At 60.9% G+C, this 55,258-nt stretch carries 56 protein-coding genes and 1 pseudogene (1 of these 57 cut by a window edge); 31 read left to right on the top strand and 26 right to left on the bottom strand.

Annotation, left to right across the window (positions count from 1 at the left end; all coding sequences use genetic code 11):
• The 8 genes in view from fliS to fliE are tightly spaced (at most 19 nt apart) and all read right to left on the bottom strand, a layout consistent with a single transcriptional unit that may run on beyond the window.
• On the bottom strand, positions 1-168 hold the 5' portion of the coding sequence (gene fliS, locus I4X03_RS15345) for a flagellar export chaperone FliS (protein ID WP_223469115.1). Its footprint begins 222 nt before the window's first position; only the first 168 of its 390 coding nucleotides appear in the window; its start codon is at positions 166-168; its stop codon lies beyond the left edge, outside the window.
• An 11-nt stretch (positions 169-179) separates the two neighbouring features.
• A complete protein-coding gene (fliD, locus tag I4X03_RS15340; protein ID WP_223469114.1) occupies positions 180-1,559 on the bottom strand; it encodes a flagellar filament capping protein FliD in 1,380 nt (459 codons plus the stop codon).
• 19 nt (positions 1,560-1,578) lie between these two features.
• Positions 1,579-2,016, bottom strand: coding sequence for a flagellar FliJ family protein (locus tag I4X03_RS15335; protein WP_223469113.1), 438 nt, complete (start codon positions 2,014-2,016; stop codon positions 1,579-1,581).
• Positions 2,013-3,329: a flagellar protein export ATPase FliI gene (gene fliI, locus I4X03_RS15330; RefSeq protein WP_307735370.1), complete on the bottom strand. Its 1,317-nt coding sequence runs from the start codon at positions 3,327-3,329 to the stop codon at positions 2,013-2,015. The genes I4X03_RS15335 and fliI overlap by 4 nt, the downstream gene beginning before the upstream one ends.
• Positions 3,326-4,012: a flagellar assembly protein FliH gene (gene fliH, locus I4X03_RS15325; protein ID WP_223469112.1), complete on the bottom strand. Its 687-nt coding sequence runs from the start codon at positions 4,010-4,012 to the stop codon at positions 3,326-3,328. The genes fliI and fliH overlap by 4 nt, the downstream gene beginning before the upstream one ends.
• Complete coding sequence (locus I4X03_RS15320) at positions 4,009-5,043, bottom strand: flagellar motor switch protein FliG (protein ID WP_223469111.1); 1,035 nt, start codon at positions 5,041-5,043, stop codon at positions 4,009-4,011. The genes fliH and I4X03_RS15320 overlap by 4 nt, the downstream gene beginning before the upstream one ends.
• The gene (gene fliF, locus I4X03_RS15315) at positions 5,024-6,715 is read right to left on the bottom strand and encodes a flagellar basal-body MS-ring/collar protein FliF (RefSeq protein WP_370660523.1); all 1,692 of its coding nucleotides are present in this window, start codon (positions 6,713-6,715) and stop codon (positions 5,024-5,026) included. Before fliF ends, I4X03_RS15320 begins: the two co-directional genes overlap by 20 nt.
• A 13-nt stretch (positions 6,716-6,728) precedes the next feature.
• Complete coding sequence (fliE, locus tag I4X03_RS15310; protein WP_223469110.1) at positions 6,729-7,091, bottom strand: flagellar hook-basal body complex protein FliE; 363 nt, start codon at positions 7,089-7,091, stop codon at positions 6,729-6,731.
• 453 nt (positions 7,092-7,544) lie between these two features.
• Here fliE and I4X03_RS15305 point away from each other — a divergent pair, with 453 nt between their 5' ends.
• The 8 genes from I4X03_RS15305 (at position 7,545) to I4X03_RS15270 (ending at position 14,399) form a co-directional block, all read left to right on the top strand.
• Complete coding sequence (locus I4X03_RS15305; protein WP_223469109.1) at positions 7,545-8,381, top strand: hypothetical protein; 837 nt, start codon at positions 7,545-7,547, stop codon at positions 8,379-8,381.
• Entirely contained in the window at positions 8,381-8,761 is a 381-nt protein-coding gene (locus I4X03_RS15300; protein WP_223469108.1) for a FliM/FliN family flagellar motor switch protein, read from the top strand. The genes I4X03_RS15305 and I4X03_RS15300 overlap by 1 nt, the downstream gene beginning before the upstream one ends.
• Complete coding sequence (fliP, locus tag I4X03_RS15295) at positions 8,758-9,519, top strand: flagellar type III secretion system pore protein FliP (RefSeq protein WP_223469107.1); 762 nt, start codon at positions 8,758-8,760, stop codon at positions 9,517-9,519. Before I4X03_RS15300 ends, fliP begins: the two co-directional genes overlap by 4 nt.
• Before the next feature lie 13 nt (positions 9,520-9,532).
• Positions 9,533-9,802: a flagellar biosynthesis protein FliQ gene (gene fliQ / locus I4X03_RS15290; protein WP_223469106.1), complete on the top strand. Its 270-nt coding sequence runs from the start codon at positions 9,533-9,535 to the stop codon at positions 9,800-9,802.
• A gap of 6 nt (positions 9,803-9,808) precedes the next feature.
• Positions 9,809-10,585, top strand: a complete 777-nt coding sequence (gene fliR, locus I4X03_RS15285) for a flagellar biosynthetic protein FliR (RefSeq protein ID WP_223469105.1) — start codon at positions 9,809-9,811, stop codon at positions 10,583-10,585.
• Complete coding sequence (locus I4X03_RS15280; RefSeq protein WP_223469104.1) at positions 10,578-11,717, top strand: EscU/YscU/HrcU family type III secretion system export apparatus switch protein; 1,140 nt, start codon at positions 10,578-10,580, stop codon at positions 11,715-11,717. The genes fliR and I4X03_RS15280 overlap by 8 nt, the downstream gene beginning before the upstream one ends.
• Positions 11,714-13,801, top strand: a complete 2,088-nt coding sequence (locus I4X03_RS15275) for a flagellar biosynthesis protein FlhA (RefSeq protein ID WP_223469103.1) — start codon at positions 11,714-11,716, stop codon at positions 13,799-13,801. Before I4X03_RS15280 ends, I4X03_RS15275 begins: the two co-directional genes overlap by 4 nt.
• 61 nt (positions 13,802-13,862) lie before the next feature.
• On the top strand, positions 13,863-14,399 hold the full coding sequence (locus I4X03_RS15270) for a hypothetical protein (protein ID WP_223469102.1): 537 nt from the start codon (positions 13,863-13,865) through the stop codon (positions 14,397-14,399).
• A gap of 263 nt (positions 14,400-14,662) precedes the next feature.
• Here I4X03_RS15270 and I4X03_RS15265 read toward each other — a convergent pair whose 3' ends face one another.
• The 5 genes and pseudogenes from I4X03_RS15265 to I4X03_RS15250 all read right to left on the bottom strand — a co-directional run bounded on the left by I4X03_RS15265 (position 14,663) and on the right by I4X03_RS15250 (position 20,463).
• Positions 14,663-15,580, bottom strand: a complete 918-nt coding sequence (locus tag I4X03_RS15265; protein ID WP_223469101.1) for a flagellar hook-length control protein FliK — start codon at positions 15,578-15,580, stop codon at positions 14,663-14,665.
• A gap of 104 nt (positions 15,581-15,684) precedes the next feature.
• Positions 15,685-16,086, bottom strand: coding sequence for a flagellin (locus tag I4X03_RS23340; RefSeq protein WP_370660527.1), 402 nt, complete (start codon positions 16,084-16,086; stop codon positions 15,685-15,687).
• Positions 16,087-16,419: 333 nt separating this feature from the next.
• Positions 16,420-16,830 (bottom strand): annotated as a pseudogene (locus I4X03_RS23335) (flagellin N-terminal helical domain-containing protein); the annotation flags it as partial.
• Positions 16,831-17,002: 172 nt separating this feature from the next.
• Complete coding sequence (locus I4X03_RS15255) at positions 17,003-18,178, bottom strand: DegT/DnrJ/EryC1/StrS family aminotransferase (RefSeq protein ID WP_223469099.1); 1,176 nt, start codon at positions 18,176-18,178, stop codon at positions 17,003-17,005.
• The gene (locus tag I4X03_RS15250; RefSeq protein WP_223469098.1) at positions 18,175-20,463 is read right to left on the bottom strand and encodes a tetratricopeptide repeat protein; all 2,289 of its coding nucleotides are present in this window, start codon (positions 20,461-20,463) and stop codon (positions 18,175-18,177) included. Before I4X03_RS15250 ends, I4X03_RS15255 begins: the two co-directional genes overlap by 4 nt.
• A gap of 268 nt (positions 20,464-20,731) precedes the next feature.
• On the opposite strand from I4X03_RS15250, the gene I4X03_RS15245 reads away from it, so the two are divergent.
• From I4X03_RS15245 to I4X03_RS15230, 4 genes are all read left to right on the top strand, one after another.
• Positions 20,732-21,430: a WbqC family protein gene (locus I4X03_RS15245; RefSeq protein ID WP_223469097.1), complete on the top strand. Its 699-nt coding sequence runs from the start codon at positions 20,732-20,734 to the stop codon at positions 21,428-21,430.
• A 92-nt stretch (positions 21,431-21,522) separates the two neighbouring features.
• Positions 21,523-22,533, top strand: coding sequence for a class I SAM-dependent methyltransferase (locus I4X03_RS15240; protein ID WP_223469096.1), 1,011 nt, complete (start codon positions 21,523-21,525; stop codon positions 22,531-22,533).
• A gap of 4 nt (positions 22,534-22,537) precedes the next feature.
• Positions 22,538-23,476: a glycoside hydrolase family protein gene (locus I4X03_RS15235; protein WP_223469095.1), complete on the top strand. Its 939-nt coding sequence runs from the start codon at positions 22,538-22,540 to the stop codon at positions 23,474-23,476.
• 5 nt (positions 23,477-23,481) lie between these two features.
• Complete coding sequence (locus tag I4X03_RS15230; RefSeq protein ID WP_223469094.1) at positions 23,482-24,033, top strand: GNAT family N-acetyltransferase; 552 nt, start codon at positions 23,482-23,484, stop codon at positions 24,031-24,033.
• 20 nt (positions 24,034-24,053) lie between these two features.
• Here I4X03_RS15230 and I4X03_RS15225 read toward each other — a convergent pair whose 3' ends face one another.
• Genes I4X03_RS15225 through I4X03_RS15205 form a run of 5 tightly spaced genes read right to left on the bottom strand, consistent with a single transcriptional unit; the run spans position 24,054 to position 28,070 of the window.
• A complete protein-coding gene (locus I4X03_RS15225) occupies positions 24,054-24,836 on the bottom strand; it encodes a class I SAM-dependent methyltransferase (RefSeq protein ID WP_223469093.1) in 783 nt (260 codons plus the stop codon).
• Positions 24,837-24,847: 11 nt separating this feature from the next.
• Positions 24,848-25,507, bottom strand: coding sequence for an acetyltransferase (locus I4X03_RS15220; RefSeq protein ID WP_223469092.1), 660 nt, complete (start codon positions 25,505-25,507; stop codon positions 24,848-24,850).
• An 11-nt stretch (positions 25,508-25,518) separates the two neighbouring features.
• Positions 25,519-27,078 (bottom strand): amino acid adenylation domain-containing protein, encoded by a 1,560-nt coding sequence (locus I4X03_RS15215; protein WP_223469091.1) that lies wholly within the window; start codon positions 27,076-27,078, stop codon positions 25,519-25,521.
• A 15-nt stretch (positions 27,079-27,093) separates the two neighbouring features.
• Positions 27,094-27,846 (bottom strand): SDR family oxidoreductase, encoded by a 753-nt coding sequence (locus I4X03_RS15210; RefSeq protein WP_223469090.1) that lies wholly within the window; start codon positions 27,844-27,846, stop codon positions 27,094-27,096.
• Positions 27,843-28,070: an acyl carrier protein gene (locus I4X03_RS15205; protein ID WP_223469089.1), complete on the bottom strand. Its 228-nt coding sequence runs from the start codon at positions 28,068-28,070 to the stop codon at positions 27,843-27,845. The genes I4X03_RS15210 and I4X03_RS15205 overlap by 4 nt, the downstream gene beginning before the upstream one ends.
• 212 nt (positions 28,071-28,282) lie before the next feature.
• Between I4X03_RS15205 and dusA the strand changes: the two genes are divergently transcribed.
• From dusA to I4X03_RS15170, 7 genes are all read left to right on the top strand, one after another.
• Entirely contained in the window at positions 28,283-29,314 is a 1,032-nt protein-coding gene (gene dusA / locus I4X03_RS15200; protein WP_223469088.1) for a tRNA dihydrouridine(20/20a) synthase DusA, read from the top strand.
• A 412-nt stretch (positions 29,315-29,726) separates the two neighbouring features.
• Positions 29,727-31,484 (top strand): methyl-accepting chemotaxis protein, encoded by a 1,758-nt coding sequence (locus tag I4X03_RS15195; RefSeq protein WP_223469087.1) that lies wholly within the window; start codon positions 29,727-29,729, stop codon positions 31,482-31,484.
• A gap of 56 nt (positions 31,485-31,540) precedes the next feature.
• The gene (locus I4X03_RS15190) at positions 31,541-31,879 is read left to right on the top strand and encodes an energy transducer TonB (RefSeq protein ID WP_223469086.1); all 339 of its coding nucleotides are present in this window, start codon (positions 31,541-31,543) and stop codon (positions 31,877-31,879) included.
• Between the two features lie 35 nt (positions 31,880-31,914).
• The gene (locus I4X03_RS15185; protein WP_223469085.1) at positions 31,915-32,265 is read left to right on the top strand and encodes an energy transducer TonB; all 351 of its coding nucleotides are present in this window, start codon (positions 31,915-31,917) and stop codon (positions 32,263-32,265) included.
• A gap of 137 nt (positions 32,266-32,402) precedes the next feature.
• Positions 32,403-32,972 (top strand): hypothetical protein, encoded by a 570-nt coding sequence (locus I4X03_RS15180; RefSeq protein ID WP_223469084.1) that lies wholly within the window; start codon positions 32,403-32,405, stop codon positions 32,970-32,972.
• Positions 32,973-33,062: 90 nt separating this feature from the next.
• Complete coding sequence (locus I4X03_RS15175; RefSeq protein WP_223469083.1) at positions 33,063-34,280, top strand: MFS transporter; 1,218 nt, start codon at positions 33,063-33,065, stop codon at positions 34,278-34,280.
• Entirely contained in the window at positions 34,277-34,897 is a 621-nt protein-coding gene (locus I4X03_RS15170; RefSeq protein WP_223469082.1) for a helix-turn-helix transcriptional regulator, read from the top strand. Before I4X03_RS15175 ends, I4X03_RS15170 begins: the two co-directional genes overlap by 4 nt.
• Before the next feature lie 197 nt (positions 34,898-35,094).
• Here I4X03_RS15170 and I4X03_RS15165 read toward each other — a convergent pair whose 3' ends face one another.
• A complete protein-coding gene (locus I4X03_RS15165) occupies positions 35,095-35,316 on the bottom strand; it encodes a hypothetical protein (protein ID WP_223469081.1) in 222 nt (73 codons plus the stop codon).
• Between the two features lie 178 nt (positions 35,317-35,494).
• Between I4X03_RS15165 and I4X03_RS15160 the strand changes: the two genes are divergently transcribed.
• Positions 35,495-35,953: a cache domain-containing protein gene (locus I4X03_RS15160; RefSeq protein WP_223469080.1), complete on the top strand. Its 459-nt coding sequence runs from the start codon at positions 35,495-35,497 to the stop codon at positions 35,951-35,953.
• Between the two features lie 693 nt (positions 35,954-36,646).
• Here the strand turns inward: I4X03_RS15160 and I4X03_RS15155 are convergent.
• On the bottom strand, positions 36,647-37,948 hold the full coding sequence (locus I4X03_RS15155; RefSeq protein WP_223469079.1) for a hypothetical protein: 1,302 nt from the start codon (positions 37,946-37,948) through the stop codon (positions 36,647-36,649).
• Positions 37,949-38,248: 300 nt separating this feature from the next.
• Here I4X03_RS15155 and I4X03_RS15150 point away from each other — a divergent pair, with 300 nt between their 5' ends.
• Both I4X03_RS15150 and I4X03_RS15145 read left to right on the top strand, forming a co-directional pair.
• Entirely contained in the window at positions 38,249-38,872 is a 624-nt protein-coding gene (locus I4X03_RS15150; RefSeq protein WP_223469078.1) for a helix-turn-helix domain-containing protein, read from the top strand.
• A complete protein-coding gene (locus tag I4X03_RS15145; protein WP_223469077.1) occupies positions 38,869-39,753 on the top strand; it encodes a ubiquinol-cytochrome C chaperone family protein in 885 nt (294 codons plus the stop codon). The genes I4X03_RS15150 and I4X03_RS15145 overlap by 4 nt, the downstream gene beginning before the upstream one ends.
• A 344-nt stretch (positions 39,754-40,097) precedes the next feature.
• Here the strand turns inward: I4X03_RS15145 and I4X03_RS15140 are convergent, their stop codons facing one another.
• A complete protein-coding gene (locus tag I4X03_RS15140; RefSeq protein WP_223469076.1) occupies positions 40,098-40,514 on the bottom strand; it encodes a hypothetical protein in 417 nt (138 codons plus the stop codon).
• A gap of 476 nt (positions 40,515-40,990) precedes the next feature.
• Between I4X03_RS15140 and I4X03_RS15135 the strand changes: the two genes are divergently transcribed.
• Positions 40,991-41,473, top strand: a complete 483-nt coding sequence (locus tag I4X03_RS15135) for a hypothetical protein (protein ID WP_223469075.1) — start codon at positions 40,991-40,993, stop codon at positions 41,471-41,473.
• Between the two features lie 902 nt (positions 41,474-42,375).
• Here I4X03_RS15135 and I4X03_RS15130 read toward each other — a convergent pair.
• Positions 42,376-44,253 (bottom strand): DNA primase family protein, encoded by a 1,878-nt coding sequence (locus I4X03_RS15130; protein WP_223469074.1) that lies wholly within the window; start codon positions 44,251-44,253, stop codon positions 42,376-42,378.
• A 1-nt stretch (position 44,254) separates the two neighbouring features.
• Positions 44,255-44,539, bottom strand: coding sequence for a hypothetical protein (locus tag I4X03_RS15125; protein WP_223469073.1), 285 nt, complete (start codon positions 44,537-44,539; stop codon positions 44,255-44,257).
• A gap of 549 nt (positions 44,540-45,088) precedes the next feature.
• Between I4X03_RS15125 and I4X03_RS15120 the strand changes: the two genes are divergently transcribed.
• Positions 45,089-45,232 (top strand): hypothetical protein, encoded by a 144-nt coding sequence (locus I4X03_RS15120; RefSeq protein ID WP_223469072.1) that lies wholly within the window; start codon positions 45,089-45,091, stop codon positions 45,230-45,232.
• A gap of 188 nt (positions 45,233-45,420) precedes the next feature.
• Here I4X03_RS15120 and I4X03_RS15115 read toward each other — a convergent pair whose 3' ends face one another.
• Together I4X03_RS15115 and I4X03_RS15110 are read right to left on the bottom strand one after the other, a co-directional pair.
• Positions 45,421-45,837 (bottom strand): hypothetical protein, encoded by a 417-nt coding sequence (locus I4X03_RS15115; RefSeq protein WP_223469071.1) that lies wholly within the window; start codon positions 45,835-45,837, stop codon positions 45,421-45,423.
• A 1,435-nt stretch (positions 45,838-47,272) separates the two neighbouring features.
• Positions 47,273-47,809 carry a type II toxin-antitoxin system MqsA family antitoxin gene (locus tag I4X03_RS15110; RefSeq protein WP_223469070.1) on the bottom strand — a complete coding sequence of 179 codons (537 nt, stop codon included), beginning with the start codon at positions 47,807-47,809 and terminating at the stop codon, positions 47,273-47,275.
• 427 nt (positions 47,810-48,236) lie between these two features.
• On the opposite strand from I4X03_RS15110, the gene I4X03_RS15105 reads away from it, so the two are divergent.
• On the top strand, positions 48,237-48,890 hold the full coding sequence (locus I4X03_RS15105) for a hypothetical protein (protein WP_223469069.1): 654 nt from the start codon (positions 48,237-48,239) through the stop codon (positions 48,888-48,890).
• A gap of 311 nt (positions 48,891-49,201) precedes the next feature.
• Here the strand turns inward: I4X03_RS15105 and I4X03_RS15100 are convergent, their stop codons facing one another.
• Positions 49,202-49,417: a hypothetical protein gene (locus I4X03_RS15100; protein ID WP_223469068.1), complete on the bottom strand. Its 216-nt coding sequence runs from the start codon at positions 49,415-49,417 to the stop codon at positions 49,202-49,204.
• 326 nt (positions 49,418-49,743) lie between these two features.
• Between I4X03_RS15100 and I4X03_RS15095 the strand changes: the two genes are divergently transcribed.
• The 6 genes from I4X03_RS15095 (at position 49,744) to I4X03_RS15070 (ending at position 54,754) form a co-directional block, all read left to right on the top strand.
• Positions 49,744-50,508, top strand: coding sequence for a hypothetical protein (locus I4X03_RS15095; RefSeq protein ID WP_223469067.1), 765 nt, complete (start codon positions 49,744-49,746; stop codon positions 50,506-50,508).
• A 134-nt stretch (positions 50,509-50,642) separates the two neighbouring features.
• Positions 50,643-51,284 (top strand): hypothetical protein, encoded by a 642-nt coding sequence (locus I4X03_RS15090; protein ID WP_223469066.1) that lies wholly within the window; start codon positions 50,643-50,645, stop codon positions 51,282-51,284.
• Between the two features lie 47 nt (positions 51,285-51,331).
• The gene (locus I4X03_RS15085) at positions 51,332-52,198 is read left to right on the top strand and encodes an OST-HTH/LOTUS domain-containing protein (protein WP_223469065.1); all 867 of its coding nucleotides are present in this window, start codon (positions 51,332-51,334) and stop codon (positions 52,196-52,198) included.
• 56 nt (positions 52,199-52,254) lie between these two features.
• Entirely contained in the window at positions 52,255-52,893 is a 639-nt protein-coding gene (locus I4X03_RS15080) for a hypothetical protein (protein ID WP_223469064.1), read from the top strand.
• A gap of 215 nt (positions 52,894-53,108) precedes the next feature.
• Positions 53,109-53,708 (top strand): response regulator, encoded by a 600-nt coding sequence (locus tag I4X03_RS15075; protein ID WP_223469063.1) that lies wholly within the window; start codon positions 53,109-53,111, stop codon positions 53,706-53,708.
• Positions 53,705-54,754, top strand: coding sequence for a hypothetical protein (locus tag I4X03_RS15070; protein ID WP_223469062.1), 1,050 nt, complete (start codon positions 53,705-53,707; stop codon positions 54,752-54,754). Before I4X03_RS15075 ends, I4X03_RS15070 begins: the two co-directional genes overlap by 4 nt.
• Positions 54,755-55,258: the final 504 nt, after the last annotated feature.

The raw sequence follows: 55,258 nt of genomic DNA, 5'->3' as shown, positions 1-55,258 counted from the left end.
GGCGGCCTTCTGCTCGTAGCGGCGCGCCTCGATGTGGGCGCGCGCGCGGGCCAGCTCGTCGAGCAGGCCGTCGGTCAGCAGCAGCACCAGTTCGACCGGCGAGGCGCGCGAGGTCTGCGCATCGAGGTTGACCGCGTGGTAATCGCCGTAGGCTTCGGTATGGGACATGTGATTCTCTCTTAATCTTTCTTGTTGCCGAACAGCGCGTCGAGCATGCTGCTGCTGGAATTCATCTGGGCTTGCAGGCCCTGCAGCATGGTGAACTGCTTCAGGTAGCGCTGGTAGGCGCCGTTGTATTGCTGGTCGAGTTCTTCCTGGCGCTGCTCGAGGCGCACCAGCAGCTTGTCGTTGGATTCCAGGCGCTGCTTGATCTGGCCGTTCGACGCGCTGCTCCACTGTTTCAGGTAGCTGTCGAGGTTGCCGGCTATGCCGCTCGGCGCGGTGGCCGAGGCCTTGCCGATCAGCGTGTCGAGGCCGTTTGGATCCACTGCCAGCTGCTTGGTCAGGCGCGCCGCATCGAGCGACAGGGTGCCGTCGCGCGCGGCGGTGATGCCGTAGGCGGCCAGGCTGCCGGTGCCGGCCTGGCGCAGGATGCTGACCAGGCGGTTCTGCAGCACGCGCACCCCGCCATCGTCGGAGAACACGCCGGCGGCCTTCTTTTCGGCCGGGTTGCCGGCGCTGACCATGGCGTCGATGACCGATTTCAGGCGGTTGTATTCGTTGACGAATTTCTGCACATTGGCGGTGGTCGTGCTGTTGTCGGCGGCTACCGTGATGGTGACCGGGGCCGCACCCGCCGCATGCGCCTTGGTGAAGGTCATGCTGACGCCGTCGATATTGGTGAAGGTATTCGAGGCTTGCTGGATCGCGGTGCCGTTCTCGGCGCCCAGGCGGATCAGCGCGTCCTGGGCCGCGACCAGCGTGCGCGCGTTGGCCGGGTCGAGCGCCGCCTGCAGCGGCGCATCGGTGATGCCGCTGGCGTCGAGGGTGATGGTGCCGGCCGCGCCGGTCGACTGCGACGTCAGCACCAGCTCGGCGACGCCGTTGATGTTGACCACCGATGCCGAGACCTTGCCCTTGTTGTCCGGCGCGGCGTTGATCGCCATCGCCAGTTCGCGCGTGGTCATGCCGGCCAGGCCGTCGGTGTCGGCGCTGTTCAGGTCGACGCTGAACGACGGCGCGCCGTTCAGGCTGATGCCCAGGGTGCCGGAGCTGCTGGCGGCGTTCGGGATGGCGCTGAAGGCGACCTGGCTGGCTGTGGCGAGGCGCTCGACGAAGAACGAATAGCTGCCGGCGCTGGCGGCGGCGGTGGCGCTGGCGCTGCCAAAGGCCTCGTCGCCGAACTTGGCGGTGCGCGACAGGATCGAGGTGCTGGTGGCCATCGTGTACAGGCTGGCCTGGTAGCTGGAAATCGCGCCCTTGAGCTCGTTGAGCGCCTTGGCCGCGGCTTGCGCCTTCTTGGTTTGGGTGGCCTGGACTTCCTGGCGCTTGGCGACGTAGTTTTCCGCCAGCGCGGCAGCGGTGGTTGCCGGATCGTAGGTAGGTGAAGTGATTGCCATGATGATTCCCGTCCTGTTGTTATTTGGTGCGGCCGGCCATCCAGGCCTGGGTTGCCAGGTCGTCCTGGCGCTTGCGGTCGACGCGCTGCTGCGCGAGGTCGGCCGCGTCCTGTTTCTGTTCCAGCACCTGGCCGAGCAGCTCGCGCTTGCTCCAGGCCGAGGTCAGGGCGCGCTGCGACAGCGCCATGTTCGCCTCATGCAGGCTCAGGTCGGTGCGGTGGGTATCGGCCATCTGCATCACCGCCTGCTTGTAGTGGCCGCAGTTGAGCGCCAGCGCCAGCGGCAGCGCGCCGGACGGGCCGCTGCCTTGCGCCAGGCCGTCCAGGCGCGCCAGGTTGTCGCGGTAGCGCGCGCTGGTGGCGCGCTGCGCCGCCATCTCGGCCTGCAGGCGGTCGACTTCGATGCCGCGCAGGTGCACCAGGGTGCCCAGGCTGTCGATGGTGTGTTTCAGGCTCATGCCATCATCGCTTCAAGTTGTTCGATGCAGCCGCCCAGCGGCGCCGCTTCGCGCGTGCCCTGCGACAGAAAGGTGTCGATATGCGGCTGCAGGCGCACCGCCAGGTCGGTGACCGGGTCGGCGCCGGGCACATAGGCGCCCAGTGGAATCAGGTCGCGCACGCGGGCGTGGCGCGCCATCGAGGCTTTCAGCTTGCGCGCGGCCAGCGCGTGCGTCTGCGGCACCACCTGCGCCATGCAGCGGCTGATCGACTGGGCCACGTCGATGGCCGGATAGTGGCCGCGTTCGGCCAGTTCGCGGGTCAGCACGATGTGGCCGTCGAGGATCGCGCGGGCGGTGTCGACGACCGGGTCTTGCTGGTCGTCGCCTTCGGCCAGCACGGTATAGATGGCGCTCATCGAGCCGGCCGGGTTTTCGCCGTTGCCGGCGCTTTCGACCAGCTGCGGCAGGGCCGAGAACACCGACGGCGGATAGCCGCGGGTGGCCGGCGGTTCGCCCAGCGCCAGCGCCACTTCGCGCAGCGCCATCGCGTAGCGGGTCAGCGAGTCGACCAGCAGCAGCACGTTCTTGCCCTGGTCGCGGTAGTGCGCGGCCACCGCGTGGCACAGTTCGGTGGCGCGGATGCGCATCAACGGCGAATCGTCCGCCGGCGCCACCACCAGCACGGCTTTTTTGAGGCCGTCCTCGCCCAGCGACATCTCGACGAATTCGCGCACTTCGCGGTTGCGTTCGCCGATCAGGCCGACCACCACCACGTCGGCCACGGTCTGGCGCGTGATCAGGCCGAGCAGCACGCTCTTGCCGACGCCGCTGCCGGCCATCAGGCCGACGCGCTGGCCCTTGCCGATGGTCAGCATGGAATTGATCGCCCGCACGCCGACGTCGAGCGGCTCGGACACCGGCTGCTTGCGCAGCGGATTGACGCGCGGCGGCACCGGATCGAGGCGGTGCTCGCCGCCGAGGCGCCCGAGGCTGTCGATCGGCTCGCCCAGGCCATTGACCATGCGGCCCAGCCAGCTGTCGCCGATCTGCAGCGCGGTGGCGGTCGGCGCCGGCAACACCCGGGCGCCGGTCGACAGGCCGGCGGCCTGCTTGAACGGCATCAGGTACGACACCTTGTCGCGGAACCCGACCACCTGGGCGTCGAGCCACTCGCCCGAGACGGTCTCGATGCGGCAGCGCTGGCCGGTGTGCAGGCGGCAGCCGACGCTCTCGAGCAGCAGTCCCGAGGCGCCGACCAGGCGGCCGGTCGGGGTGGCCACCGGCACATCGCCGATTTCCAGTGCGCGCAGGGTGTCGGCCAGGGCCATCATGCCGCCAGTTCCTCGGCCGCGTGTTCGGCGGCCGCTTCCAGCTGGGTGGTCACTTGTTCCATGACGGCGATCAGGCGGCCGTGGCAGCCGGCGTCGACTTCGTGGTCGCCCGCGCGCACGCGGCATTCGCCCGGCTGCATCGCCGGGTCGGCCAGCAAATTCCATTTCTTGGCGCGCTTCGGATCGAGTTCGGTGATGCGCTTGAGTTCTTCCGGGTTCAGGTAGACCTCGACTTCTTCACGCGTGCCCGGCATCGACGCGAGGGTCTCTTCGACCAGCGCCAGCAGCTGGACCGGCTGCAGCGCCAGTTCGGCGCGGATCACCTGGCGCGCGACCTTGCCGACCAGCTCGACGACCTCGGTGCTCTGGGCGGCGCGGTAGTCGCTGCGCAGCTTCTTGAGCGCCTTGAGCATGCTGTCGACCGGCTTGGCGGCCTGTTCGTAGGCCAGCTGCGCCTGGCGGCGGCCTTCGGCCAGGCCCTGGGCCAGGCCTTCGGCGTGGGCCGCGGCCAGTCCCTGTTCGCGGCCGGCGTCGTAGCCGGCGTCGAAGCCTTCCTGCTGTCCCTGCTTGAAACCGTCGTTGACGGCGTCCTGCCATTGGCCGGCGGCGTCCAGCGAGGGCGCCAGCGCGCCCGGCTGCCGGTGTGCCAGCGGCGGGAAGTGGTAAGGACGGAAGTGCTTCATTCGACGACTGCCTCGGCGAACAGCTGGATCTCGATGTCGCCGGCGTCGGCCAGCGCCTTGACGGTGGCCATGATGTCCTTGCGGGTCTGCTCGATCCGGCTCATCGGCACCGGGCCGGAGCGGCGCATCAGGTCCTCGAAGCTCTGGGCCTGGCGGCGCGGCATCGAGGTCAGGATGGCGTCGCGCACGGCCGGCTCGGCGCCCTTGAGCGCGATCGCCCACTGGTCGAGCGGCACGTCGTCGAGGATGCGGGTGATGGTCTGCTCGCTCTGGCGCGACAGGATGAAGAAGTCGTACATGCTCATCTCGATTTCCGACACCATCTCCGGATCGTGGGCGCGCAGCAGCTCGACCATGCCGGCGCGGTTGCCCGGCAGGCGGTTGAGGATTTCGGCGACCTGGCGCACCCCTTCGACGCTGGCGCTCTGGGTGTCGAGCGCCGACAGGCAGCGCGCCACCAGCTCTTCCAGCTCGGACAAGAGGTCGCGGTCGATCTCGTCGAGGCGGGCCAGGTTCAGCAGCACCAGCTCGCGGCCTTCGAGCGGCAGCGCTTCGAGGATCTGGGACGCCAGCGCCGGCGGCAGGAAGGCCAGGAACACCGCCTGCATCTGCACGTGTTCGTTGGCGACGTAGTCGGCCAGCCATTTCGGCGAGGCCCACTGCAGGCGCGCCATCATCGGCCGGATCGCGTCGCCGTAGATGTTGTTCAATACGCTGTTGGCGATGTCGCTGCCGAGCGCCAGGTCGAGCGAGCGCTTGAGGTAGCTGCGCGAGGCGCCGTGCACGCCGGACTGCTGGCGGTAGTCGTCGAAGAAATTCTGCATCGCTTCGCGCACCGAGTCGACCTTGATGCCGCTCATGCGCGACATCACCTGGGTCACTTCGATCAGCTCGTCGCGGTCGAGGCAGCGCAGCACGGCGGCGGCCGGCTCTTCGCCGATGCTCAGCAACACGATCGCAGCCTGTTCGACCGGCGACAGCGTCGCTTGCGCGCTGTCGTCCTCGTCGTAGTTAGTGTTCAGTTCGGCCATTTTTCTGCATCCATTGTTTGACGACTTCCGCAACCCGTTCCGGCTCTTTGCCGGCCAGGACCTTCAAGTGGTCGACCATCACATCGACTGCCGAACCGGACGGTGGCAGGTCGTAATTTTCCAGCAGCGGCACTACCGTCATCGGGGTCGGCAGCGCCGGCACCGCGCCGGCGGCGGCCACGCCGCCGTCAGCCAGCGCAGGCGCGCCGAGCGCGGCGGCAGCGCCGCCAGGGGCGGCCAGCGCGGCAGCGGCGCCGGCCGGGGCCGGCTGGGCGGTGAAGCGTGAACCGAGCATGCGCAGCAGCGGGCGGGCCAGCAGGAAGTAGGCCAGGATCGCGCCGACCAGCCAGAGTACCCAGCTGCTGATGTCGACGATGGTGTCGCGCTCTTCCCACCACTGGACCGGGGCGCTTGGCTTCGGGAAGGCCAGGGCGGACACCGCCAGCACGTCGCCGCGCGCGGCGTCGATGCCCAGGCCGCTGCGCAGGATGTTGTCGAACGACGCCAGTTCGGCGGCGGTCCAGCCAGCCTTGCCCGGCGCCGAGCTGTTGTTGAGCACGACGGCGACGCTGAGCTTCTTGAGGCGGCCGCGGCTGCGCTTGATCTGGGTGATGTTGCGGTCGTAGGCGTATTGACGGGTGGTGGCGTTCTTGCGCGCGCTGCCATCGTCGGCCGGCTTGCCATCGTCGCCGGCGGCCGCCTCGGCCTGCGGCGGGCGGTTCGACAGGGTGCCCGGGACGCCCAGCGCCATGCGGTTCTTTTCCAGCTCTTCGCGCATCGCTTCGCTGGTCACTTTCGGGGCTTCGCCGTACTTTTCCGAAGTTTCCTCGACCTTGTCGTTGTCGATGTCGGCGGTGACGCTGAGCTTGAAGTTGGCCGAGCCCAGTACCGGACCGAGCAGTTCATTGACGTTGGCGCGCACGCCGTCGGTGATGCGCTTGGCGTTGGCGTCGCCCTGGTTGGCGCCGTCGAAGCCTTCGGACAGGTCGATGCGCGAGGACAGGTAGTTGCCGCCCTGGTCGACCAGGCTGACGCGCTCGGGCGCCAGGGTCGAGACGCTGCCGGCGACCATGTTGATGATCGCGGCGATCTGCTCGTTCGACAGGGCGCGGCCCGGCTTGACCGCCACCACCACCGAGGCCGACGACTTCTCGCCGTCGGAGGCGATGAACGAGGTCGAGCGGGCGATCGACAGGTGCACCCGGGCCGAGGCGATCGCGTCGAGCGACAGGATGCTTTGCGCCAGTTCGCCTTCAAGGCCGCGGCGGAAGCGCACGTCCTGCACAAACTGCGACACGCCCAGCGGGTCGTTCTTGTCCATCAGTTCGAGGCCGGCCGGCAGCTGGGCGGTGACGCCTTTCGAGGCCAGCAGCATGCGGACCTTGCCCAGCATCGCGTCCGGCACCAGCAGCTGGCCGCTTTCCGGGTGCAGGCGGTATGGAATCTGTTCGGCGTCGAGCACCGTCATCATGTCGCTGGCGGCGACTTTCTCGCGCGCGCCGAACACCGGCTTGTAGCTGCTCTGGTCGCTCCAGATATACATCATGACGGCGGCGGTGATGCCGATCGCCAGCACCAGCATCGGCGCCAGGTTGTTGCGCAGCGCCTCCGGCATGGCCGGCATCTTGCCGAAGCCCTTGCCGGCGAACGTGGATTTGAGGGTGTTGATCACGGTGTCTTCCTGGTCAGACCGGCAACTTGATCAGCTCGTCGACCGCGCCCATGACCTTGTTACGCACCTGCATCAGCATCGAGAACGAAAGGTTGGCCTGTTGGCTGGCAAGCATCGCGCCGACCAGGTCGTCGCTCTTGCCGCTGTCGACATCGGCCATGCGGATGCCGGCGGCGCTGTCTTCGGCATTCACGCTGCCCAGCGCATCTTTCATACTCTGCGTAAACGAGAAACCAGCCGGAAGGACCTGGTTAGATACCGGCGCGGCCGGCATGACCGCGCTGTTGGCAAGGTTGCCAGCGTCGTTGGCAAGCGCTGCCAGGTCCGCCTTGATCAGGCTCGCAAAGTCATTCGCTGTCGTTTTTCCAACTTCCATGGTATGTTTCCCTGCAGTGGTAATTATGTTAATAATCAATTGGTTATCGCTAGTTTATCTTCCCGGAAACAAACTCGACGGGGAAACCGCAAGTGTGAGGCCTGGGCAATGCGACGCACATCAAAAAATGTTTTTATACGGAAAATAATTGCCGCTGAGTAGGTAAAATCCAACACGTTTCTACATAGTCTATTGATTACTGCATCGGACTTTGCCCAGTGGCCATCGTTCATAGCAAAATGTTACTTCTGGAAGTTTCTGTCCGTCACTTTATCGCGTTTGATATTACCCTACGGAAAATGTAGTGCCAAGTGGAAATTTTGTTCACTGCGCGAAAATGCCTCTGCTATACTGTTTTCTCCAATAAAACAAAGAGTTGCCCACTTTGCCACGTTCGGAAAGCAATCACCGATGCCCACAGTAAACTCTACAACTGCCGCACAGCAACATCAGGTGCTTGACCCCTGCCTGCTCGGGCGGCCGGTCCACTTGCTGCCGCAGTTTGCCGCCCAGCTCGCCGACGACCTGGCCGCGGCCATGCGCGTGGCGGGCGCGCGCCGCTATTGGGAAGCGTTCCAGCTGCTGACCGTCGCCTTCGTGCGCACCCCGGAACCTGGCCTGGCTGGCCGTTGGCTCGGCTATGCGAGCGGCGCCGGCGGCCTGGCCTTTTCGATCGGCCGTCCCGGTTTGCTGTCGATCCTGAATTACCGTTACGGCCGCCGCGGCCAGGCGCCGACGCCGGCGCCGGACCCGGCGACCGTCAAAATAACCGCGACAGAGGAGCGGCTCGCTGTTGTTTTGGGACAACAGACTTGCGCCGCGCTGGCCCAGCGGGTGGCCGCCAACCTGCAGCGCGCAGGCCAGGGGGAAGCCGCGGCGGCCGCAGCCGTGCCTGTGCAGGCGCGCCCGACGCTGGCGCCGGCTGCCGGCAGCTGGACCGTGGCGGTGACCTTGCGCGACATTCACAGCGGTGACCCGCTTATTTACTGGATCAGCCTGGATCAGACGATGATGGCAGCCGTGCTGCAGGGCCTGGCGCCGGAACGGCTGCGCGAGCGCACCGAGCGCGCCGCCGTGGCGCTCGGGTCGACGTTGCAGGTGCGCCTCGATGGCCGCCTGGTCAGCAAGGAAATCACCCTGGAAACGCTGTTTGCGCTGAAACTAGGGGATATCATCCCGGTCAGCCTCGGCCGTGCCCAGGTTCTGCTCGACGAATCGCCGCTGTTTACCGCGGCCGTATCGGAAAGCAAGGGCACGCTCTGTTTAACCTCTTTTGAAGACAGCGAATAATGAACATCAACCAGAACGCACTGCCGGGCCAGGAACTGGACGACGCCATCGACGACGACATGATCATCGACGAGCCGGCCGCGGTGCCCGGCGACACCCGTTCCGGCAACGCGCGCCGCGCGCGCGACCTGCCGCAGATGATGCGCAAGATTCCGGTCACCCTGACCCTCGAGGTGGGCTCGGCGCGCATTTCGCTGCATGAACTGATGTCGATCGGCCCGGCCTCGGTGATCGCGCTCGACGCGCTCGCCGGCGAGCCGCTGGTGATCAAGGTCAATGGCACCCCGATCGGCCGCGCCGAAGTCGTGGTCGCCGGCGAACAGTACGGCCTGAAGGTGATCGATCTCGACGGACTCAACCTGGACCTGCTCTCGTCATGACCAACCGTTTCGGCGGCCGGCCGGCGCTGGCGCTGGGCGCCGCGCTGGCAGCCGTGCTGGCGCTCGCCTGCGCCCCGGCCTCGGCCCAGGACTTGCTGGCCGGCGTGATCCCCGGCGCCAAGACCGACCTGACCGTCAAGTCGCAGATCCTGGTCCTGATGACCCTGCTGGGCTTGCTGCCCATCATGGTCATGATGATGACCAGCTTCACCCGCTTCGTGATCGTGCTGTCCTTGCTGCGCCAGGCCCTCGGCCTGCAGCAGGGCTTGCCGAACCGGGTGATTACCGGGGTCGCGCTGATCCTGACCCTGCTGGTCATGCGCCCGGTCGGCGACGCCGTCTGGCGCGACGCCTTCCTGCCCTACGACAAGGACCAGATCGGCATGGTCGATGCGCTGAAGATCGCCGAAGTGCCGGTTTCGAACTTCATGCTGGCGCAAACGTCCAAGGCCGCGCTGGCCCAGGTCGCGCAGCTGGCCGGCGAGCCGGCTGCGCTGGCGCCGCAGCAGCGCGCGTTCACCGTCAAGCTGGCCGCGTTCGTGCTGTCGGAACTGAAGACCGCGTTCCAGATCGGCGCCATGCTGTTCATTCCGTTTTTGATCATCGACCTGGTGGTATCGTCGGTGCTGATGGCGATGGGCATGATGATGCTGTCGCCGCTGGTGATCTCGCTGCCGTTCAAGCTGCTGCTGTTCGTGCTGGTGGACGGCTGGACGCTGACCGTCAGCACGCTGGTCGGCTCGATCCGCGCTTATTGACGGGGGACTTCGCATGACACCCGAAATCGCAGTCGAACTGGTCACCGGCGCCCTGCAGGTGGTGATGCTGCTGGTGCTGGTGCTGGTGGTGCCGGGCCTGATCACCGGCCTGATCGTGGCGCTGTTCCAGGCCGCCACCCAGATCAACGAACAGACGCTGAGCTTCCTGCCGCGTCTGCTGGTGACGCTGATGGCGGTGATCCTGGCCGGCCACTGGATGACCGGCTACCTGATGGACTATTGCGTGTCGGTGTTCCGGCGCGCCGCCGTGCTGGTCGGCTAGCGGCGCATGGAGCTGGCCGGCTACCTGCTGCCCTTGCTGAACGCGCTGTGGTGGCCGTTCGTGCGCAACCTCGCGCTGCTGTCGGCCGCGCCGATCATCGGCGACGCCATGGTGCCGATGCCGGTGCGGGTGCTGCTGTCGCTGGTGCTGGCCTTCCTGCTGCTGCCGGTCACCTCCGGCAACACCGACATCGACCCGTTCTCGATGCTGGGCGTGGTGGCGACGATCGAGCAGGCCGTGATCGGCGGCGTGATCGGGCTGGCGCTGCATTTTTCGATGGCGGTCATTTCACTGGTCGGTTACCTGGTGTCGTCGCAGATCGGTTTTGCGATGGCCCAGATGAACGACCCGGTCAACGGCTCGTCCTCGGACGTGGTGTCGATCCTGCTGACGATGCTGGCGATCCTGGTGTTCTTCTCGATCGACGGCCACCTGGTGCTGGCCGGCGTGATGGGCGCCAGTTTCAAGGCCTGGCCGGTGGGGCAGGGCTACGGCCCGCTGCTGCTCAACGCGGTGGCATTCAACGCGGCCTGGATTTTTTCGGCCGGCATGCTGCTGGCGCTGCCGATTGTGTTCTCGACCCTGGTGGTGCAGATCGGCTTCGGCTTCCTGAACCGGGTCGCCCCGGCGCTGAACCTGTTTTCGCTGGGCTTCTCGCTGACCACCTTGTTCGGCCTGCTGATGCTGATCCAGGTGGTGCACTTCCTGCCCGAGCATTACATGGCGATGACCAACCAGGTGCTGGACATGCTGCGCCAGCAGATGGGAGCGGCCCGTGGCTGAGACCAGCACCGGCGACAAAAGCGAAAAGGCTTCCCACCAGAAGCTCAAGAAGGCGCGCGACGAAGGCCAGGTGGTGCGTTCGCGCGACCTCGCCACCGCGGTCGGCATCCTGGTCAGCCTGAAGGTGTTTACGCTGTTCTTGCCGGCCTATCTCGAATCGTTCCAGGCCTTGTTCAAGCTGGTGTTCGTGCCGATGGGCGCCGAAGGCGCCATGGAAAACGTGATGTCGACGGTGTTTGCCGATTCGATGATGCTGCTGGTGCAGATGCTGCTGCCGCTGGCGCTGATCCCGTTCGCGGTGTCGATCGGCGCCCTGATCCCGGGCGGCTGGGTAATCACCACCAAGCACTGGATGCCCAAGATGGAACGGCTGTCGCCGGCCAAGAACCTGGGCAACCTGGGCACCAGCAAGCACTGGATCGGCGTGGCCACCTCGGTCGGCAAGGCGGTGGCGCTGGGCTTCGTGTTATGGAATACCAGCGAGTCGGGCATGCGCGCCTTTGTCGAGTTGCAAAAGATGACGCTGACCGATGCGATCATCAATGGCGCCGGCCTGATGTTCGATGGCCTGATGGCGATGTGCATGGTGTTCCTGCTGTTTGCCATCGTTGACGTGCCGGTGCAGGCTTTCCTGTTCGCCAAGAACCAGCGCATGAGCAAGCAGGACATCAAGGAAGAACACAAGAGCAGCGAAGGCAAGCCCGAAGTCAAGCAGCGCATCCGCCAGTTGCAGCAGCAGATGGCGCGGCGCAGCGTCAACAAGACGGTGCCCACTGCCGACGTGGTGATCGTCAACCCGCAGCACTACGCGGTGGCGCTGAAGTACGATGCCAACCGCGCCGAGGCGCCGTTCGTGGTGGCCAAGGGGCTCGACGAGATGGCGCTGTTCATCCGCGAGGTGGCGAAGAAACACAATATCGAGACGCTCGAGCTGCCGCCGCTGGCGCGCGCGATCTACAACACCAGCCAGGTGCAGCAGCAGATTCCCGCCCCGCTGTACCAGGCGGTGTCGCAAGTGCTGAATTACGTTTTACAGCTGAATGCTTTCCGTTCCGGCCGGCGCACCGCGCCGCCACGTTTTCCCAATGAGATGGCGGTGCCATCTCACCTGAGTGAGGTTCCAGCGTCATGAGTTTTTTCAACACCATGCTCGGCGAGTTAAAGCGCCACAAGTACGCCACCCCGGTCTTCCTGATGGTCATCATGGCGATGATCATCCTGCCGCTGCCGCCGGTGCTGCTGGACGTGCTGTTCACCTTCAACATCGTGCTGGCGCTGATCGTGATCCTGGTCAGCGTGTCGGCCAAGCGGCCGCTCGACTTCTCGGTGTTCCCGAGCGTGATCCTGGGCACCACGATGCTCAGGCTGACGCTGAACGTGGCCTCGACCCGGGTGGTCCTGCTGCACGGCCATGAAGGCACCCATGCGGCCGGCCAGGTGATCGAAGCGTTCGGCAACGTGGTCATCGGCGGCAACTTCGTGGTTGGCCTGGTGGTGTTCATCATCTTGATGATCATTAACTTCGCGGTGGTGACCAAGGGCGCCGAACGGATTTCCGAGGTGTCGGCGCGCTTTACGCTGGACGCCTTGCCGGGCAAGCAGATGGCGATCGACGCCGACCTCAACGCCGGCCTGATCAACCAGGAAAAGGCCCAGGTGCGGCGCCGCGACGTCGCCGCCGAAGCCGACTTCTACGGCGCCATGGACGGCGCCTCCAAGTTCGTGCGCGGCGACGCGGTCGCCAGTATCCTGATCCTGATCATCAACATGGTGGGCGGCGTGGCGATCGGCGCGCTGATGCACGACCTGTCGTTCGGCGAGTCGTTCCGTGTCTACGCGCTGCTGACCATCGGCGACGGCCTGGTCGCGCAGATCCCGGCGCTGCTGCTGTCGGCCGCGGCGGCGATACTGGTCACCCGCATCAGCGATTCGGGCGACTTCGAGCAGCAGGTCGGCGGCCAGCTGCTGGCCTCGCCGTCGGTGCTGTTCTCGGCGGCCGGCATGATGGTGGTGCTGGCCCTGATTCCGGGCATGCCGTTCCTGATGTTCATGCTGTTCGCCACCGTGCTCGGCTATGTCGGCTACCGCCTGCATACGCGGGTGCAGGCGCCCGACCACGCCAGGGTGGCGGCGATCGAAGCGGCGCTGCGCGACGAGCGTCCGGCCGAACTCGACTGGCAGCAACTGCCGGCGGTGCAGCCGCTGTCGGTAGCGGTCGGCTACAAGCTGGTCGGCCTGGTCGACCCGGCCCAGGGCGAGCCGCTGGCCAAGCGCATCAAGGGTGTGCGCCAGAGCCTGTCCGAGGCGATGGGCCTGCTGCTGCCGCCGATCCAGGTGCGCGACGACCTGGCGCTGCGTCCGAACCAATACACGATCGTGTTGTCCGGCACCGTGGTGGCCGAGGCCGAAGTGGTGCCCGACCACCTGATGGCGATTCCGTCGCCGAATGTCTACGGCCAGCTGGACGGCATACCGGGCGTCGAGCCGGCCTACGGCATGGCGGTGACGTGGATCGCGCCGGACCAGAAGGCGCATGCGCTGGGCCTTGGCTACCAGGTGGTGGAAGCGCCGAGCGCGATCGCCACCCACGTCTCGAAAGTGGTGCGCGACTATCTGCCCGACCTGTTCCGCCACGAAGACGTGCCGGCCATGATGGAGCGCCTGACGGCGCTGTCGCCGAAGCTGGCCGCCACGCTCGACAAGGCGCTGACCCACACCCAGCTGCTGCGGGTGTTCCGCGTGCTGCTGGCCGAGAACGTGTCGCTGAAGGATATCGTGGTGATCGCCACCACATTGCTCGACAGCTCGGAAACGACCAAGGACCCGATCCTGCTGGCGGCCGAAGTGCGCTGCGCGCTGCGGCGCCAGATCGTCACCCAGCTGTTCGGCAAGAAGAAGGATATGCCGGCGTTCAACCTGTCGGGCGAGCTGGAGAACATGCTGCTCGGGTCGCTGAACCAGGCGCGCCAGAGCGGCAAGATCGCGCTCGACAATTTCCCGATCGACCCGCAGTTGCTGTCGCAATTGCAGCTGAACATGCCGGTGGCGCGCGAGCAGATGAAGCAGCAGCAGACCCCGCCGTTATTGCTGGTGCTGCCGCAGGTGCGGCCATTGCTGGCGCGTTACGCGCGCCTGTTCGCGCCTGGGCTGTATGTGCTGTCGTATAACGAGATTCCCGAAAACCGCGAAGTGTCGATTGTCGGGACAGTGGGCTAATTAGATTAGCGTTGTCGTTGAGTTTGCCGGACACATACTGGCCAGGGTGCAAGTGATGCTTATGAAGTCGAGAACGTTGATTGTCCTGGCACTTTCTGCAAGCTGCAGCAGTTCGGCGCTGGCAGATTGGTACTACCGAAGCTTCAAGGTCGAGTGTTCGCGCGATCAGATTGCAGTGATCGACTATTCCGCTTACAACGAAGCCGGCGAAGCACGGCTGTTGGAGCGCAACGTCATCGACGTCGACAAGCTGTCAACCTGGCGAACGACTGAAGACGACTTGAACGTTCCGGACAAGCCGCTTCCGCATAGAAGAGAGTGCAAGATGGGAGGCAAAAAATATTCGATCGTTCTTACGAATCAATCGAACGGGGGCTATTCCCCTCCAGTTCCCGTGGTGAACATCACCAACACGACGAATCCACGCCGCCCCATTCGCATCGTCTCGGAATGTGCCCTCTACGATATGCCTGAAGGCGAAACAAAGATCGTACTTTCAATCAGCCACCCGCAAGGGCAGTTCTTCCGGGATGGAAAGCTTGTGCCTGACGCGCCATTCCGTAAGCCTGCTTGCGGCTACCATGAATATCAGCGTTAGGACGCTCGTCAACTCCCTCGACCTTGCCGGTGGCGCGCGAGCAGATGAAGCAGCAGCAGACCCCGCCGTTACTGCTGGTGCCGCAGGTGCGGCCCGAGATTCCCGAGAACCGCGAAGTGTCGATGTCGGGACGGTAGGGTAATCAGCAACGCCCCCGCTAGCAATGTCACCGTCGTTCCCGCGAAAGCGGGAACCTATATTGAAGCCGACCAGAGATAAATCGTGCAGGGGCGGCATAGGTTCCCGCCTTCGCGGGAACGACGTTATGCGGGGTCGTCGACCGGGTAGCTTGGCGGATAGTTCGGTTCGCCGTCCGGCGCGTCGAGGGGTGTCTCGTGCGGCGTCGCCTCAGGCGGGTCGGCCGGCATCGCCAGCAGCAGGGCCACATCGGCCATCGCGCGAAACAGCGTGTCGGGCAGCGCTTGCGCGGCCGCCGCGTCATTGACCGCGCGCGCCGGCGCGAGCGCATGGCGCAGGGTCGTGCGCACCAGCGTCAGGCCGGCGCGGTCGAGCGCGACGCGCAGTTCCGGCAAGGCCGCGCGCAGCAGCTCGAGCGAGCTGGTGTAAGGCGCGGCCAGTTCCATCATCACACCTTCCGGCATCATTTCCAGCTGCACCGTCGCGCGCATGCCATCTTCCAGCGTCAGTTCGACCCGCAACGCGGCCTTGCCGCGGCGCCGCCGTCCGGGCGGCTGGTCGGGCCCGCCGGCCAGCACGCGCAAGGTCATCGGCCGCGCCGGGCCCTGGGTGACGAAACGCCAGGCGTCCGGGTGCCAGTGCAGCGCGGGCTGCTGCGGTTGCTGCGAGGGCGGGAACTGGCCGGACATCAGCAGCGCGGACGGCACATGCTGACTGGCGGCCTGGTGCTGCAGCGCGGCCAGCTGGGCGCCATAGGTGGCGATCATGCCGCGCCAGGCGTTGGCCAGGGTGGCGCCGTCCAGCGCAGGCCAGGCCATCTGGCGCGCCATGAACAACTGGTCGGGGCGCATCGAGGCCGCTTCTGCCATCGCGGCGCCAGGGCTGGCGGCGAGCTGGGCCAGGCCAGCGCTGCCGGGCGCGTCGGCGGCGGCCAGCGGTACCGATACCGGCAGCGCCGGCAAGCTGGCGATGTTCGGGTTCACGGCCGGCGCCGGCGCGGTGGCCGGAACGGGATGCACTGCTGCGAAATGGATCGTTGCCATGGTCAGCCGCCAGAAAAGTGCTACTTATTCGGGGACAAAAAAAAGCCAGCCGGTGTACGCCGGCTGGCTCTCGTGCCCGCCCGGGGGCGGGGGAGTTGCGGCTATTACTGCAGCAGGGACATTACCATCGACGACATGCTGTTGCTCTGCTTGAGCATCGCGGTGCCAGCTTGCAGCAGCATCTGGGTCGAGGTCATGTTCGAGCTCTCGGTGGCGAAGTCGACGTCCATGATACGGCCCGAAGCAGCTTCGGTGTTGCTCGACACGTTAGCCAGGTTGGTGGCGACGTGTTCCAGGCGGTTTGCAGCAGCACCCAGTGCCGAGCGAACTGCGCCGATCGAGTCGATCGCGGTCGACAGCTTGTCGATGCTCAGCGAAGCCGAGCCAGCGCCGGTCAGTTCAGTACCAGCCAGGCCGGTTGCTGCGCCGAACGAGTTGTAGTTGACGCTGGTTGCGCCGAGCTGGGAGTGCAGCGCGGTCAGTTGCGACGACAGGTCCAGGCCCATCTTTTCCGAGGTCGATGCGCCGATCTGGAAGTCCATCGAGGCAGCGAACTTGCCGCTGGTGGTCGATGCCAGGGCAGCGGTTTCGTAGGCGGTCGATGCGGTCGACTTGGCGGTCGCGGCGGCTTCAGCAGCGGCGTCGGCTTCCATGGTTTCACGGGCCGTCTGCATCGCGGTGGCATTGGCTGCCGACGGGGTCGAGGTGAACGTAGCAGCTGCGGTGTTGTAAGCAGCCAGCGAGCTGACGGCGGTTGCGGTTGCGCTGGTGGCGGCTGCGGCGTCAGCAGTCTTGGCAGTTGCGGCCAGTGCCAGGGCGGCAGCGTCGGCAGCCTTGTTCAGCAGCTTGGCGCCACCGAACGAGGTGTTGCCGATGATGTTGCTCAGTTCCGAAGCCAGTGCGTCATATTCCGACTGCATTGCGGTCTTGTCCGAAGCGGTCGACGATGCGTCAGCCGACTGGGTCGCCAGATCCTTCATGCGGATCAGGATGTTGCTGGTCTCGCCGAGCGCGCCTTCGGCGGTCTGCATCATCGAGATAGCGTTTTGGGTGTTGCGCATGGCCATGGCCATACCGCTGGTTTGTGCTTTGAGGCGGGTTGCAATCTGCAGGCCAGCAGCGTCGTCCATCGCCGAGTTAATGCGGAAGCCAGTGCTCAGGCGGGTCATCGAGGTCGACAGGGTGCCCTGGTTGCGGGATACCGAAGCTTGTGCGGACAGGGCGGCGCTATTGGTGTGAAGGCTCAGCATGGTGTTACTCCTGGTTAGGTGGATACTGTTCGGAGCATGTGGTTTTCCTGCTCTCCCAAGCACAAAGCGACCGTTGTGAGCGGTTCATTAAATGCCGCACGGAAATTTTTTGAAAAAAGATGAAATGAGGAGGAAACGGCCCGAAATGTTTTCAGGCCGCTAACAAAACGGCTCAGGCGGGGTGGGAAACAGCGGTGCGGATGATCTGGGCCACCGTCGCTACCATGTCCGGGGTCATGGTTTGGCCAGTTGGCAGAACGATCACGCTGGCGGCGACCGCCTCGGTGTCGGGCAGTACCAGGCCCGCGTGCGGGAACAGGCTGCGGTAGGGTTCCATCTTGTGGCAGCCAGGCCAGAAGTAGCGGCGCGCCATCACGTTTTCGGCGCGCAGGGCGTCCACCAGCGCATCGCGCCCAATGGTGCAATCGGGCGCCACTTCCAGCACCACATATTGATAGTTGTTGCGCTCGTGCTCGTTGTATTCGAGCACGCGCACGCCATCAATGCCACGCACCGCCTCGCGGTAGGCGACATAGTTAGCGCGGTTGGCGGCGATCACCTGGTCCAGCGAGCGCATGTTGACCAGGCCCATGGCGGCGGCGATCTCGATCATCTTGCCGTTGGTGCCAGGGTGGATCACCTTGTCGAGATCGACAAAGCCGAAATTGCGCATCAGGCGGATTGCCTCGGCCAGCTGGTCGTCGTTGGTGACGACCGCGCCGCCTTCGAAGCTGTTGAAGAACTTGGTGGCATGGAAACTGAGCACTTCGCAGGCGCCGAAGCTGCCGATCATGCGGCCCTGGTACGTGCAGGAGAACGCGTGGGCGGCATCGAACATCAGTTTCAGGCCATGCTCGTCGGCGATCTCCTGCAGTTCCTCGACCGGCGCACCGCGTCCCCACAGGTGCACGCCGATGATGCCGCTGGTACGCGGCGTGATCATGCGGCGCACCGCGGCCGGCGACAAGGTGTGGGTAGCCGGATCGACGTCGGCGAACACCGGCGTGATCGACTGCCATTGCAGCGCGTGGGCGGTGGCGACAAACGTATACGACGGCACGATGACTTCGCCGGTCAGGCCAAGCGCGCGGATCGCTATTTCCAGCGCGATGGTGCCGTTGCACATTGCCACGCAGTGCTTGACGCCGAGGTGGCGCGCCACTTCGCCTTCGAATTCCTGCACCAGCGGGCCGTTGTTGCTGAGCCAGCGGCGGTCGAAAATGTCGGCCGCGTACTGCATGAAGGCGGCGCGGTCGCCCATGTTGGGTCGCCCCACGTGCAGCAGCTCGTCGAAGGCGGGAACGGCGCCGTTGACCGCAAGGTCGGCGCGATGGCGGATGGTCTTCATGCTTCAGGCTCCAGTGCCGGTTCGGAAGTCATCAGGTCGGACAGCCTGACGCGCATGGACTCAGGCGGCAGGCCGGCGCACCAGCGCTCCCAGATCAGCCGCAACCCGCGCTCCAGGCCCGAGGCGGCGATGATCGGATGGCCGGACACCGACTGGCCGAAACGCTGGCGCATGGTGGCGCGCAATTGCGCCAGCTCGTCCACATTCTGTGACAGGAACACGCCCAAGTCGACGAAGTGGTCGTCGTTATCGGCCACGAACGAGGTCAGGCCAAGGTGGGCCATGTGGCACACCGCGGCGTGGCTGGGATTGGTCGGGCCGGTGTTGGTCAGGGTCGGTACCCCCATCCAGAGCGCGTGGCAGACCGTCGTCGTGCCGGTGTAGGGGAAGGCGCCGAGGCAGATATCGACCTGGTCGTGCGCGGCCAGGTACTCGCCGACGGTGCCGCGCGGCTGCAGCTGCAGGCGCGTTGCGTCGATACCCTGGTCGCGCAGCCAGCCCAGCACCAGCGTGTCGGCGCCCGGATGTAGCCCACCCAGCAACAGCCGGGCGTCGGGTACCGCATGCAGCAATTTTGCCCACAGCGCAATCACCTCGCGGCTGAGCTTATTGGCCCGGTTGAATGTGCCGAACGTCATGTAGCCGTTGCGCAGGGCGGGCAGCTCGCTGATCTCGGGGGCGTTTGGCGCCGGCATGAACGGCGCGCCGAGCGGCAGGCGCACGATTTTTTCGGTGAACTGGTCGTCGTAACGCCCTTCGGGCAGGTGGAAGCCATCGGTGAAGTAATAGTCCATTGCCTGCAAGCCGGTGGTGCCGGCATAGCCGAGCCAGCTGATCTGGAGCGGCGCCGGCTTGCGCGCAAACAGGGGCAGCCGGTTGGCGCCGGAATGACCCGACATGTCGATCAGGATGTCGATGCCATCGGCGCGGATCATGCGTTCGGCCGCTTCGTCGTCGAGTGCGGAGATCGAGCGCCAGTGCGGGAAATAGCCGCGCAGCCGCGCGGTGACTTCGTCGTCGACCTTGCCGTTGTTGTAGGCGAACAGCGACAACTCGGTGCTATGGGTGAGCAATTCGAGGATCGGCTCGACGAAGGTAACCACCGCGTGGTTGTACAGGTCGGCCGAGACGAAGCCAATATTGATCCGGCGCGCCGGGTCCGCCACATTCGGATGGGGGCGGCGCAGGGCCAGCAGCGGGCGCTCGAACAAGTCGCCGAAGCGCAGGTGCTCGGCCAGCAGTTCGTGCGGGTCGTTGGTGCAGTGGCTCAGTGCGAACAGCGTATTGCTGAACGTGACAGGGCGGGGATCGAGCTGCAACGCGCGGCGGTAGCTTGCCAGCGAGAGGTCGCGTTCGCCGCCTTCCATATGGATCCATGCGACATAGGTATGGATGGCGGCATCGTCCGGCCGCAGCGCCAAGGCGCGGGCCAGGCTGGCCATCGCCAGTGCCGGCTGGCCCATCTGGTGCAGCGATTGGCCGACATCGAAATGGAACAGTCCGTTGTCCGGCGCGGCGTCGCGCAGCGCTTCGCGGAATGCCAGCGCCTCGGCGTGCTTGCCAAGCCGTGCCAGGGTCGACGAGATATGGCGCTGTGCGACCTGGTCGTTCGGGCGCCCCGCCAGCGCCTGGCGGTAGCATGCCAGCGCGGCTTCGTGCTGGTCCAGCGACGCCAGCGTCACACCGAGGTTGATGCGGGCATCGTAATGGTCGGGCCGCACCTTCAGCACGCCGTTGTAGGCGTCGGCCGCGATGGTGAACTGGCCTTGGCGCAGCGACGTATTGCCGAGATTGAGCAAGGCATCGACATGGTCCGGGGCGATCGCCAGCGCCTGGCTGTAGGCGGCGGCGGCGCCGTCCAGGTCGCCCAGTCCATGCAGCGCGCCTGCCAGGCCGGTGTAGGCATACTGGTCGTGCGGCCGCAATTGCAGCGCGCGGCGGTAGCTGGACTCGGCCGCCGGGTAGTCGGCCAGCGCGCGCAGCGCCTCGCCCAGTCCATAGTGCAAGGCGGCGTTGTCAGGCTGCAGGGCAATGGCCTTGCGGTAACTGTCAGCGGCCGCCGGGTATTCTGCCAGCGCATGCAGCGCCGGCGCCATGATCCCATGCAGCCTGACCATGCCCGGATCGAGTTCGAGCGCGCGGCGCTGGCTGGCCACGGCGGGCGCGAACTGGCCGGCCCGCTGCAGCGCCAATCCCAGCTCGGCGTGCGCCTTGGCGCTGCGCGGCGCCAGCTTCAGTGCGCGCCGCAGCTGCGCCAGTTCAGCGTCGGGTGCGTTGGCGCGCATCGGCTGGCCTTTCACGGCACGGCCCGGATCGTGCTGCACGGGTCGGAACACGTGGTGGAAAGTGTCATTGCGCTCATAGGATTTAGCTAGGAAATGTGCTTACGGAATTGTACCGCGTCCCTTTCCGCCAAACGGGCTAATTTTCTCTGTGGAAATTTTGACAAGCCACAGCGTTTCTTGACGCAGCTTATTCCATGGAGCACTATCACGCTGGCGATTGGCCTGGATTATTTGACGAAAGCGCAGCAATGACAGGATGGAACTTGCGGTGAGACTGGCCATCATGCAGCCGTATTTCGTGCCCTACATCGGCTACCTCCAATTGATGGCCGCGGTCGACCGCTTCGTGCTGTTCGACGATGTCGGTTTCATCAAGCGTGGCTGGATCAACCGCAACCGCATCATGGTGGGCGGGCGCGAACACTGGATGACCATCCCCTTGCGCGCGGCCAGCCAGAACCTGCTGATCAACCAGATCGCGGTGAGCGAGGACTCGGCCTGGCGCAGCAAGCTGCTCAAGACGGTCGAGCAGTCGTATCGCAAGGCGCCGTTTTATGCGGAAACCATGCCCCTGGCGCAGGACATCCTCGGCTGTCCGGAAACCATGCTGGCGCCCTACCTGCGCTGTTCCCTCATCGCGCTGCACGCCTGGCTGGAACTGCCATGCCAGATCATTGCCACGTCCTCTCACTATGAAAACCAGCACTACAAGGGTGCGCAGCGGATCCTCGACATTTGCCGCCAGGAGCACGCCAGCGTCTATGTCAATGCGCCCGGCGGCAAGCACTTGTACGCGGCCGCCGATTTCGCCGCGCTCGGGATGCAGCTGCGTTTCCTGAAACCGCGACTGGATGCGTATGCCCAGGATGGCGCGACGTTCACGCCGGGATTGTCGATCATCGATGTGCTGATGCACCAGGGCAGGGCAGCGACGCGGCAAGCGCTTTTTTCCGCCGCGCTGGAGTGACGCGCTCGGCATGCGCAGCGTAGCGCGGGTGCCCTCGATCAACTATAGTAATGAGCCAATGCGGCACCGATGACAATTTACAGAGGAAAGATATGAAACCAGGTCAGGAAAAACATTATCGCTGTCCAGAAACCGGTGCCGAACTGACACTGGAGATCGACCACCAGGACCAGGGCAATGTGCTCTCGGGCTGGCTCACCGCGGCCGGTGGGCGCCGCTATGCGATCAACAACGGCATCGCCGACCTGACCTTCCCTCCGGAGTTGCATCCGACCGAACAGAAAAGCAGGGCATTCTACGATCAGCGCGCCGAGATCTACGACAAGTTCCTGCACCTGACTTTTGAAACGTTTTGGGAAGACGAGACGGTCACGCGCAACAAGATGATCGACACGCTGGAACTGCAAGCGCATCACCGCGTGCTGGAAGTGAGCTGCGGCTCGGGCCGCGATTCGGCCTTGCTGGCGCAGCGCCTGGACGCTTCGGGCAGCCTGTACCTGCAGGATATCTCGCTGCCGATGCTGGAAAAATGCGTGGAGCGGATGGACGGCGTCGCCGTGCCCATCGACTATTCGCTGTCGAACGGCAGCTACCTGCCTTTCCCCGACGGTTATTTCGATGCGGTCTACCACTTCGGCGGCTTGGGCGAATTCGGCGACGTGAAGCGCGCCTTGAAGGAGTTCGCGCGCGTCACCAAAGTCGGCGGCCGCGTGCTGGTAGGCGACGAAAGCATGCCGCCATGGCTGCGCGGCACCCGCTTCGCACAAATCCTGACCGCCACCAATCCGCAATTCAATGCGCCGCTGCCGCTGCAGGAGATGCCGGTTGAAGCGCGCGAGGTGCGGCTGCGCTGGGTGATTGGCGGCGTGTTCTACCTGATCGATTTTGTCGTCGGCGATGGGGAACCGACGGGTAACTTCAATTATGAGATTCCCGGCCCGCGCGGCGGTACCCACATGACGCGTGTCGATGGCCAGCTGGAGGGCGTCAAGCCGGAAACCAAGACGCTCGCACTGGAAGCGATGCAAAAGTCGGGCAAGAGCATGCACGCCTGGCTGGACGACGTGGTCAAGGCCGCAGCCCTGCGCGATCTCGGACAGTAGCGCGATGTGGCTTAAGAAAGGCAAGATCTTCGACGCATCGGGACAGCATGGCTGGATGCACAGCCATGCGCAGGTGCCCACCGTGTGGCAAAAAGATCGCGACACGCTGAGGATATTTTTCGCCACGCGTCCCGAGCCCGGTTTGAGCATGACGACCTTCATCGACGTGTCGGCGCACGACCCGCGCGAGGTGTTATACGTGCATGACCGGCCGATCCTGGCATTGGGCAAAGCCGGCAGCTTCGACGAACATGGCGTCATGCCGAGCTGCGTGGTGCAAGTCGGCCAGCGCCTGTTCCTGTACTACAGCGGCTGGAGCCGCGGCACCACGACTGGTGCCCCGTACCGCAATTTCACCGGCCTGGCGATCAGCGATGATGGCACGACATTTACCCGCGTCAGCCAGGAGCCGGTGCTGAAGGCGACCGAAGCCGAACCGTATTCCGCGACATCGCCGTTCATGCTGCGCGACCAGGGACAATGGCGCTCCTGGTACTGCTCCGGCACGTCGTGGCGCGAGTTCAACGGGAAAATGGAGCATCAGTACGACCTGAAGACTGCGTCGTCGCAAGACGGCATTGAATGGCATCAAGCTGGCATCGCCGCCTTACAGTGCCGTAACGACAGCGAAGCCTTGACCCGGCCGACCGTCATCCGCGCCAACGGCACCTGGCACATGTGGTTCTGCTACCGCGGCAGCAGCGACTTCCGCAATGGCAACGATAGCTACCGCATTGGTTACGCCTATTCCGATGACCTCGAGCACTGGACGCGCGACGATGCGCAGGCCGGCATCGATGTCTCCGGCAGCGGGTGGGATGCGCTGATGATCGCCTATCCGTATGTGATACGGCAGGAGAATAAATTGCTGATGTTTTACAACGGTAACGGCTTTGGCGCCGAGGGCATGGGCTATGCCGAATATCCACTCGATACGAGGTAAATGAATTGTTTCCGGAAAACCTGACGATCGTAACTCCGCGCTTGCTGCTCACCCCGATCAGCATGAAGGATCTGGACGATGTCTGGCCGCATGTGACCGATCCGCGCATCTGCCGCCTGATGTCATGGCAGCCGCACCAGGACAAGTCGGAGACCAGGACACTGATCGAGAACCTGGAGCAAAGCCGCCACGACGGGCGCGGCATTACCTGGTCCATTTTCATGGACGGGCGCTTCTGCGGGATCATCTCGCTAATTAGCATCATGCGCCATCACCGCGCACTGACCTACCATAGCGCGGAGCTGGCCTACTGGCTGGGCGTGGAGTCGCAGGGACAGCGCATCATGTCGGAAGCGGGCCGCCACGTGATCGCTTTCGCGTTCAGGGAATTGGGCATCCACCGGCTGGTGGTCGAGCACTTCACCTCCAACCCGCAATCGGAAATGGTGATCAGGCAGTGGGGATTCCACTACATCGGTGAAAAACGCCATGCCTTCATGAAGGACGGTGTTTGGCACAACGCCAAGGCCTACGACCTGTTGGAAACCGACCTGTAGTCTTGGGTTGGTGCGCCTGCTTAGCCCACCATCGGCTTGACGATATAGCCAGTGGGCTGCTGGGTGAACGGGAAGGTCCGGATCTGCAGGCCGGGCAGCAATTCGCGCACCGCCTGGGTCTCGCCCGGCGCGGTTTCATGGTTGATATTGTCGAGTAGCAGAATGCCGCCAGGCGTCAGCCGCTCCCAGAAATGCTCGATGCAATGATGGACCACCTTGTAGAGTCCGCAATCGAGGAAGACCAGTTTGAATTGCAGGTGCGCATACTGGTCGAAGAAGGCGGGAAGGTCCTTGGATAAGTCCAGCTCATGCAGCATTGCGACGTTATCGAGTTGCTGTGCCTTGATCAGCGCCTCAAGGCGTTCCTTGCTCTCGAAATAGGAGTTGTCATCGACGAGATGCTTCTCATTGTCGTCCGGATGGTTTCCCTTGAACCAGTCGAATCCGTGGACCTGGGTCAGCGACTCGGGCTCGAACAATTTGGTCAGCTTGGCAAACATCAGCATTGATGAGCCTTTGAACACCCCGGCTTCGGCGATGTGGCCCATGAGCCCAAGCGTTTGCTTGTACACCTCGTACAGCGCGAGGAAACGGCCGAGGGCGACATGCCCGGTGAATGCCGGAAAGTGATGGATCAGATCGGCAGGGTCATAGCCCATGCCAAGAATTTCATTCACTCCCTGCCAGTACGGCTCGCGGCGCTGCTCGAACTTGCGTGTTTCGAAGCCGATCCGGCGGTAGCCGCGCTCCGGCGCCTGCGATAGCTGGCCGGCGCTCGCATGGGAATTTTTGGCTTGGGTCATGATCGACTCCCTTATAGATTTGAAAACTGCGACATCCGCAGGAACTGCCGGCTGTTCAAGCGCAACTGCGGCGTGCTACCTTCAATGAACACCGCGCCACGTTCCGCGCATTTCGTCACCAGGGCATTGGCGCCCACAAAGCATTCATCGCCCATCGTCACTCCATGCCCGAGCGTGCTGTTGACGGCGAAAAAACAGTTTGCTCCCACCGTGACCGCGCCGGAAATATTCGTGCAAGAGGTGAGCCAGCAGTTGTCGCCGATCGCGCTGTGATGGCCTACCATCGCGCCGCTCCAGACAAAGACGTTGTTGCCCAGCGTTACGCGCGGGTGGACCAGTGCCTGGTGCATGACAAAGCAGTTGTCGCCATGGACCAGATCGCGCGGCGCGCCTGGATCAATATGGGATGCCAGGGCATAGCCCAGGGCGCGCGCCTCGGCGCATTTGTTTGCGCGCAGGTCATTCAGGTCTTGGTAGCCGACCGCGACAAACATGTCGTATTGCTCCGGCGGATAGTGCGCGGCGACCGTGTCGAACGTCACGACCGGCAGGCCCTGCCATTGTGCGCCAGGTGAATAGGGCGCATCGACCGTGCATGCCACCACCTTGCGCTCGCTATGGTGCTGGAAGAAATACAGCAGCACCTCAGCGATTTTTCCGGCGCCAAACAAGATCAGAGGTTTCATCGGGATGCTCTTTCCTGGAGTGCTGATTGAAGGGAAACGCGATCGATTTTGCCGTTCGCATTTTTGGGCAACCCCGCCATCAGATTGACTTTACGCGGCACCATGTAAGCTGGCAACAGCGCGGCAAGTTGCGCCAACAGGGCTTCGGTCGTTGCGTTCGCATCGTCGAGCGCGGCGAAAGCGACGATCTCGCCGAGGCCCTCGGCGAGCTTGTGATAAATGACGGCGCACTCCGTCACGGTCGGCAGGGTGTTCAGTGCCGCCTCGATTTCTTCAAGTTCGATCCGGTAGCCCATGTGCTTGACCTGGAAATCCTGCCGGCCTTTGAAGTGCAGCTTGCCGTTCTCGTCGCGTTCGACCAGGTCGCCGGTGCGGTAGCCGAGCTCGGGATAGCGCGGATTGGCGGGATTCTGGATAAACGCCTTGGCGGTGCGGTCGGGGTCGTTGTAATACCCCAGTCCGACGTGCGGCCCGGTCAGGAACAGTTCGCCAAAGGTGGGATCGGCCGCATCCAGCGGCAGGATATGTGCGGAAAAATTCTGCGCTATCGAGCCCAGCGTCGCCAGCCTGGCCATGTCGTCGAAATCGGCAGTCCCGACGCGGTGCGCGCTGCAAATGCAGGTGCATTCGGTCGGACCGTAGACATTCTCGAGCGCCGTGCGCGCGCCAAACAGGTCGAACAACTGCTTCAGGCGGCTCTTGGGGAAGCCTTCGCCGCCGAAGATAATGGCGCGCATGGCAGGAAAATCCTTCGCCGCCAGTGCGCGGGTCGTCAACAAATACACCAGCAGGGACGGCACTGAGAACCAGATGCTGCAGCGGGCCTGGTTGACGAGCGTGACCAAGGTGCGCGGCTCCCTGACCTGTTGCGCGGTGAGCGGCACCAGCGTGGCGCCGGCAAACAGTGCGGTGTAAAAATCGAACACCGAATTATCGAAGTACATCGGATTGGCATTCGTCAGCACGTCGTCCTGCGTGACTGCAAAACGGTCATGTGACCAGCCGATAAACCACAGCAGGTTGGCGTGCGAAATCGCCGCTCCCTTGGGCATTCCGGTCGATCCCGACGTAAACATGATGTATGCCGGTTGATGGCCGCCGACGCCGGCTGCGTCAGGCAATGCGGCGGCGCCGCCGGTCGGGTCGTGCGACCATGCATGCAAGTCCAGGACAGGGGGCTTGCCGGTTTGTGTCAGCGCAGCCTGATGGGGCAGCGCGGCAAAGCTATTGACGATCAGCCGTGGCTGACAGGTATGCAAGATTTTTTCGAGCCTTGCCCAAGGACTGTCCGGGTCAAGATTGGTATATATCAGCCCCAGGCGCAGGCATGCCAGCATCGTCGCGTAGGCAGGCGGAGATTTGTCATGGAATAAGGCCACCACATCGCCTTGCCTGAGGCCCTGGTGAATCAGTTCGCCGGCAATTGCGTTCGCCAGGGCGGCCAGTTCGCCGTAGGAGACCATTTCCTGGGTCGCCGGATACGACAGGGCGGTGCGGTCGCTGTGGCGCCGAACGACGTCGTCGAATGCCAGCCCAATATTGGAAACAAAAGCCATGAGCAGCGTTCCTCGTCAGAGTGTCAGCCCGCCGTCCAACTCGAGCACGGTACCGGTAAGATAGTCGTTCTCGACGATCTGGCGGGCTGCGAGGTAGATCGCCTCCGGATTGCCGAGCCTGCGCAAGGGGATTTGCTGCTTCAGGCGGGTGATGATGGTGTCGCTTAAGGCGGCATGCGTGGAAGGTGTATCGAAGAAACCGGGCGCGATGGCAGCGAAACGAAAACCCAGCGGCCCCAGTTCCTTGGCCCAGGTAGCCGTCAGCGCATTCACTGCGGCCTTGGCGGCCGAATAGGCGGACTGGCCCGGGTTGCCGGCAGCGGCAATCGAGCTGATCGAAATGACGACGCCTTTGCAACGCCGGGCCATCATGCCATCGACCACGCGGCTGGTGACATAGAACACCGAATCCAGGTCGGCAGCCATCACATCGCGCCAGGCTCGGCGCGAATGAACCCGGTCGCCACGCGCGGTGAAATTGACCAGTGGTTCGCTGTGGATCACGCCGGCATTATTGACCAGCACGTCCGGCTCGAAACCATCCTGTTTTGCGCTGGCGACGGCAGCATCGACCGCATCCGGATCGGATACGTCGCAAGGCCAGGCCAGCACGCGGCCATCGAACGCTGCGCGCAGCTCGGCACACAAGTCGTCGTCGCGTTCGAAGACGCCCACCAGGGCGCCATCGGCAAGGAAACCTTCGACCAGCCGGCGGCCGATGCCGCGGCCGCCGCCGGTGACCAGCACCTTGGCGCCGCTCAGGTTCACAGCGTGCCGCCGCTGGCAACCACGGCCTTGCGCACGTCGCCCAGTGTCCGCATATCGGCAATCTGGTCGCCATCGAACTGCACCTGAAAATCGTCTTCCACCCGCGTGATCAGCATCATGTGCTGGAGGGAATCCCAGGTTGGGATTTCCTTGAACTCGGTGTGGTCCTGCAGGGCCGATTCCGGGACTTGGAAAATTTCAGAAAAAATCGCGGTGAGCTTCATGGGAATTAGTATTAAATCAGTAATATATTAAGTGGCGAAGATCGAACGATGGCGCCGTAGGAAGAGCATTGCTTTCGAGAATTGTAGCCCGTGGCGGCGTGGAGGAGGGGGTTTTCCTGGATTTTTTTGGCCCCATTCCTGGGGGCGACGATCATACGCACGGCGCGGCGCTGCGCTATCATGGCGGGTTACGCATACACGCACCGAAGCCAATGTCAGAAAACCACACACCCTCCAGGGGCATAACAGCAACACCTGGCGCATACAAACCCAGGACGCTGTCGGTCGCCCCCATGATGGACTGGACCGACCGCCACTGCCGCAAGTTCCACCGCGAAATCACCCGCCATACCTGGTTGTACACCGAGATGGTGACCACTGGCGCGCTGGTCTACGGCGATGTCGAGCGCCACCTGCGTTTCAATGACGAAGAGCATCCGGTTGCGCTGCAGCTGGGCGGCAGCGATCCGCTTGACCTTGCCAAAAGTGCAAAGCTTGGGCAGGAGTGGGGTTACGATGAAATCAACCTGAACTGCGGTTGCCCGTCCGAACGGGTGCAGAAGGGCGCATTCGGCGCTTGCCTGATGGCCGAGCCGCAACTGGTGGCCGACTGCGTCAAGGCAATGCGCGACGCCGTGTCGATCGACGTGACGGTCAAGCACCGGATCGGTATCGACCGCAATGAGGAATACGGTTTTGTGCGCGATTTCGTCGGCACCATCGCCGACGCCGGCTGCCGCACGTTTATCGTACACGCCCGCAATGCCGTGCTGAAGGGCCTGTCGCCAAAAGAAAATCGCGAAATCCCGCCGCTGCGCTACGAGGTGGCTTACCAGCTCAAGCGCGAATTCCCTGAGCTGGAGATCATCATCAACGGCGGCATCAAGACCGCGGACGAAGTGGCCACTCACCTCCAGCACGTTGACGGCGTCATGCTGGGCCGCGAGGCTTACCATAATCCTTATGTGATGGCCGAGTACGACGCACGGTTCTACGGCGACGACTCGCCCGTCAAGACGCGCCAGCAAGTGATCGAGGCGATGATCCCGTATATCCAGGCGCAAATCGCGGCGCATGGACAGCGCGGACTCAAGCTCAACACCATCACCCGCCACATGCTGGGCATCATGGCAGGCTTGCCGGGCGCCCGCAGTTTCCGCCAGGTGATGTCCGATCCTACCCGCCTGGCATCAGGCGACGCCCGCCTGCTGCTCGACGCTTGTGCCAGGTTGACCAGCGCCTGACGCGCAAATGCAACACCGGGACCGGCCAGGTCCCGGCATGCGCGCCGTCCCCCGGCGCGCATTTTGTTCCGTTTCTCCTCTGAAGGGTGGCGCCCGGCCGCGATCTTGCCCTTTTCATATCCCCAGTATTTTCCGTACCACAACCTTTTACTGCTTGCCTCACGGCAAGATAAAAACCTATAATCATTTCGTTGTTTCCATGAGGCAACCGACATGACGGCTCTGTTGAGTGTTGTTCTCACGAAACAAAAAGTGACTCCGGGCTTAATTTTGCATTCGCAGTCATTTATTTGATTTATCCTGATGGAAACACGCGAAGCTTCATTGTGTTGCCGAGGAGCATCAAAAATGCCGCCGCCAGCGCACTGAACCGAACGATTTCGATCAATAGTTTCATTAGAAAAGACACGAAATGAATTTATCCAGCATGAAGGTCGGCACCCGCCTGGCGCTTGGTTTTGCCCTCGTATTGTTCTTCCTGGTCGCCGTGACGATCGTGGGTATTTTCCGCATGGCCGAAATCCAGGATCGCCTTGACCGCGTCGTCAGCGTCAACAACGTCGTCAGCCGCCTTGTCATCGATATGCGCAACAACGTGGCCGACCGTATCTCGTCACTGAAAGTACTGACCCTGATGACTGATCCGGCCGACATGGAACCGGAAATGAACCAGATCAAGGCCCGCGCCGACAAGTACGCCGAAGCCCAGAAGAAGCTGAGCGACGTCTTCGCCCGCGAAGGTTCGGCCGACGAAAAGGCCCTGCTGGCACAGATTAAAGAAAACGAAGCGCTGACCCAGGCGGCCATCGCCAAGGCATCGGCCCTGTGGCTGGGTAACGATGCCGAGACGGCAACCCGTGTCCTGATCAAGGAAATCCGCCCACCGCAGAAGAAGTGGATGGACGGGCTGGACAAGCTGGCGACGCTGGAAGAAAAGATGAGCGCCCAGGCCCAGCACGAGGCGCAGAGCGGCTTCGAAGCGGCACGCAACATGATGATCATCCTCGGCCTGGTGGCTGGCGTGCTCGGCGTGATGGCGGCATGGTTCATCACCCGCGGCCTGCTCAAGCAGCTCGGCGGAGAGCCGGACTACACCGCCAAGATTGCAAGCAGCATCGCCGCCGGCGACCTGTCGATCCGCATCGATACCGAGCATGCGGCCCAGGGCAGCCTGCTGATGGAAGTGCGTGAAATGCGCAACAGCCTGAAAGGCATCGTCGGCCAGGTTCGCGGCGGCACCGAGACCATCGGCACCGCATCGCGTGAAATCGCCGCCGGCAACATCGACCTGTCGTCGCGTACCGAAATGCAAGCCAGCGCGCTGGAAAAGACCGCGTCGGCGATGGAAGAACTGACCTCGACCGTGAAGCAGAACGCCGACAATGCCCGTGAAGCCAATGCGCTGGCAGCAACGGCGTCGGACGTGGCCCGCAAGGGTGGCGACGTGGTCGCCCAGGTGGTGGACACCATGGGCTCGATCAACACTTCGGCCAACAAGATTGTCGACATCATCGGCGTTATCGATGGCATCGCTTTCCAGACCAACATTCTGGCGCTGAACGCGGCAGTGGAAGCAGCACGTGCCGGTGAACAAGGCCGCGGCTTCGCGGTGGTGGCGTCGGAAGTGCGCAACCTGGCGCAGCGTTCGGCAGCGGCAGCAAAAGAAATCAAGACCCTGATCGGCGACTCGGTAGAAAAAGTCGAACGCGGCAGCAAGCTGGTCGGCCAGGCCGGCGTGACGATGGATGAAGTGGTCGCCTCGGTCAAGCGGGTCACCGACATCATGAGCGAGATCGCCAATGCAAGCCAGGAACAGTCGGCCGGCATCGAGCAGGTCAACCTGTCGATCATCGAGATGGACAGCATGACCCAGCAGAACGCGGCACTGGTGGAAGAAGCGGCAGCGGCAGCGCAGAGCCTGCAGGACCAGGCTGGCGAACTGGCCCGCGTGGTCAGCATCTTCAAGCTGGTTGAAGGCGAAGAAATCCATGTGGCCGAAGCGGCGCCAATGGCAACGGCGGCACCGGCCTCCCGTCCGGCGGCAGCCAAGGCCAAGCCAGCGCTGAAGCGCCCGGCAGCACGTGCGGCAGCAGCCCCGGCCGCACCAGCGGCCCAGCCAAAAAAGATTGCAGCAACCACCGCCGGCAACGACGAGTGGGAAGAGTTTTAAGCGGTCGTCGTTAAACGACTCAAACGATTTTATTAAACGAAGTGGGATCAAGAAAAATGAACAAGCGTACCAGCACCATCGCCGCACTGATGTTCGCGGCAGTTAGCAGCACCAGTTTCGCAGCAGAAGTTCCAGCGAGCTTCGACGCCAAGAACTGCAAGGCAGAATACCCAAAGACGTCCCTGATGAACGAAGAGCAGGGCGCGGTCACCATGGCTTTCCTGGTATCGGCTGACGGCAAGGTCGTCGAGTCGAAAGTTGAAAAGAGCAGTGGCTTCAAGAACCTGGACAAGGCCGCGATCAAGGCGATCTCGGCATGCAAATTCAAGCCAGGCACCAAGGATGGCGCCGTTGCGCAGACCTGGACCAAGGTCGATTACGTCTGGTCGCTCTAATTTTTAGCTGAATAACAATTTTTGGGAGAAATGGTATGTCTACGAATAAGCGTTGCCTCCGTCTCATCGCTGCCCTGGCCCTGTCGGGTGCCAGCTTTGCCGTTGCAGCTGCCGAAGTATCAGCCAGCTTCGATCCTAAAAATTGCAAGGCGGAATATCCGAAAGCCTCGCTGATGAACGAAGAGCAGGGCACCGTCTCGATGGCGTTCCTGGTCAACGCCGACGGCAGCGTGGCAGATTCCAAGCTGGAAAAGACCAGCGGCTTCAAGAACCTGGACAAGGCGGCGATCAAGTCGATCAGCGCCTGCAAGTTCAAGCCGGGTACCAAGGACGGCGCCCCGGCGCAGACCTGGACCAAGGTCGATTACGCCTGGAAGCTCGACTAAGATGTTCCCCACCAGCCGGCCCTCGTGGCCGGCTGGCGTTCCACCCCTGCGCTTTCCTGCACCACCCGCGCGCTGCCGTTGGCGCGATCGCTGTTACCCTCCCTGTGTTGATTCGTTTCCAGCTTTACAGGAAGGATATGATGCGTCCATTGAATTCGATTGTCGTCGCCGTACTGCTGGCGCTGGCGGGCTGCGCGGCCGTGCCCGGCCTGCACGACCCCGCGCGCACCAACCAGGCGGTGTCGCTGGTGAACATGCTGTCGTGGACCAATGCTGTCAGCGACAAGCCCGACGCGCTGCGCACCGCCTGGCCGCTGGCCGCGCTCACGCAGCACACCGAACAGTTTCCGCTGACCCAGGTCAAGCAATGCGACGCCGCAGGCGTCTGCAAATGGGGCGTGCTGAAGGCGCAGCGCATGCTGTCGGCGCCGCGCTACGTCGCCGGCGGCGTGGCGGTGGACCTGGCACTTTCCATCGATGTCGGCCGCGCGGGCGACGCGCTGCAGGGCGGCGAGACGGTGGCGCTGGCCATTCCCGCCGACGTGCAGGCGCTGGAGGGCAAGCGCACGGTGCGCAAGCCGCTGGTGCTGCCATACGGGAAAGTTGAACGTATCGACCTTGGCTTCGGCATCGCCTACGACCTGTGCGCGCAACGCCTGAACGCCGCTGGCCAGCCCGTCGACAGCTGCGACATTCCGTACCTGTAACCCCAAGCGCGGCAGGGTAAATAAACAATTTAGTTTACTTATTGTCTTCTTGACGTTTATAGTGGCTTGTCTTCCATTGCCGGGCAAGTCATGCAACACGCACTACTGATCGCAGCCGCTTGCCTGATGGCCCTGTTGTCAACGGTCGGCGCGGCGCTGCCGTACCCGATCCTGCCGCCGCTGTTCGCCTCGGGCGTTGCCAACGGCCTCAATACCTTCCTCGACCTGCCGCCCAAGCTGCTGCTGGGCGTCGCGCTTGCGATCAACCCGCTCGGCCTGCTGATTGGCTCGGCCGTGCTGGGCCCGTTGTCGGACCGCTTCGGGCGCCGCCGCTTGCTGCTGCTGGCCTCGTTCGGCGCGGCCGCCGGCCACGCGCTGTCGGCCTTTGCGCTGATGATCGAATCCTATCCGCTGTTTCTGTTCGCGCGCTTCGCCACCGGCTTGCTGGAAGGGCGCAGCGCGGTGGCACGGGCGCTGCTTGCCGACAAGCTGAGCGGATCGCTGCGCCAGCGCGCGCTGTCCTGGCTGAACGGCGCTTTCTACATGGGCTGGCTGGTCGGTCCGCTGATGGCCGCGGCCACCATCGGCTTCGGCCTGACGGTGCCGTTCTGGATCGCCGCTGGCGCGCTGCTGCTGTCGGCCGCGCTGGTGGCCGCGGCGCTGCCGCGCGAGGCGGCATCGACGGCCACGACCTCGTGGTGGCACGTGGCGCGCAACGAGCACTCGCTGAACCTGCTGCGCCATGAGGAACTGCGGCGCCTGTTCATCGTCCATCTCGCGCTGACCTGCGGCGTGACCGGCTTCTACGAGTTCTATCCCTTGTGGCTGGTGGAAGTGGCGGCCTACGACGCGCAAGGCATCGCCCTGATCACCGCCGTGATGTGCGCGGTGATGACCCTGGTGTCTTTGTTTGCCGGCCGCCCGAGCGCGCTGGCGCCGCTGCGGCTGGCATCGGTGAACGCGCTGGGCGTGGCGATCGCGGTCGGCACGGTGGCGGCCGGCGACGCGCGGGTTGGCATGGCGGCCATTGTCTTGTTCGGGGTGCCGATGTCGTACTACAACGCGGTCGTGCCCCACTGGTGTACCGAGCGCTATGGCGGCTACGGACAGGGCGCGGTGATGGGCTTGCTGTCGACGACCTTCTGCCTGGCCAACATCTTGATGGCCATTGCTGGTTCGCTGCTGGCGCTGGTCGACACGCGCCTGGTGCTCGCGCTGGGCGCCGTGCTGGCCGCATGGGCCAGCTGGCGCCTGCAGGGATGGCATCTGGAATTGGCCGGAGATGGCATGAAGGGGAGTGGATCATGAATACTGCTGAACAAACCTTGTACTTGCTGAAGACGCGCGGGCCGCAGACGGCGCAGCAGCTGGCCGGGCTGCTCGCGCTGACCTCGATGGGCGCGCGGCGCCAGCTGGAGGCAGCCGAGGAGCGCGGCCTTGCCAGCCATGAGGACGTGGCCGACAAGGCCGGACGGCCATCGCGGCGCTGGATGTTGACGGAAAGCGGCCACGCGCGCTTTCCCGATCGGCACGCGGACCTTACCTTGAACCTGATCGAGCAGGCCCGCGCCGTGTTCGGCGCGGAGGGGCTGGAGCGTTTGATTGGCGCGCGCGAGCAGGCGATTGAAGCGCATTACCGCATGCTGCTTGAGGACGCGCCTGACTTGCCTTCGCGGGTGGCGGCACTGGCAGGTGCGCGTGATGCGGAAGGCTATATGGCCGACACCGAAGTGCGCGACGATGGCAGTGTGCTGCTGGTCGAGAACCATTGTCCGATCTGCGCCGCCGCGAGCGCGTGCCAGAACTTTTGCCGGTCAGAGCTGGAGATATTTCAGCGCGTGCTGGGGCAGGGATGCCAGGTTGAGCGCACGGAGCATTTGCTGTCCGGCGCGCGGCGCTGCGTGTATGTGATCAAGCCGATCTGAACGAGCCGGGTCGGACCCGGACGCGCTGGCCCGCGATCGTTTGGCTACAGCCAGCCAACGCCTGTAGCCATGATTGCGGCCAAGCCAAGCGCGACGGTAATCAAGGATAGACAGCGCGCTCGTTGCTTTCAGTGTGCATCTGCGTGTTCGCCCACCTGAAGGAATTCAGGTGTTGGACCAGTTATCAGCAGCACAGTTCAGTTGACGACGAGCGGTGTAGTTCGGCGGTTTTCTTTGCGGCGGTCGTAGTTGTCCAGCAGCGCCTGCTGCGCGACATCTCCTTCGATACCCCGCATCTTGAGGAAGCGCTGGGCGGCGTCGTTGCCGAAGGCGCGCTGGCAAGCCAGTGCCTCGCTGACGACGGCGGCGGTGTCGTGATCCTGGCGCCTGTCATCGGCGCGGCGGTCCATTTGATCCATATCATCCTCCCGTTGGTTATTGCATTTATAGCACGGGAAAACCGTGGGTGGGAGGTTTGATGCAGAACAAAAGCCACATCGCAAAAAGATTTCCGTAGGGCACTTAAGAATTCTGCGATGATACCGTAAGTACCTTAGCGTACCGGTACGCCAGAACAAACCAAACAAGGGATTAAAAATGAAGAAACTGTTGCAAGCACTGGTCTGCTCGACCGCTCTGATCATGTCCGCTGGCGCCTACGCTGCCGAGCAGGGCACCGCTGAAGAAGCGACCGCGCTGGTCAAAAAGGCGGTTGCCTACCTGAAGGCGAACGGCAAGGACAAGACCCTCGCCGAAATGTCGAACAACAAAGGCCAGTTTGTTGACCGCGACCTGTATATCTCGGTCTACGACATGAATGGCAAGGTCATCGCGCACGGCACCAACGCCAAGCTGATCGGCAAGGACGTCTCTGCCCTGAAGGATGCGGACGGCAAGGAATTCGTCAAGGACATCCTGACCCAGGCCAAAGCCAGCGGCAAAGGCAAGTCGAACTACAAGTGGCAGAACCCGGTGACCAAGGAAATCCAGGCCAAGTCGGTCTATTTCGAGAAGGCCGACGACATGGTGTTTTCGGGCGGCTACTACAGCAAGTAAGCGCCAGGCAGGCAAGCGCGCACTGCACGGTGCGCGTTTTTTTTGCGCCTGCGACAGACACAAAAAAGCCACCTCAAGGGTGGCTCGATTTCGTTACTGCACATGTAAAACAATGGGGTGGCTGATGGGGGACCACTGGCCACGTCGAATTCGGTACCGCTATAGAGGGACAAACCTTGGTGTTACACGGGTTTGTGAAGCGCTTAGTGTAACAGAAAAAGGGGCCGAAAAAGCTCATTTGGTTCAGTCGGCGCGTTGGTTTTTTGGACTGGCCGCCCATTTCTGCGTGGCGCGAACTCTCCCAATTCTACACGGCGATGTTGGCCTAGGCGCAACATGGGTGGCAACTTCAGCGCGCCTAATTCGGCATCAACTACGCGCGTCGAACAACGGTCGCAGAACATGAATCGGTTGCGCGCAAACTTTCCGAGACCTTTGCGAGCCAGGTAACGGTGACACGAAAGTGTCGACTCACGTCCATGAATTCCCACACATAGCAGCGGCCGGCTCCAGACAAATGTATTGGTGTGATGCGCGTCGCGCCTCTTCCCTTTCAGAGAACGCTTTTCCTCCCGCGGTTCTTATGCCGACAAAAATTCTTTGTTTTCAACCCGAAGCGCAATTATCTTGGCGGCATGCATCACGCCCCTCTCATACCCATGTGAATGCATCGCCCACGAAGCATTCGAACCGTCAAGCCGTCCGAGCTATCGGTTCAGCCACGCGGAATTCGCCAATATGGCCGTTCTCAACCTCGAAGACGAGGTAAATCGGCTCGTCATGCGTCAATAGAGATGCGTGCGCGACACTTACTTCGGCCTTTGCTTGCGAGGTGACATCGCGCAAGTCCGTCGCCAGGGCCTGCGCTGCTTCACGTATATTCGTTCTGCGGATATTCAGCGTTTCCTCTTTATTCCAAAAAGAATTGAATCGCGTGGAATCGTGCTTAGCACTAACGTCGATGGAATCAATCCAGCCTTCGATTTCATCGGCATCGCGTAGTAACTCTTCCATCCTCACCTGTTTGAGGCCCGGTTCACCTGGGAAGAGCGATGCCACGTGCCAAGCCAGTGCCCTTGTCTTTAGCGTCAGGCGCAGGTCCATGGCAAGGACTCTGAGTTTCTCGTACTTGTTAACCACCTTCTTTTCCAAGTCCCCGGTTCCCGCAAATTCCTTGTGTTCGATGGTTTGTTCGAAATGGCGCTTGAATTCATTCTGAAGATGGTCCTGAATCTGTAACAGCTCGCGTTCACAACTCTCGAGTTCGATTCTCATCGCAGGCGACAACTCTCCCTTGGCAATTGCTCGAATTGCTCGTTCAAGGTACTTAAAGGTCCCCGTGACCTTTGCCCGCCGTTCTTCGTCAAGGAAGGCAACGACGACTTGAACACTCTCCCGTATGCTGTCCAGTTTTGCGGAAATGTCGGCCAAGTGCTTCTGTGCTACGACTACTGAGGCGATTTGCCAAACCGCGGCAGCGTTAACCACATTCTGCAAGTTGTTAGTTTCGAAGAGCTTGGCATGTTCCGAGATTTTGTTATCGGCACCGACTGAGAAGGCGCGAAGACTCTCGCCATCCTTCGCTCGGACCAACTCTCCGTTGATGACGACCTCCATCAGGTGTTTGCCGCGATGTCCTTCTTCTACCAATAATGCGGGCACAGCCTGAAGCCCAGCACTCAATCGCGTTCCCAATCCGGATTCCGTAGGCAGCGTTTTTGCAGCTCGATAACGCTCCCCATCCGATAGTGGCGCGATACGGATACCGGGTCGTTGGGCGTTCTCACCTAAGACGATGGCATGTGGCAGCGATTGCTTGGTCTCGAAGGGTTTGACGACGGAAGTTTGAGCGACTTCACTAATGGGACTGCACTTCAGAGACTGCATGTCCGGCACATGGGACGCGTTATCCGATTTGCGGCGCTGGAGAATCATCACGCCGCCGATGGCAACAACCAAAGCGACTCCTAGCCAAACAAAATATTGCATGCTCATGTCATTTCCTCAAATTAGCTTCTGTCTAAGGAGGCTCAACAACTATTCAGTCGCCAGCTTCAGCCGCTCGTTTTCGGGCGACTGATGGACTGTGCCATGGCTGAGTGCTCCAATGCAATGCGTTACAGATTACTTGTCTAGCTGCGTAGACAAACGCGGCCCTTGCCACACCTTTTGCGCTCGCGCGGTAACACATCACCTAAATGCGTGCAATCGACGTGTGTTCATCGTCGCAGACAAGTTTGATTGAACGGTAGCAATCCACATCATAGAATGCTATCCATCAATAGGGAGAATTGAGTGACTACAGAAACCGAAGAGGTCCCACTATTCAGCAACGTCTCGCGATGTTTCGTGGAAGCCGTTCGCCGGAGCATGAGGGTAGCAGGGGAGGACGAAGATGGTGCCCCCGACGCGCTGTCGCAGACTGACCTGGCCGAGCGTGCCAACATGGGAAGGACAACGTTGAATAAATACCTTGGAAGCAATTCAGAGGGCACGAACCCCGACCTAAAAATAATCTGCCAACTGGCAGAGGCAGTGGGAGTTCCTCCTGCTATCTTGTTGATGCGTCCGCAGGACTGGGCCAGTCTTGGGAGCGGCGTTCTGACCTTCTTCCAAGCGATGTCGGACCCAAAATTCAAGGAGCTCGCGACGGAGCTCCAGTCACTTGATTCGACGACCTCGCCGCGTGTCGCAGAAGCGGCGTTGCGTGTTGGGAAACTTTTAAAGACCGTTGAGGATTCGAATGACCCCCGGGTCTCACAAGAACTCCGCGACTTTCGACGCGCATCGAGAGTGTCTATCGCAACGACGGCCGCAGCAATTCCATTTCGGCTGGATGGTGTCGCTACGTCGCATTTACCTGCGCTTCTGACCATCTGCAGCATTCTTGGAACCACTACCGCAAAGGCAAACCAATGAGCGAAGAATTCATCAAACACCCCGGCAACCTCTCGCTGCTGCTCGCGCAAGCAGACGTCACCGACTTGGACATCCTCGTCGACTACATTACCGACAATGGTGGGGGGCGGATTTCGTTGAACAACGATGTCTGCGCTAGGCTTGTAAAATCTAAGGAGCGAAAGGTTTACACAGGCGAAGACCGCATACGCATTGGGCGAGAGATTTGCGCCTTCGGCGGCAACACGCTGACAAACGTTTACCGTGATGTCCGCAGCAGTATCCCTTTCGACTCGCTATTGAACAAGGTACTTCCCGACGTTGATGGAGCGATTTCCTATGACGAGGTGGTTAAGGACGTGGCATCCCATCTTAAGGTCCCCTTCGACAAGAAGGACGACGTGATAATTGTCGAAGACGGCATCCTGCGCAAGATTCTGCGCGAATCGTTCGAGAAGATGTCACCTAGTGAGCGAGCTACCGTGCTGAAAGAGCTGAATGTCGCTGACCTAGGAATGTTGGGGCCGGCGACTAGCGCTGCGTTAATTGCGGCTGGGCGGGCCGGTGGATTTGCCACTTACAAGCTTGCTCTTGTCGTCGCGAACGCGGTCTCGAAAGCTTTGCTTGGGCGAGGACTACCCTTGGTCGTGAACGCGGCGGCGGCAAGGACTATCGGAGTAGTGCTCGGTCCAATCGGCTTGGTCGTTACTGGTGTTTGGACGCTTGCTGATATGGCGAGTCCTGCCTACAGAGTTACAGTGCCGTGCGTGGTGCAAATCGCTTATATGCGACAGAAGGCCATAGTTGAAGCGAACAGCAAAGCATGTTCTGTGTGTGGCGCTCGGAATGAACGTACCGCGCGTTTCTGTAGCGAATGTGGCGAAGCCGTTAAAGGAGAATGAAATGTTTCCTGGCCCGATGGAATTTCTCAAATCGCACGCCATTGCATTCCTGGCGGGCGCCGTGACCCTCGCCGCGGCCCAGGTTTACGGCAGGCTCCTCAGAAGACGCACTCAGCACTAGGAACCGATGTGTCTTAGTCGCAGGATGTCTTTGTTGGGCTCACTGTGGCCAGACACTTCGCACGTTCTCGCGGACCTCGGAGTGGTAGTCAAGTATGGCCGCGGTAGTCTCCGCGACCATTACTTCCTCCCAATGGTGAAAAATCAAATTAGCTACGACTTCGTCGCCTGGCAGCTCCTGGCCGAACTCGGCCCACGATTTTCCGGATATCGTCCAGCCCTAGTTAGGTATTCATGAAACCAGCCGCCGCTTGCAAAACTTCATCAACCCGCCCGCACTTGAGCGCCTCCAGCGGAGTCGTGCCGAGATTCGTGCGCATGCTGAGGAAGAAGTGGTATTTCGACGGCGCCGGCAGGTCGAGCAGTTCCTGCGCTACCAGTTCAAGGGCTGACCTGGCCACAGTGGCATCGGCATAAAACGCCGGGTAATAGGGCTCTCGGCCAGGGCCTTCAAATGCAAACAACCGGTTCGACGCGACTGCTTCATCAATTGCCTGCTGCACTACGCCCAACGCGCTCCGCAGCTCGACTGCCGACAACAGCTCCTTGCATTCAATCCGGCGCGCCAGCGTCTCAGCAGCTCTCGCTCTTCCCTCCGCCATCGCCGCGTGTCCAGCAGCGATTGATTCCGGCGTGGACATCGGGCGGTCCGGACGATTGCGAGCCTCCGCCAGCACAGCCGGGACCATCTAGTCCTCCTCCTCCGCGCGCTTCATTTCGTCTTCTGACCGCATAGTCGTCTCCGTTCTGAACGCGAGGGGGCGCTCCCCAATTTGACACACTTTTGTCTGCAAAAAACGCGTGCTTTCTGAGCCGACGGTTCTTTGGGTTTTCAGCGGCTAACCGCTCAGGTCTTGGTACCAGTATATCCCGAGCCCGCATCCAGGTGACGCCACCGGTCGATGTTCATGATTGCCCATTTGCAGCGGCTCATGCCCGTGCTGGCAGACCTTGCCGTTGCCATAAAAACCGTGGAATTTAAAATGCGGTGGCTACTCCGTGGATGGGCTTCAATTTTGCAACTGCACTTGTCGCCCTGAAAAGAAAACTTGTGGAAATTTAACTGATAGCTTGGGCCGTCTCGGCAAGAGCTAACCAATTCGAAAGGTATCTGACCATGAATTACTCAAACCACGTCTCGATGCAAATCCAGGCGGAGATGAAGGCGATGTCCACGTTTCTTGCGTCCACAGCTGGCGGCGGCGTAACCGGAGCACAGTACAAATTTCGTGCTGAGTGCCTGAGAGACGCCCAACTTTTCTTTGCTGCGATAAGCGAATTTGCCGCATCCTATAGGAAAATTGCGCCGAGCGAGTTTGGTGATGTCGACGCCATGTTCGTACTGTCCAGTGACATTTCTCCCCGAGACCTCCTTTGGGCGGCGTCTCGCATCGCCGATGGCCATGTAGTGGTTCAAACTTTAGAGCTCGAAGCCAACTACACTGGCGAGCGAGACTATGACCGCCACCTCGACGAAAACCATCCCGCCAACATGCCCTGCTCTGCGCCCCGTCGCGCAATGCGTAGAGGGGCCAAAGCACACGTCAAGCAGCTCCGATTCTTTCTGGACGATGCCAAGGAATTTTCCTCCTCCATATGATTTCGCTGCCCGCTCGCCGACAACGGCGCGCCGAAGCGCTCCAGCGTTGGCTTGGCGCCCGCCGCCGTTCGAACTGGAGGTGGAGCGAGGCATACTCGTCTATTTGCGAGCATGGCCCACTGTCGGGAAAAGAACTTTTTTACCTGTCGTTGTGGGGTTTTTGCTCATCCAATGCCGCGGTTGTGGCTCCGACGAACTAGGGAAGGACAGTAAGCCGGTTGCGGTGCTGCAGCAGCGCGGCGATGGTGACTGGCGTTGAGCGCCAACCGGCGCGCGGCCCGGCTGGCCAAGGAGAGCCTGTGGCTCTCTGGACCGACACCGATTTGAAGTAGTCCTAAATACTCCCGCCGATTTCAGAGGGGGCAGGAGCGCACAGCGCTCCCTTGGCCAGCCGTATGCCTGCGGCGCGCAAGCGCCATCCGCAGGGCTTCACTCGTCTGCACTCGCCACACTTGGACTTCGAGAGCACCAAGGCGGGAATCCTGGCTGACCAAGTTGGCGAAGCGCTCCTACAGACATTACAGACTTCCTACGCGCCCGCTTTCATATCGGGAAAATTAAAATATATCCGTCTCCGTTCTGCCTGTTCTATGAGCAATCCAAGAGTATTCAATTTTTCTCTCATCACAAGGACTTCGAAATAAGTCTGTAAAGTCTGTAAGTCTGTAAAACCCTGTATTGGCGGGCTTCCTTTGAAATTCAAAGCCTGTATAAAGTCTGTAGAAGTCTGTAAGGGAAAGGGCTTCCAAGGACCTGGTCACCAACTTGGCCGGCAGGATGACGTACACTACAGACATCCTACAGACTTCTTACAGGCATTGCGCCTCCGAAGTCTGTAGGGTTCGGACGTAGGAAAGCCGCCCTTGCGGCGGCCTTCGATGGGGGAGTTCCTCGATTCAGATTCAAGTTATCTTGTGTGCTCGGACCGGTGCTTTGGCGGCCGCAGCAGAAACCTGCAGGTCGCTCACCACATCAGTGCGCAGGCGCCAACCCCAGAAGCCGGCCGCACGTCGCTTGCCAAACATGACTTGTTCGTCGTGTCGGCCAATATTGAACGCCTTCATCAACTGCGTGAATTTCCTTACGCTTCGGGCCGCCACCTTGGATGCGTCTTTGTTGACCCGTTCCTCGTGCTGCATATAGTCATCCCATGCCGCCCGTACCGGCATCACATAGCCCTCACCTCGTTCGCAGTTTTCTTCCAGCCAGGCAGTGAAGGGGTTCTGTTCTGACTTGATGCTCTCCAGTGCATCCTTTGCCGACTGCGGCATATGGTCGCGAAGCTTCTCGCCTCGGGCCCGCATCGCCTGGTACTTGAGTGAGCAGCACACCAGCCACGCCAGAATGCCCGCGCGTTCCACGTCCAGCTTCTCAGCCAACGTGCTGTCCTCTACCGCGTCGAACTGCTTGGTGTAAACAACCGGGAATGCGCGCTTGAACGTGGCAGGCTGTCCATTGCGAACCGTCGCCATAGTGTTACATGCTATGTGGAACACGAAAGTGATTAGGAATTCCACCGTCTCCTGCCCGAGTCCGCGCGCGTCCAAGGTGCCGGCACCGCCTGCGAAGCGCTTCACGTCAGCGTCCCGTAGATTGCCCCCGACAGGAATTTCGTCGATGTACGCAATGCGCTTTGCCATCAAGCGGCGTTGCGACGGAGAAGGGCCATCAGCACTTCCATTCATAGTGCTGCCCGGCCCATCGGCGATGAGCTTGTAGTTGGTGGTTACCGCATAGTCGCCGAGGGCCTTCATGATGGCGCCAAGCATTAGCGACTTACCGTTGGTACCCTCACCCTTATGAAAGAACATGGCACGTTCGCTGGGATTGGCCTGGATGCTGTAGCCCATTATGAGCTCGTAGTAATTGATGTCCTCCTCACGCTGCTCGAACATCTCGCCTAGAATCCTCATGAAGAGCGGCGCCTTGGCATCTGGGTCAAAGTCAGTGTCGTTCCGGACGGTCACCAGCAGGTCGCGCTCGTACACCAGGTCTCCAGTCGCCAGGTTGATGGCGCCGTTGCCGCATGCCAGAAAGCCGGCGTGTTGGTCGAGGTCCAGCTGTTCGACGTGCATTCGCTCCAGTGCGACCATTTCTCCGACCACACCGCGGCGGAACGCGTCGCTATCCGCGTGCTCGAGCTTCTCCATGTCCACATCCGAAAAGGTCGCGACATAGGTCTTAATCTTGTTGACCGTTTTTCGAGCGATGGTCTGGACCTGTGCATTGCGCAGGTTCACCCAACGGCATCCGTCCCAGTTGAGCCATTTCTGCTGGTCGATGTTGTAACGGAGGTCGCCTGCCATGTCCGCCTGCACGCGTTCAGCAACGCCGAAGTGAGTCAGACTCACGTGACGAGCCTTTGGTTTCAACTTCTTTGCTACCTCTGGGAACAAATCCCTCATGTCGGCAGCGGTTGGTTTGGCGCCAGTCAACTTCTTTAGCTTGGCCTGCACGGCAGCCTTGATGGCAGCGCGCAGCGGCCTGTGGTCATCGGCACAAGTTGCCAGGTCCAGCTTCGGAATCAGCATGCTTGTGAGTACGTCTGCATCGGTGCAGGTCGAAATGATGGCCATCAGGTCCTTGCGAAGGGCCTGTTTCTCCTCCAACGAGACGGCGGTTTTTTGGTCGGGGACCATCCGTCCTGGGACTGCGCTGTTTGCAGGTGCTGGCGTCGCCTCGATTCTGCCCTTCAACGCCGGACCAGCGCGAGGTGCCAGTGCCGTCCGGTCAAGTGGGTCGCTGACCTTAACCGCAGCTCTTAAATGTTCGAGGTTCATTTTATCTCGCTGCATTTGTTGCCCGTGCAGGAGACAGCGATTCTGCGATGTCAGCAAGGCGGCTGACCAAAGAGAAAACGTCCGTGGTTTCGCCGAACTGATTCAGTTGAATGCGACGTAGGGCGTCGGCGTTTTTCATACTGTGCCCGCGGGAGGCGAAGCCGGTGGCGACCAGTTCGTCGCCACGCTTGAGGATGAGGCGGAATTTGTTGCCGCGACTTTTCAGGTCAATATCAAAGCCTGCACCGGAGAGCCGGAGGTAGGGGGAGAGTGTGATGGTATTCATGGACTACACCTTTCTTGTTGATGGTGAAAGGTGTAGAGACGGCGGCATCCAAATTACCCTGCTTTTCAGGATAAAGACGAAAATAGTATGAATGCCTAGTCATGCGTTGGTGGCCAATATCAATCTAGCCTCCGGACGTTGAGGGGCGCGCTGCTCGACCTTTTTCAGCGTCCCGCCACACCCAAAATACCTTTGATGCGAGCTAACCTCTGGTCGCCAAGGTCGAGGAAATCGCACCGGCACTACAGACGTTCCGCTGTAGCGGTTGGTGTACGGTTGACGCGAGTGCCAAGGACTCATCCCCTTGTTGACACTCGACAGCACTCAATCGACCAGGTGTTACTCGAATGAGGGCGATGGCCTTGCGAGAACCAGTACGTATGGAATACTTGTGGATGTCGCACTGGCAAATAGCTGCGGAGTTCAATGCAGCATCCGATAAAAACGCGTTGTTTCGCTTAATACCAACAGCAGGGGCGAGATAAACTCCAGCGCTTCACTCTTTGCCAGGTACCGGTGCTATCGTGGCACTAACCCCAGGAGAATTACATGCTGACCATAGTCCTCTGTCTCGCCCTCGGCGTTTTCCTGGCATATGTCGTCCCGACCGGTGTTGAGTCTGGCATCAAGTATTGCGCTCCAACCGAGTCCGATTTTCAAGAACTGCTGCGCCGTCGTGGCCTCAGCGAGTAATTGCCATGTCAGAATCACCAAACACCGAAAATAGGGTGCTTCTCGAATTGCTCGAGACTGCCACTGACCTCAGAGAATATGGCCTTGTCACCGAAGCCGATATCGCGCAACTTGAGGCGCTTCGTGAGCCGCAAGCCGGCCAAATGAAAACGCCCCGCGAGGGGCGTTGTGAATGAAGTAGTGCTGAATCAAGCGAGATGCCAAGTGCCTTGTCTTTGGCATTCAGCTACGGACTGGCGATGTGCTACGAACGATGCGCCGTAAGCTTTTGCGAAGTAGCCGCCACTGACGGCCAGCCCCATCAACATCACCAACGGACTGTTGCCCGGCAAGCCGGCGAAATCCATCGCTGCGACGGCACCAAACACTGTCGCGATGAAGAGTGCCAGCGGCCGCATGATGCTGTATGCCGGCTTTTCAACTGACCTCTCATGCCAAATGATACTCGCCCACTCGTAGCGTGCACTGCCAATTTGCAGTTTTCGCACCAGCGAACCGTTCAGTTTGCGTGCGTAAGCGACGGCTTCCAGCAATGCATACGTCTCCGCTCGCACGACGACCAGCGCGAGAGCGGTCAGCACCATATTCGTGATAGTTGTGCACATAAAGACTCCATGAAGTTTCACCCTCGGCGACTGCCTCGGGTCCCGTTAGCTAGACAGGCTGAAACGCCGCGCGAACGACGCTTTAGTCTGCCTAGCCAACGTTCATGATTTGCAGCCTTCTCTGTCCTCGTACCGTATAGGCATCGGCTACGCGGGAGCTAATAGTTTTCGAGCCGCTTAGACAGTGCCCAAAAAATCATTGCCGGCCAAGGTCACATCCTCATTGCTTGACAGCTGGTTGCATCACTGTGTACGCTTCAGACTGAATGTGGCGGTAGGGTGGCCCCACGTTAAAAAAAGAAACATTCGAAGTTGAAAGCTGTGGAGGAAGGATGTTCCCCACATTAAAAAAAGAAATCGTCCGAATGAAAGTTTGACGCGACGCCGACCGCGCAGCGTGTAACGGGTAAGACCTCAAAATATTCGGGGCCTAAAACCCTGAAAATAGCCCGGTAGTTTTTGTCGGTCTGATGTTTGAATCATGCGTCGCGAAGCGGCGAGAGGATTTAACAGCGGTGCGATTGGAACAATCGGGCCGCCAAACGCTTGCCTTGCGCCGGCGCAAGATGAGTGCACCACTGCCCCGGTCACCAGAACCACCCTCGCTTCGCTCGGACATCCAACCCAACCCCGCCGAACTCCGGCACCTCCGGGGCACTCAAAGCGCAACGTTCCTCGAGGCTTTGCGCATTGCGCAGCACGACCCATTGTCAACATGAGCCTCGAGCGGGCGGTAGCGATGCGAAGCACTCCAAGCCCCCGGCCTTCGGCCGGCACGGCACCACCCTTTGATGTCAATGCTTTAGTCCCTCCGATATTCCGCACTAAACCGTAGCTCTCCCGATACTCCGCACAAAGCCGTAGTCTCCCCAATGTGCGAGACCACACAAGCTCCTCCGAAGTGCAGGACCCCAGGAGTCCTCCCGACATGCAGGAGTCCAGAAGTCCTCGCGATAATCAGCACCACCACACTACTGCCCGCGAGGTCGTCAGCACGCCCCATTTTGAAAGCAATAGGGAGTTCCGCCGATATGCAGAACCAGCGCGTGGCCCGCAGGAGGCGCAGCACCAAACCGTGGCCCGGAGGAGGCGCAGCGCTAAACCGCAGCCCTCAGGAGGCGCAGCACCAAGCCGTGGCCCGCAGGATATTCAGGAAAAACGGGTTGGAAACAAAGGGGGTTGGGCGAGTGCGGCGGTTGGAGCGGCTGCCACGTACGCGGCCAGCGATACGGGGCTGGGTGCTGTCGGCGCGAGCAGTGTTGCGGCGCGCGACGAGTAGTCGGGCGCTTCCTTACCAGTTCTGATTCGGAGCGTGTCGAGTTGTCTCGGCGCGCGGCGACGAGTGGACGTCAGAAGGGAGGGCAACTGTGAATCCAGAAGGCGCCATCACTGCGGCCCGGAGGTGGCGAGGAGGCCTGCATTGTAGACAAGGGGGCTAACACTCTTCCCTCAGACCCAGGGCTAAGTCTGCTTTGTCCGCCAGAAAGTGCAGCACTTCGGGCTTGCCAATCGCAAGTTCGATGAGCAGACGCGTCGACTTGACGGGGTAAGCGTCCTCGTTCTCGTATCGTGTGTAGGTCCGAATGCTCACGCCCAGAACCCTTGCCATCTGCGGGCGGGTCAAGCTATGGCGCTTGCGCAAGGCGATGTAGTCCTCGCCCATCAGCACATCGCCATATGCCGATTTTCGTGCCGCCAGCCGTCGCAGGTTTTCGTCGTGCTGTGCTGATAGCGTGCGAGTGTGACCGCAGCTATCACAAACCGATTGCAGAAGTACTACCGCGACGCGCAGTCGGCCAGGGTAGAACTCGCGCACATATGCCGCTTCGCCGAGCACACCGCTTTTGCATTGTCTACATTTCATTGTCGGCGCCTCGTCATGCCGTTCAGCGTACACCCAACCGCGGCTTTGCGCGGCGTAAGAAGTAAAAAATATGAGCCGCTGCCGGCCGGATGCGCTAGACAAGGGCATTGAAAATAACTTCTTTTGAAGTGCTGCCCTTGAGCGCCGGTGCAAGAAGCGCAACACCAGACTGCGCCCCGCAGGACGGCAGTCCAAGAGCATTGAGAACAAGGGGTGTTTGCGCGAGTGCTGAACTCCGGAGTGTTGGCGAAAGTGCAGGGCCACGTGTGGCCGAAAATACGGGGCCTGCGGACTGCGCCTTGCACCGGTGCAAGGCATCGGACGGACTGAAAACAAGGGAAGGGAGGGTAATGCGGCTCGGGGGGCTTATGCAAGGGGAAGGCGGCGGCGCCGACTGTCGGCTGTCGTACCCCTTGTTGTCTCGCGGCGTGGCCTTCCGACGGCCTGACCGGCCGTTTCCCTATGAAAGTGCGGGCACGGCGAAGGGGTAGCTACACACAGAGGCACGATATCGTGCAGCTAACAGGGGAACCCCATGAAAAACATCACCGTTAACCAGGTCGGCCAACTAACGCTAGTCAACAATTTCGGCTACTTGACGACCCGCGAACTCGCCATCCTGGCCTATCCGAATTACTCCGCCGAGGCCGGCTTGAAGCTCGCCCAGCGGGCCGTCATACGGCTGAAGACTGCTGGATTGGTGCTGGCACGCGCGCTACCATTCGATGGCCAGACGAACGCATATGTCTTGACTAGGGCCGGCGCCGACGTGCTGAGCGACCACCACATGGCACTCTGGTTTGCACACGGCTATGACCTCTCCATGAACGACTTGCATGCACGCCGGCCGCTCATTGCTCTGCTCGGTTACTTGGCAGGCCAGATGATGCTTGAGCCCGTCGGTTCCCGCGGTATAGGAAAGGACTACCGCGAACTTGGGCGACTGAAGGCCTATGATGCGGTGCTAGTCGATTCCGACGGCATCCCCGTTTTCGGGCTGGTAACCATTCAAGGTTATAACGCAGCGGCGCAAAAACGCGTTGTTTCGCTGTCCGGCCAAGCTTTGCCATTTCTGATTGCGACAACCAATGCACCTCGACTGGACCGCTTCATTTCAGCTCGCGCAAAGGCTTCACCAGCTATGGCGGCGGAAATCGTAGCTCTATTGCCTCCAGGCGTCGTAGCGTAGCGTGTAACGGGAAGTGCAGGAAAGTTAGGGGGCGCAAGCCCCCTTTTGAATTCAGCTATCAATCCGTCGCCTTTCCAAAGGCACTTCGACGTCGGCTGATGGCGTGGGCGTTTCGGTCTTCTGGGCGACGCGAGGCCGGGCCGCGGCCCCTTTGCGTCGCTTGGACTTTTCGGTCGCGATGGCCTCTGGTGCCGCCCGAAACTTTTCACTGTCGAATTTCTGCATTTCGTCCTTTGCCTATTTTTCCGATTTTGGGTGTGCCCGCAAGAAAAGCCCCGACCAAGTTTTGGCCAGGGCTTTGCAATCACGAATCAAGCGGCCACATGGCCGGCGTTTTGTTTTGAACGTAAGGCGCGGTGGTTGGTCATCATTGCATCACCAACGGTCAGGATGAGCGTCTGTGTCTGCTCCGCTGTCAGCAATGGCACTGGCTCTCCACGTTGAACAGCATCGTGCATCTTTCCAAGTAAGCGCATCAAGTCGAGTAGCTCGTCTGTGCACTGTTGCATCAGGGTTCTAGCGGTCATACGGGTGTCCTTTCAAGAATGGCCTGATTGGTATAGCTACGCAAGAAAATTGTGCCGCAATGGCAGTTGAATACAATTTCTCATCGGTGCCTACCTAGCTTCTCGTTCATGGCAAGACGAGTAGATTCTGCGGTTAGCCCGAGTTCTTCACCGTGAACTTCCCAGTGCTAGACATCGTGGCGTCGACTACCCGGTCAATAGTCCGCGGGTCTTCGACGCCTCGGACAAGTGTTGAGGGTGGCGGAAGCGCGAAGGTTCGCCGAAGACGACTCGACGGTTGCTACACATTGTGGACAATCCCGTCAACAAGACTACGAATACTCGACATGAACAACACAACAACTGAAAATTTGAATGCGACGAGCGGAAGCATCGTCGTATACCAACGTATCCTGCCTGGAAAGCGGCCTGCGAAAGTCGAGGTAATCCGAGCCGTCTACAAAACCTGCAAGGGGCCTGATGGCAAGGCCTTTGGGCGAACAAATAACACTGTGCTGCTGCGCGTCGAATCCGGAAAGGCAGTCTTAAGTGTGGAAGAACTCACGGTTCTAGTAACGCGCGGGCTCGACGACAAGCAATTGGCACACGTCAAACAGCGGTTGTCGGAGCTGGCTGGTCCTGCTCGCACGCGGACGCAAGAGATGGACATCATGGACGCCAAGAAAGAGCTCAAGTCCATGGTTTCTCTCTCTGATTCGGGACCTTATCTAGCAAGGGAAATGCGCGCAATGCTGGTTGGCGCCTTGCATGAAATTGAAGAGCGTACTGACGCGGGCGACAGCCCGGCCGAACTTGACGGGAGGGCTCCAACAGACAAACTGAAAGACACATTCGCCCGCATCAATCAAGCATGTTCCGAGGCCCAGAGGTTGTACAAAATCTTGCCGAAGGGCGAGCTTCCGGATGACCTAACCTTGGAGTATCAGCTTACATGGTATTCGTACCCGGATATGCTCAGCACATTAAGAAACCGGAAGTGCTTATCGCGTCCCGCTGGCTGGACCGGACTGCGAGCGCAAGTATTTGATAGGCGAGTTTTTAGGAGTGGTGACCCCGTCTCAGAGGAGCGCCCGGCATCGTACAACCCTTAACGATAGCAGTTCGGGTGTCAGTGCCGGTAAATTGCTGGTCGACATTTTTGAGGTATATGACTAGACTGGCAATACACATTATGTAGGTAATCAAACACACTCTCGCGCAAAATTGTTCACTACTCGGGTTCAAAATGAAAAGCACGGTCTCAGGATTTGTGAAAAGTTTAGGGCGAGCTGTCGCCTCGGCTGCTGACGCGGCATCGACCGCGGCAGGTACCTCGTTCACGGCAGCCAAGGATTCAGCCGAGCAGGCTGGCCAATCGGCGCTTGCCTTCGGAAAATCGGCTGGTGAAGCCTTGGGGCAAGCCGCTGAAGCTACATCGAATTTCGCATCCAGTGCAGGAGATTCCATTTCGGAAAGCGCTGGGAAGTCGTTGGTCGCCGCTAAGCATCGCGCCAGTATCGTAGGAGACTCGGCCGCAGCTGGCGCCAAGTCTGCCAGCGCAGCTCTCGGGGTTGCGGCGGACTCTGCCGGCAATGCGCTCGGTGCCCTGGGCGTGCTGGTTGGCGATTTGAACGGCGATGGAAAAGTTGATTTCGAAGACGCGAAAATCGCTGCCGCCAAGGTTCGAGGAGTTGCCGGCGCTGCCGCAGAGGAGGTTGGCCAACTTGGAAAGAGTGCTCTGCAGTCGAAACTGGTCCAAGACGCAGCAGCCGGCGCTGTTGTAGGTGGCGTCCTGGCCTCAATGATTCCCATCCCCGTGATTAGCACCGTCACCGGTGCTACTGCCGGTGCTGCGTTCGGTGCATTCAAAAGCATCGGCAAAAAGTGATTCCAGAGCCTGAAACCGCCCAGTCGCCAGGCGATGGAGACGGTGTTTTGAAAGCGCTACAGCAAGATGTCCAGCGTAATCTGGGCCGCTGCATGCTGCGTCTTCAGCAGTATGAAGGGTTGCTCAAAGCTATGGTCGCGGAAGTAGCGGTGGAAGGGCGGGTCCAAGACTTACACGCCACCCGGGACAAAAAACGGGCTAAGTTGCGTAACAAAACTTTGGGCGCGCTGGTGGGGGTATTCGCCGAAGGCTACCTTAGTATTGAGCTACCGGTAGAAGAAGTGGGTCCCAAGGATGACAGCGCTGCTTTCCCCCGGGACCCCGATGTCGCTTGGATGAGCATGCGCTTCAGTATGGCGATGCCCCCTGAAGTCTATACACAAACCAAAGATAACCTTGCGGAGCTGGTCGCGCTCCGCAATGACTTGGTCCATCACCTCATCGACCAATTCGACCTCTTCAATGACGGCGGCTGCCGTGCAGCTGTCACTCACCTCGACACATGTTACGAGCGAATTGATGGGCATTTTGTGCGCCTGAGGGACTGGGCCACAACCTTGGCCGAAACCCAAGCGCTGGCATCATCGTTCCTGCAGTCAAAGGTCTTCGAGGATGCATTCGTACACGGCATCAACCCTGACGGCTCAGTGTGCTGGCCGCAGAGCACAATAGTCGAATGCTTGCGCGAAGCAGAGAGCTCTTGCCAGGTAGACGGCTGGACCTCCCTCGACGCCGCGATACGATTTATCTCGAAGGAAAATCGAGACCAGATACCGAGCCGATATGGCTGCAAGACTTGGCGCCAAGTCTTGAGGAAATCAGGGCTGTTCGAACTTCGCTGCCCCGCCCCTGAGGAAGGTGCGATGGGTAGGGCGTGGTACCGTAGTCATCCTGAAGTCCCGGCGTCCCCCTAAGACGGCCGTGTAGTGAGGCCGCCTGGCTAAACCGTAACGTCTTGGAAGGCCATAAAATGACTTCACGTAATCTGCAAAATCGGGTCGACCCTTGGGGCAAATTGCACGCCGTTCCAAACAGAGGCGAACTCATGGGCAACCGAGGTATCCTTCATAACGACTCAAATGCAATTGTCCGACCATGGGCGCATAAAGCTTGGGTTACCTGCCTGCTCCAATATAACGGTATTAAGCGGCCCAAGCCTTTCTCGCCCGGGAACTACTCAGAGCTCTTCTTCATAGATGAAGCGACTGCGTTTGCTGCTGGACACCGGCCGTGTGCCTATTGTCAGCGGGCGCGGCACCGTGAGTTCAAGGATGCATGGGTGCGCGCAAACGTGGCTGACGAACTGGGTGCGTCAACGTTGATGTCGGCGATTGACCGAGTGCTCCACGCTGAGCGGTGCGTTCCTGGCGGCCGCAAAGTGACGTTTGAGGTGCCGCTCATCGAGCTTCCCATAGGCGCGATGTTTGAGTATGAAGAGGCCGCTTACCTTGTAGCTTCTGCTGGTTACCTACCTTGGTCGTTCGACGGCTACGGTGCTGCAGTGAGTATCGGCCGCACCGCAGTCGTGAAAGTGCTTACGCCTCAATCCGTGATTAAAGCATTCGTGGAAGGATTCGTGCCAATTGTCCATTCGTCTGGCCGGATATAGGGTGGGGACACCCGCAGGTCGCGCGGGATGAGCACGGGGTGGCTCTCGAAGCGTTTGTGCATCATGGCCTGCCCACCAGTTCACTCGCGCCATAGGGTGCTATTCCGCTTGGGGGCGGTAAAATTGCAACCGGGGAAATGGCCTGTGTACTGCCTCTGGGGCCTCCGCCAGGCTGTATCATTTGCGGCTCTACCATTCTTCTGGAAAGCCCAAGTATGCAGGCGATATCCAAATTCGAAAATGAGCTGGCTGTCTTGATTGGCGCACCTACTGACCTGCGCCCATTTGTCTGCGATGGCTCCCCATTGACATGCGACGTGTTTATCGTTGGCTTCAATCCCGCGACTACGATGTCTGCGGACTTTTGGCAGTTTTGGCGCCCAGGTGTGGGCTTCGACAAAGTAGCTTGGTTCGAGGCGTACAAGAAGGACCGGCAGCTCAAACCACTGAAGCCGGGGAAGACGCGGCGCAATGCCGTTAGCCCTTCACGTCGAGTGATTGAGATGATTCTTGAAGGCGCTTCGCCTTACCGCTGCTTGGAAACCAACATCTACTCGGCGTCAACAGTACAAGCTGCGGACTTGGCTACCCAACAGCGAATTACTGCTCCTTTCGATTTCCTGCTTGCAAACATCAAACCCCGCGTCATCGTCGCGCACGGAGTTGAGGCCGTAGAGCACATTCGGAAAATGAACGTTGATGCCAAAGTTATCCCCGTCTCGCACTTTTCCCGAGGTTGGTCACACGAGTCAGCTTTCAAGCTTGGGCTTAAGGTAAGAGAAGAAGTTGAGACTCTTTCCCGCCCGAACCCGTGACCGACAGAGTGACTATTGGTGAGTTTCCAGAAAGGAAAACATGCTATTGTTTCCTCGTCCTATCTAAAGGAAAAATGTTAGGTGATGGTGGCCGAGTAGCGAAGGACTCTTTTCAGTCTTTCATGCTGTTTCATAACGCGAAAGTGGAACTTGCAATGGGTTTTCTTGAGGCATTATTTTCCGGAGCACGCGCAATTTTACAGGGCGTGGTGGAAGTTGCGGCACTGGCTGTGCGCGCAGTGCTGGCAGAAATTGACCACTCAGCAGTCGGACGTGTAGCCATCGAATTTGTTGGCGGAGTAACGAAAAAATACTTTTCGAACGCGAGAAATCTGGCTGATGAGGAGCGTGAACTTGCTGAGAGGTTTAGGCGCGATGGCCGGCGTTCAGAACTCGACAGTGAGCGTCTGAACGAGATTCATCTGGAGCGCGAGAGGGTTAAAAAGGCACTGAATGATGCAGCTACTCGGCAGGCAGAGGCCGAGCTCAAGAATGCCAGTGACGAATTAATTTCAGCCCGCTTAACCGACGACGACGTGAGTGCCTCGTCCGGAATTTTGGCCTCTAAGACGTGCCCGGAGTGCGGAGGTGGTATGCGAATTCGACAAGGGGCTTACACAGGGAAATCCAGAAGTTTTTGGTGGCAGTGCACAGCGCAGAATGCCTTCATTTGCCCCAACATTAAGATAAACTTGGCAGCCGAGCAATCTACGGTCCTGCGACGACCTGACGCAGACTTAGACGGCTCAAGCGAATACCGAAGGAAGGTCTGGGAGCAGCCTAATGTGGTAGCGAAGACCCATGGGAGACTTCGTGCAAGCCTTGGCGATGACGACGAACAGATAATTTGCCCCCATCACGTATTGCCGATGAAGTTGATGGCGAAAAATAGGGCGACAGGTTTGATGCTTGATAGCTATGAGTATGTCTGTCTCGGGGTAACTTCTGACGGGCGTGCGTGCGGGCATAAGGTTGAAGTCAAGACCTTCACACAGGTTAGCGCTTTACTACGAAGGAGAGACGGCGTCGGTATCATTGATAGCTAGGTAACAAATAGTTGAACAGTCGCGCTTATTTTTGCCAGGTCAACCTCTTGTAAAACTAACCATTCCTATCAATTTTGACATCGGCGTCCGACAATGTGTAACGCGAATAATCATCCGCCCGGTTGCCCTTGCGGATGGGGCGGTGTCTGGTATGGTTCAGCTCACGATGACGCCGCCTGGCTGTTTAACAGGGCACCTCCTCCGCGCAAGCTAGGTCGTCAGAAGGGAACGTTTGGCGCGCTCGCCGATATCGTCACAGTTCCGAATTCTCGATGCCCGGTATGCGGTGCTACGGTGTTTTACTACGAGTCCGCTTACGGCGGCAGAGTTTTCTTCGATGCGCTGGGCCCTCCTTGGCCGAAACATCCTTGTACGGATAATGGTGTGAGCCGGACACCAGCGCAGGCATCGAGTAAACCATGGCATGCTAGGGAAGCGCTGATCAATTGATGATTTCAGCGGTTTCCCGATTTTTGGCGGAAGCGGCATCGTCGAAAAAACGGA

This window comes from Massilia soli (genome assembly GCF_016809835.1).
In the GTDB taxonomy this organism is placed as follows: Bacteria; Pseudomonadota; Gammaproteobacteria; order Burkholderiales; family Burkholderiaceae_D; genus Telluria_A; species Telluria_A soli.
This window is presented reverse-complemented; position numbering and strand designations above follow the sequence as displayed.

Bases quoted from the DNA above. Each gene is read 5' to 3' on its own strand.
- fliD (WP_223469114.1), bottom strand. From the start codon at position 1,559: ATGGCAATCACTTCACCTACCTACGATCCGGCAACCACCGCTGCCGCG.
- I4X03_RS15335 (WP_223469113.1), bottom strand. From the start codon at position 2,016: ATGAGCCTGAAACACACCATCGACAGCCTGGGCACCCTGGTGCACCTG.
- fliI (WP_307735370.1), bottom strand. From the start codon at position 3,329: ATGATGGCCCTGGCCGACACCCTGCGCGCACTGGAAATCGGCGATGTG.
- fliH (WP_223469112.1), bottom strand. From the start codon at position 4,012: ATGAAGCACTTCCGTCCTTACCACTTCCCGCCGCTGGCACACCGGCAG.
- I4X03_RS15320 (WP_223469111.1), bottom strand. From the start codon at position 5,043: ATGGCCGAACTGAACACTAACTACGACGAGGACGACAGCGCGCAAGCG.
- fliE (WP_223469110.1), bottom strand. From the start codon at position 7,091: ATGGAAGTTGGAAAAACGACAGCGAATGACTTTGCGAGCCTGATCAAG.
- I4X03_RS15300 (WP_223469108.1), top strand. From the start codon at position 8,381: ATGAACATCAACCAGAACGCACTGCCGGGCCAGGAACTGGACGACGCC.
- fliP (WP_223469107.1), top strand. From the start codon at position 8,758: ATGACCAACCGTTTCGGCGGCCGGCCGGCGCTGGCGCTGGGCGCCGCG.
- fliQ (WP_223469106.1), top strand. From the start codon at position 9,533: ATGACACCCGAAATCGCAGTCGAACTGGTCACCGGCGCCCTGCAGGTG.
- fliR (WP_223469105.1), top strand. From the start codon at position 9,809: ATGGAGCTGGCCGGCTACCTGCTGCCCTTGCTGAACGCGCTGTGGTGG.
- I4X03_RS15275 (WP_223469103.1), top strand. From the start codon at position 11,714: ATGAGTTTTTTCAACACCATGCTCGGCGAGTTAAAGCGCCACAAGTAC.
- I4X03_RS15270 (WP_223469102.1), top strand. From the start codon at position 13,863: ATGAAGTCGAGAACGTTGATTGTCCTGGCACTTTCTGCAAGCTGCAGC.
- I4X03_RS15265 (WP_223469101.1), bottom strand. From the start codon at position 15,580: ATGGCAACGATCCATTTCGCAGCAGTGCATCCCGTTCCGGCCACCGCG.
- I4X03_RS23340 (WP_370660527.1), bottom strand. From the start codon at position 16,086: ATGGGCCTGGACCTGTCGTCGCAACTGACCGCGCTGCACTCCCAGCTC.
- I4X03_RS15255 (WP_223469099.1), bottom strand. From the start codon at position 18,178: ATGAAGACCATCCGCCATCGCGCCGACCTTGCGGTCAACGGCGCCGTT.
- I4X03_RS15250 (WP_223469098.1), bottom strand. From the start codon at position 20,463: ATGCGCGCCAACGCACCCGACGCTGAACTGGCGCAGCTGCGGCGCGCA.
- I4X03_RS15240 (WP_223469096.1), top strand. From the start codon at position 21,523: ATGAAACCAGGTCAGGAAAAACATTATCGCTGTCCAGAAACCGGTGCC.
- I4X03_RS15235 (WP_223469095.1), top strand. From the start codon at position 22,538: ATGTGGCTTAAGAAAGGCAAGATCTTCGACGCATCGGGACAGCATGGC.
- I4X03_RS15225 (WP_223469093.1), bottom strand. From the start codon at position 24,836: ATGACCCAAGCCAAAAATTCCCATGCGAGCGCCGGCCAGCTATCGCAG.
- I4X03_RS15215 (WP_223469091.1), bottom strand. From the start codon at position 27,078: ATGGCTTTTGTTTCCAATATTGGGCTGGCATTCGACGACGTCGTTCGG.
- I4X03_RS15205 (WP_223469089.1), bottom strand. From the start codon at position 28,070: ATGAAGCTCACCGCGATTTTTTCTGAAATTTTCCAAGTCCCGGAATCG.
- dusA (WP_223469088.1), top strand. From the start codon at position 28,283: ATGTCAGAAAACCACACACCCTCCAGGGGCATAACAGCAACACCTGGC.
- I4X03_RS15195 (WP_223469087.1), top strand. From the start codon at position 29,727: ATGAATTTATCCAGCATGAAGGTCGGCACCCGCCTGGCGCTTGGTTTT.
- I4X03_RS15190 (WP_223469086.1), top strand. From the start codon at position 31,541: ATGAACAAGCGTACCAGCACCATCGCCGCACTGATGTTCGCGGCAGTT.
- I4X03_RS15185 (WP_223469085.1), top strand. From the start codon at position 31,915: ATGTCTACGAATAAGCGTTGCCTCCGTCTCATCGCTGCCCTGGCCCTG.
- I4X03_RS15180 (WP_223469084.1), top strand. From the start codon at position 32,403: ATGATGCGTCCATTGAATTCGATTGTCGTCGCCGTACTGCTGGCGCTG.
- I4X03_RS15175 (WP_223469083.1), top strand. From the start codon at position 33,063: ATGCAACACGCACTACTGATCGCAGCCGCTTGCCTGATGGCCCTGTTG.
- I4X03_RS15170 (WP_223469082.1), top strand. From the start codon at position 34,277: ATGAATACTGCTGAACAAACCTTGTACTTGCTGAAGACGCGCGGGCCG.
- I4X03_RS15165 (WP_223469081.1), bottom strand. From the start codon at position 35,316: ATGGATCAAATGGACCGCCGCGCCGATGACAGGCGCCAGGATCACGAC.
- I4X03_RS15160 (WP_223469080.1), top strand. From the start codon at position 35,495: ATGAAGAAACTGTTGCAAGCACTGGTCTGCTCGACCGCTCTGATCATG.
- I4X03_RS15155 (WP_223469079.1), bottom strand. From the start codon at position 37,948: ATGAGCATGCAATATTTTGTTTGGCTAGGAGTCGCTTTGGTTGTTGCC.
- I4X03_RS15145 (WP_223469077.1), top strand. From the start codon at position 38,869: ATGAGCGAAGAATTCATCAAACACCCCGGCAACCTCTCGCTGCTGCTC.
- I4X03_RS15140 (WP_223469076.1), bottom strand. From the start codon at position 40,514: ATGTCCACGCCGGAATCAATCGCTGCTGGACACGCGGCGATGGCGGAG.
- I4X03_RS15135 (WP_223469075.1), top strand. From the start codon at position 40,991: ATGAATTACTCAAACCACGTCTCGATGCAAATCCAGGCGGAGATGAAG.
- I4X03_RS15130 (WP_223469074.1), bottom strand. From the start codon at position 44,253: ATGAACCTCGAACATTTAAGAGCTGCGGTTAAGGTCAGCGACCCACTT.
- I4X03_RS15125 (WP_223469073.1), bottom strand. From the start codon at position 44,539: ATGAATACCATCACACTCTCCCCCTACCTCCGGCTCTCCGGTGCAGGC.
- I4X03_RS15120 (WP_223469072.1), top strand. From the start codon at position 45,089: ATGCTGACCATAGTCCTCTGTCTCGCCCTCGGCGTTTTCCTGGCATAT.
- I4X03_RS15115 (WP_223469071.1), bottom strand. From the start codon at position 45,837: ATGTGCACAACTATCACGAATATGGTGCTGACCGCTCTCGCGCTGGTC.
- I4X03_RS15110 (WP_223469070.1), bottom strand. From the start codon at position 47,809: ATGCCCTTGTCTAGCGCATCCGGCCGGCAGCGGCTCATATTTTTTACT.
- I4X03_RS15105 (WP_223469069.1), top strand. From the start codon at position 48,237: ATGAAAAACATCACCGTTAACCAGGTCGGCCAACTAACGCTAGTCAAC.
- I4X03_RS15100 (WP_223469068.1), bottom strand. From the start codon at position 49,417: ATGACCGCTAGAACCCTGATGCAACAGTGCACAGACGAGCTACTCGAC.
- I4X03_RS15095 (WP_223469067.1), top strand. From the start codon at position 49,744: ATGAACAACACAACAACTGAAAATTTGAATGCGACGAGCGGAAGCATC.
- I4X03_RS15090 (WP_223469066.1), top strand. From the start codon at position 50,643: ATGAAAAGCACGGTCTCAGGATTTGTGAAAAGTTTAGGGCGAGCTGTC.
- I4X03_RS15080 (WP_223469064.1), top strand. From the start codon at position 52,255: ATGACTTCACGTAATCTGCAAAATCGGGTCGACCCTTGGGGCAAATTG.
- I4X03_RS15075 (WP_223469063.1), top strand. From the start codon at position 53,109: ATGCAGGCGATATCCAAATTCGAAAATGAGCTGGCTGTCTTGATTGGC.